The following is a 54,873-nucleotide window of genomic DNA, read 5'->3' as shown; positions in this document are numbered from 1 at the left end:
GACGATAGCGAATAGATTTCACTGGTGAACGATCCAACCAAGGCAAGAAGAACATGATCACAACAGAACCGCCCATGATCACAACACCCCAGAACTTCGCATCAAATGCATAGAAGCCAGCAGCCAAAACAACAGCGATAGCGGCACATACGCCTTTGATCTTGATGTCTTTTGTGCTCTTAGCAAACATACCCAAAATCACTGCCAAGAAAATCCACAATGGCAACAAGAAGTTTGAAGTCGTTGCACGCAACATTGAGTAGAAAGGCGTGAAATACCAAACTGGTGCAATGTGCGCTGGAGTCACAAACGGATTAGCGGGAATAAAGTTATTTGCCTCGAGGAAGTAACCACCCATCTCCGGAGCAAAAAACACAATGCCAGCAAACACAATCAAGAAACCACCCAAGTACATGACGTCATGCACTGAGTAAAAAGGGTGAAATGGTATGCCATCAACTGGGTGGCCGTTTGCATCCAAGTTTTCTTTGATTTCAACGCCATCAGGGTTGTTGGAGCCCACTTCATGTAAAGCCAAAATGTGGGCAGCTACTAAACCAACCAATACCAATGGAATTGCAATCACATGGAATGCAAAGAAACGATTGAGGGTTGCATCACCCACAACATAGTCACCACGCAACCACAAAGATAGATCTGGGCCAATGAACGGAATTGCAGAGAACAAGTTCACAATCACTTGAGCGCCCCAATAGGACATTTGACCCCATGGGAGCAAGTAGCCGAAGAAGGCTTCACCCATCAAGCACAAGAAAATTGCGCAACCAAAAATCCAAATCAACTCGCGTGGCTTGCGATATGAACCGTAGATCAAGCCACGGAACATGTGCATATAAACCACCACAAAGAACATGGAAGCGCCAGTGGAATGCATATAGCGAATTACCCAACCCCAAGGCACTTCACGCATGATGTACTCAACGGACTCAAAAGCCTTTGCAGCATCAGGCTTGTAGTTCATCGTCAAGAAAATACCGGTAAAGATCTGATTGACCAACACAACGATAGCTAATGCACCAAAAATGTAGAAGAAATTCAGATTTTTTGGAGCGTAGTACTCGCTCATATGACGCTTAAATGCTTCTGTTACAGGTAGACGTGAGTCAACCCAAGCCATTAGCTTTTGAGCTGAGGAAGCGTCTGCTGGGACTTGTTTTTCTTGAAATGCCATTTATCTCTCCTTAGGCCTTCTTATCATCGCCAACCAGAATCTTGGTATCGCTCAAATACATATGTGGCGGTACTTCAAGGTTGTCTGGGGCTGGTTTGTTCTTAAATACGCGGCCTGCCATATCGAATGTAGAGCCGTGGCATGGGCATAAAAAGCCGCCTGGCCAGGTATTTGGCAAGGAAGGCTGAGCACCGGATTCAAACTTAGGTGTAGGAGAGCAACCTAAATGGGTGCAAATACCCACTACAACCAAGTATTCAGGCTTAATTGAACGCCATTGGTTTTGGGCATAAGGAGGGGTAAATTGGGCCGGATCCCTTAAAGAATCAGGGTCTGCAAGTTCCGAGTCAATCTTGGATAACTCTGCAACCTGCTCAGGAGTGCGACGCACCACCCAAACTGGCTTACCGCGCCACTCAACCATGCGCATCTCATCTGGCTGCATACCAGTAATATCGATCTCGACAGCAGCTCCAGCGGCCTTAGCACGCTCAGAAGGCTCAAAACTATCAACAAAAGGGTAAAGGGCTGCGGCTGCACCAACGCCGCCAACCGCTGAAGTAGCGATCAACCAATTGCGGCGATCCTTGTCCATACAGGGCTTGTCACTCATTTACAAAATTCCTCGGAAGAGCATTTATGGGTGGAAATTGCTTAAAGGTAAGATTTTAAAGTAAAAAGTGGGGTATGCAAGTAAGTTATGGGGTTAATCTCAGGTTAATCTCTATCTAAATTAAAAAGGGAGTGTTTATGAGTGTTTTAAAAGAGTTTCGGGACTTTGCCGTTAAGGGAAATGTCATCGATTTAGCGGTTGGTGTGATTATTGGCGGTGCTTTTGGGAAGATCGTGGATTCCCTGGTAAATGACATTGTGATGCCAGTGATTTCAACCCTACTAGGCGGTCATATCGACTTTACAAACCTGTTTATCGTTCTGGGTCATGTACCAGATGGCGTACCTAGAACCTTTGATGCCCTCAAAAAGGCCGGGGTACCAATCTTTGCATACGGTAATTTCATCACCATTTCGATTAATTTCATCCTTTTGGCATTTGTGATCTTCCAAATGATCAAAGTAGTCAACAAGGTTCGAATCATGGATGCTCCCCCAGCACCACCAGCACCTCCAGAACCAGAAGATATTTCCTTACTCAGAGAAATTCGGGATAGCCTGAAAAAATAGCAATAATCTCAAGCTGCCAATCTACTTGCAAAGCCCCAATATCAGACCCGAGCAGGATCTCATTTCAAAATCTGTATACGGGGGTTGGGGTTGTTTCAGCATTACTTTTACCACGGGAATAGCCATCCACTTCAATCAACTCAGAGTTGGCTAGATGGCTTTTTAAGCCAACTGCAAATAGGTTCCGGCAAGAAGACTTCATTAGGGGTTGCACACCATGATGGCATCAACCCAAATACCTCACAAAGCTTAATAAACAAAAAACCCACTGTGTTGCCACAGTGGGTTAATTTAGTACCAAACTAATCTTCTACTAGCTTACGCTAGCATTAAATTAGAAAGTGTGACGTACGCCAGCAGCGTAGTTCATACCAGAAACGCCTGAAACACCAGTAGAACCTGTTGCGCCATTGCTTGACTGGTTGAATGAACCGTATGCTACGTACAAGTTTGTACGCTTGCTCAAGTAGTAGTCTGAACCTAACTGAGTTGTACGGAAGTTAGCATAAGCTGTGCCTGGCTGAGCATAGCTTGACTTACCTAAACCATAAGTTGCGTATACAGAGATAGTTGGTGTAATGAAGCTCTTAGCACCCAACTGATAAGCTGAACGTGAAGTACCGAAGTTGTTATCAGCAGTTGCAAAGGCTTTACGTGTGATGTACTGAGCGTATGTCTTCACGATACCGAAGTCATAAGTTGCAGCAGCATATGTCTGTGAATCACTAGCGTTAACACCAAAGTTACCTGCTGAGCCGTCAGCTGCTTTAGCACCAGTAGTTGTTTGAGCTGCAGTACCGTTTTGTGCTCTGAAAGACTGATAAGCAGCAACAACGTTCAACTTGTTCCAAACGTAGTCAGCATTTACGCCGAATACTGTGTTGTTATTTGCACCAGTAGAAGTAGTACCTGATTGGCTTGAATTAGCTTGTGCATAGAATGCTTGGCCTTGCAAACCAGCGAAACGAACGGACTGAACTTTCAATGCATTTGAAGCGCGTGTTACATAAGCACCGCTAGATGCGTCAAAACTTGTAGGGGAAGATCCAGTGGATGAGTAAGAACCTAAACCAGTGTTGTATGTGCCAGTAGAAGATTGCAAGTTACCCGTGTAAACAGCGTTACCAACTAAGTTGTTCATGCTAGCTGCATCAGTAGTAGCCATTACGTCAAAAACTGGAGTGTACTGAGTACCAATAGTTGCTGAACCCATACCGCTCTTGCTTAAACCAGCAAAAGTTTGACGGTTGAATTGACCAAATGTACCTGTGCCAGTTGTAGCAGCGTTATTGCTACCGCTACCGTTAGGGTTTACTGCTGTTTCAATAGTGAAGATAGCAGCCAAACCACCACCTAAATCTTCAGAACCTTTGAAGCCAATGCGGCTTGTGGATTCAGCAGATTGGCCAAAGCCAGCTGAGCCACCGTTAACTGCTAAACCACCAGTACCGGCACCATTGCTAACGTTTGCTGCGTTAGCTGTTGTAGAAGTACCGTTGTAATGTGAGCCAACAAAACCTACGTCCAAGATACCGTATACGGTTACTGAGGACTGAGCTTGTGCAGCGCCAGCAAATGCTGTCATTGCTGCAACTGCTAATAGTGATTTTTTCATTCTTTAAATCTCCATAAATTGAAAGTAATGCCCAAATAAAACTGGGACCAATGAATTTTGCTTCTTTTGCCCCACTAGACTGGGGGTAAGGGTATTTAGGAGCTCTTTTTGCTTGTCAAAAGGTAGTTTTTTGGCTTTCTTTGTTGTATCACGGCAACAAGAGCATCCTTTTCGGGTGTTTTGGGGCCTCAGATGGCAAAATTGTCATATGGCAAGCCGCGAATTCTTAAAAATCCTCCAATCAGCCCGCCTTGGTGATGTTTCTGCGCAACAAAATTTAGCTTCAGCCTATCTTACCGGGGCCTTTAAAACCCCCATACAGCCAGCCAACGCATTGATTTGGCTTGAGAAATCGTACTTTTCCATTAAAAATCAAGTACTTGAGGATTCAAGCTCAAGTGATGATGAAATCCCTGCTTTGCTCTTATGCTCACCTCAAATTCTGGGGGTACTTGAGCAGATTTCAGCGGTTCCTTTGGCTGCAACCTTTAACTCGCCCGCATTTCCCTTTGGGTGGAAATCATTTTGGGGCTTGGCAAAAGCAAATATTTCCGCAAGTTACGCAGCGCAATGGCAACTCGGAGAGTTGCTGCTAGATCCCGATAAAAAGGATTTGCAGACTGAACTTGCTCATTGGCTTTTGAAACACGAAGGCGGCACTGATTTTTTATCCCTTCAAAAAACAGCTAAAGAATTTCTATTGACATTAGCTGAGGCCGAAACACCATTTACGAATTCCGCTAAAGAGCTTCTCATTCAGCTTCAGCCAAAAGATGAAACGCTCTCGTCGCTTTGGAACACTTGGCTTAATGATCACAACGAAGACGCATTGATTCGAGCAGCTGAGCTGGGACTCACCATCGCTAAACTCACACTGGGTTTGCGACTTGCTCAATTTGATAGAGTCACAAGTCAATCCATTAAATCCAATGCCTCATTAAAAAAAGCCGCTTACTGGTTAGAGCTCGCTGCTAAAGATGGTGATCGTGATGCCTGGTTTGCACTTGGGGAGATTTATCGTCGCCCGCAATTCTCAGGCTACAACGCAACCGAGAGTGACCGCTGCTTTGATAGGGCCGCTGACCTTGGTCATGCGCAGGCGCAACTTCGTAAAGGAGCGAACCTCTGGCGTAAGCGCGAAAAGATTGAAGAGAAGGTGCGCGGACTTCAAGCCTCCTACTGGGTATGGCAAGCTCACCAACAAGGAGTGCCAGAAGCCAAGGAGTTGCTGGGGAAAATTCTAGAGAGTATTGATGATCCCAAGAAGAACGATTGGCATGAGTTAGCCACTTATGCTGAAAAGGCTTTAGATCATCATGCCGAATACAAACTCGATGCCGAATGGATCTTGCTTTGTCACAGAATCATCATTGCCAATCAGTTTAATTTGAGCAAAGCCGAACTATTACTTTGTGAGGTTGGCCAACTTCAACATGAACATTGTGTTGTGGTGGATATTCGTTGGGAGTTGCCAAAAATTCTGCCAAGACTGATTCAGATTGACACTATTCAGCAACGTCGCTCCTTACTAGCGGCTGGTAAAGCATTTGCTGGAGCGGATTTAGATCAGGAAGGCAATTTGCGCCAAAGGCGCTATCGCTTTGATCGAGTGACTACTTGGTTGCAGAATACCTTTTCAAAGCAGGGCTTAACTACGGAAGCTAATTAAGCAATACTTAATTAGTATTTGCGGCGCCCGTCTCATCCTCAGATGAAGGCTTTGGCACGTAGAAGCGCGCCACCAATAAGCCGAGCTCATAAAGCAAACTCATTGGCACCGCTAGAAGCAACTGAGACAAGACATCAGGCGGCGTAACGATTGCTGAAATCACAAACGCGCCAACAATCACATAAGGACGGATCTCTCTCAGCTTAGCCAATGGCACCATACCCATACGAACTAGGACCACCACAACAACTGGCACCTCAAAGGTGATGCCAAACGCCAAGAAGGTGGTCATGGCAAAGCTCAGATAATTATCAATGTCCGTAGACATCTCCGCACCAAGCGGCGCGTTATAACTCGCCATGAATTTAAATACCGTTGGAAATACCAAGAAATACGCAAAAGCCATGCCGAAAATAAAGAGGCTGTAGCTACTTACGACCAAAGGCAAAATGAGCTTGCGTTCATGTTGATACAAACCAGGGGCAATAAAGGCCCACAGCTGGTACATCACCACTGGCAAAGCAATTAAGAAGGCAACCAACATCGTTACCTTCATTGGCACAAAGAAAGATCCCGTGACATCGGTCACAATCATTTTTCCGCCAGCAGGCAATGCCTCTAACAAAGGTTGCGCGAAGTAATGAAAAATATCGGGCGCCCAGTAGACTAGGCCGACGAACACCACAATAATAGCCAGCGCGGATTTAACAATGCGATCACGCAATTCAAACAGATGGGATAGGAAAGATTCCTGTAGGCCTGAATCTTCTGTTGAATTATTTTGCGTCATTGAAATAGTTTTTACTGTTTTTACTTATTGGCGCTGTGATGGAAACGCTTCATTCGGGCGGCACCGGATTGCACGCGCGTACGAATACCGGCAGAACGCTTGAACCAAACTGGTCTTGCCGCACGTCTTACGCCCCAGCTCTTTCGACCCTGACGCACAGACTTGCGAAGCACTTCTTTTTCATCAAGCGGCGCTCTGGTGAAATTATTTTCAAAGATATCGGCTTGATCACTCAGATTTGCGCTGGCCTCTTGAACGGTTGACTGAATACTGCTTTCAACCTCCTTTAAAACCGAGGCACTCTCTTCGCGCAGCTTCTTAAACTCTTCTACTTCCATCTGACGGCTCACTTCAGATTTCACATCAGCCATGTAGCGCTGTGCACGCCCAAATAAATTACCCGCCATGCGAGCAACTTTTGGCAAACGTTCTGGCCCAACTACCACCAAGGCAACTACCGCGATCAGCGCGAGCTTTGATACGCCAAGATCAATCATTTAGAAATGATGTGTAGTAGTTGCGTAATGTGGACAATTACTTGTTAACGTCTTTGGCCTGCACATCCACAGTTTTATCCGCAGGTGCTGTAGCGCTCTGAATTTGTTCCCTGGCTTTGTCTTGTGGCTCTTCAGATGCTTTCATGCCATCTTTAAAGCCTTTCACTGCGCCGCCTAAGTCTTGGCCGATATTGCGTAATTTTTTGGTACCAAATACCAACATCACGATCACCAATACGATCAACCAATGCCAAATGCTAAATGAACCCATCTTTAATCTCCTTGGACTATTTTTTCCAGGGGCGTGGACCGCCCATCACATGTAGATGCAAGTGATAGACCTCTTGTCCACCATCTGCACCATTGTTCACTACTAATCTAAAGCCACCATCTTTTCCAGGACGACAACCCTGTTCTTTTGCAAGACGTGGCGCCAATTCCATCATTCTACCTAGCAATGGCGCATCCATCGCCTCCGCAGACTCAAGCATGTCGATATGTTTCTTAGGAATAATCAAAAAATGGATCGGCGCTGCTGGGTTAATGTCTTTAAATGCATAGATTTCCTCATCCTCGTAAACCTTTTGGGATGGGATCGCCCCTTGAGAAATCTTACAAAACAAGCAATTTGGATCGTGGCTCACGCTTTGGCCTCTACTAATGGATAGATTTATCTGTATTTACTCTTTACCAGCAGCTTTTCTAGCCGCCTTCTCTTCTATTCCAGAAGTACCAAGACGGCGAGTTAACTCAGCAAGAACATCCTCTGGGCGCAATCCAAACTGAGAAAGCGCAATCATGCAGTGAAACCAGAGATCAGCCATTTCACCAACTAGGAGTTTTTGCTGCTCGGGCGCTAAATTGGCATTTCGTGCATCTTTGGCCGCCATGACCGCCTCAGTGGCCTCTTCACCAATCTTTTTCAAGATCCCATCATCGCCCTTAGAAAAGAGCAAAGCGGTGTAGGAAGTCTTTGGATCCGCTTGGCCAGCCTTGAAGGCATCACGTCGCCGATCGACCACATCAGCCAAATGGGCTAATGCGGAATCTAAATTTGCAGGGGTTTGCGCTGAACTAGTCATAGAGCGATTTTATGTCTTTTATCGATCCAAGATCGTCTCTTTACTTCTTTGACTTGGATTCATCAATCCAGCTATTGCTAGCCGAATCCCATCCCAAGAAGAAACAGCTGTGCTCGCCAGTATGACAAGCAATCCCATCTTTTTGCTCCACCAAAAGCAAAATCGTATCGCCATCGCAGTCTAGGCGAATTTCTTTTACTTTTTGAGTATGACCCGATTCCTCGCCCTTGTGCCACAGCTTTTGTCTTGAGCGGGTCCAATACACGGCCTCGCCTAAACGCAGGGTTGCTAATAACGCGTCCCGATTCATCCAAGCCATCATCAAAACATCTTTGCTACCTAGCTCCTGGGCAATCACCGGAACCAAGCCCTGTTCATTCCAGGTAACAGCGTCTAGCCATGGGCCAGCCTCTAAAGAGGGGATAGGAGTGAAGGTGCTCATTAATTTTTCTCTGTACTTATGTATGTCGCACCTTAGATGCGAACAGGGATGCCCTGGCTAGCCATATATTCTTTTGCCTGGCCAACGGTGTATTCACCATAATGAAAAATGCTAGCAGCTAGCACGGCATCAGCATGGCCTTTAGTAATACCGTCCACCAAGTGCTGTAAATTACCCACGCCACCAGAAGCAATGACTGGCACACTCACAGCATCACTTACAGCAGCAGTTAACTCAAGATCAAAACCATCTTTACTGCCATCCCGGTTCATGCTCGTCAGAAGGATTTCTCCAGCGCCACGCTGAGCAACTTCAGATGCCCATGCCACTACATCCATACCAGTCGCCGTTCTGCCGCCATGGGTAAAGACCTCCCAATTACCTGCCTCAGTTTTTTTAGCGTCAATTGCCACAACAATACATTGGGAGCCGTAATAAGCAGCCGCATCAGAAACTAAATCAGGGTTGGCTACTGCAGATGAATTCATGCTCACCTTGTCTGCGCCCGCATTTAATAAACGGCGCACATCTGCAACAGCACGCACGCCACCGCCAACCGTCAGAGGAATAAATACTTGGGAAGCAACATCTTCAATGATGTGCAAAATCAGATCGCGCCCATCAGAGGTAGCGGTGATATCCAAGAAAGTGAGCTCATCTGCACCTTGCGTGTCATAACGCTTCGCAATCTCAACGGGATCGCCAGCATCACGCAAACCAACAAAGTTCACCCCTTTAACAACGCGCCCTGCGGTGACATCAAGACAAGGAATGATTCTCTTGGTTAGCACTGATAATTACTCTAGATAATTTTCTTAGCAAACTTCAGTGTTAACTCATCGGCATATTTTTGCGCCGCGGTTAAATCTAAATCGCCAGCATAAATTGAGCGGCCAGCAATCACGCCCATAATGCCCTCGGCTTCTGCCTCGCATAGCGCTTCGATATCTTGATTGTTTGATAAACCACCGCTAGCAATCACAGGAATACGAATGGCTTGCGCTAATTTAATCGTGGCATCCATATTGACGCCCTTGAGCATGCCATCGCGACCAATGTCGGTGTAGATAATCGCCTCAACACCATAATCTTCAAATTTCTTAGCAAGGTCGATCACTTCGTGGCCAGTAATCTTGCTCCAACCATCTGTCGCCACTTTGCCATCGCGTGCATCTAGACCCACCATGATGTGTCCAGGGAAAGCCGTGCAAGCATCTTGCACAAATCCCGGGCTCTTGACCGCGGCAGTTCCAATAATGACGGTGCTAATACCATCATCCAATAAACGTTCAATGGTTTCTAAATCACGAATACCACCACCGAGCTGCACCGGAATTTCATCGCCGACTGCTTTGAGAATCGATTTAATCGCAGACTCATTCTTCAGCTTGCCTGCAAATGCGCCATTGAGATCGACGAGATGTAAACGGCGCGCGCCTTTGCTGATCCAATGCGTGGCCATCGCGCCCGGGTCCTCAGAAAAAACAGTGGCTTTATCCATGTCACCTTGTTCGAGTCGAACACAGTGGCCATCTTTTAAGTCAATTGCGGGAATGAGCAGCATAGCGGGACGTTAGAAAAGTATTAAGGTTGCCAAGAAACAAAATTTTTGTAGAGCTTTAATCCGTATTCTGCACTTTTTTCTGGATGAAATTGGGTTGCAAAAATATTATCCTTTGCAACAGCAGAAGTAAACCAATCGCCATATTCTGTAGAGCCAGCAATATCTTCTTTACGCGCTGGCACAACATAGTAACTATGAACAAAGTAGAAGCTGGTCATATCGGGAATGCCACTCCAGATTGGGTGCTCACGATCCTGCCGTACTTGATTCCAACCCATATGTGGCACCTTGTAAGCGGAGCCATCTGGTTGTAACTTACCGGCCAACTCAAAACGGCGGACCTCTCCAGGAATTAAACCTAAGCAAGGCGTCCATGCGCTACCCGAACTAGAGCGCACTTCAGCGCTTTGATCAAATAGCATTTGCTCACCTACGCAAACACCTAATAGTGGTTTGTTTTTAGCCGCATCAAGCAAGGCTTCCAGCAAGCCCGACTCTTCTAAATGTTTCATGCAATCAGGCATCGCGCCTTGCCCCGGAAGCACAACTCGCTCCGCGGCAATAATTTCTTCAGGGGTGCGCGCAATCACAACATTGGCGTCTGGCGCCACATGATGAAAGGCCTGATATACGGAACGTAGGTTTCCCATTCCGTAATCTACGATCGCAATTGTTTGCGCCAACTGTTGACCTATGCTCTGTAGTGTTCTTTGGCAGTCTTCTATCTTCTATTTAGCACTAGAAGCGTTTTAGATCAGAGACTGCCCTTAGTAGAAGGAACGACACCGGAAGCGCGTGGGTCGAGCTCTAAAGCCATGCGTAATGCACGACCAAAGGCCTTAAACACGGTTTCAATCTGGTGGTGGGCATTAATGCCGCATAAATTGTCGATGTGTAAAGTCACTCCGGCGTGATTCACAAAGCCGCGGAAGAATTCAATACTGAGATCCACATCAAAATCACCTACTCGCGCACGGGTAAATGGAACATTGAATTCCAAACCAGGGCGACCTGAAAAATCGATCACTACGCGAGATAAAGTTTCATCCAAAGGGACATAAGAGTGGCCATAACGGGTAATACCCGCTTTATCGCCCACCGCCTTAGCGAATGCTTGACCCAAAGTGATGCCTACATCCTCCACTGTGTGGTGATCATCAATATGGGTATCGCCTTTGGCGACTACTTTAAGGTCGATCATGCCGTGACGGGCAATCTGATCGAGCATATGATCTAAAAACGGAACGCCAGAGGCCAGCTCAGCTTTTCCAGTGCCATCTAAATTGATAGCAATTTGAATTTTGGTTTCCGAAGTATTTCGGGTAACGTCGGCTTGCCGCATGCTTCAGTGCGCCGCGAGGCGAAGTGTTGATTGAAGCCTCATAATATCATTCCTAGTGCAGATATAAATGCCGAGTTTGCTTCATTGTATTTATTGTATTTTTTGCTAATTTTTGACCAGAGTCCCTCATGAGCCGCTTTTGGAGCCCCGTTATTCAGACCCTCACCCCTTATGTTCCAGGGGAACAGCCGCAAATGGAGCGGCTGGTAAAGCTTAATACCAATGAGAGTCCTTATGGACCATCCCCCAAGGCTCTGGCTGCTATTAGCCAGCAAAATAATGAAGATTTAAGGCTTTACCCAGACCCAGAAGGCGCTCTTCTTAAGAAGGCTATTGCTGATTTACACGGATTAGACCCAAAACAGGTATTTCTGGGAAATGGCTCAGACGAGGTCTTGGCGCACGTTTTCTTAGGCCTACTGAAACAAGAGAAGCCTGTCCAATTTCCGGACATTACCTATAGCTTCTATCCAGTCTATTGCAAGTTATTTGGTATCAGTTACGAAGCGATTCCTCTAGGGCCGCAGTTTGAGGTTCAGGTTGGCGACTTCAAAACCCCCAATGGCGGCGTCATTTTCCCGAACCCTAATGCCCCGACTGGAAGAGCCATTCCTCGGACGGACATCGAGGCCCTTCTCCGGAAGAATCAGGATTCCGTAGTGGTGATTGACGAAGCTTATGTGGACTATGGCACTGAATCCTGCATTCCCCTGCTTTGTGGACCAAACTGCCCAGAAAACTTGCTCGTCGTTCATACCCTTTCCAAATCACGCGCCTTAGCTGGCCTACGTGTTGGCTTTGCAGTGGGACACCCTTCACTCATCGAGGGTCTAGAGCGCGTAAAGAATAGCTTTAACTCTTATCCATTGGGTCGCTTAGCTCAGGCTGGTGCGATCGCCGCCATTCAAGATCAGGCACACCTAGAGACTACGACTGCCAAGGTCATTGACACCCGTGAACGCTTGGTGAGTGAATTAGCATCCCTCGGTTTTGAAACGCTGCCCTCTAGCGCAAACTTTATTTTTACGCGCCATCCAAAACATGCTGGTGGGAAGCTATATCAGGCATTACGTGATCGAGGCATTATCGTGCGCCACTTTAAATCGCCACGTATTGAAGAATTTTTGCGGATTACGATTGGCACTGATGAGCAAAGCAATGAATTAGTCGCGGCCCTGAAAGAAATTCTGGCGGGCACTTAAATCCATTGCATTGATGGATTTACCGCTTTGGTTTTTAAACAGGCTACGTATTTATTTCTTCAGGCGCATCTCAGCTGCGCGAGCATGAGCTTGTAATCCCTCGCCATGCGCCAGAGTGCTAGCTACCGCACCCAAAGTCTGAGCGCCTGCCTCGCTTACTTCAATCATGCTAGAACGTTTAATAAAGTCATAAACACCTAGTGGCGAAGAGAAGCGTGCCGTGCGAGCAGTTGGTAAAACGTGGTTTGGTCCTGCGCAGTAATCACCCAAAGATTCACTGGTGAAGTTGCCCATGAAGATAGCGCCAGCGTGACGAATCGATTCTGCCCACTTACGCGCATCCTTTGCGCAAATCTCTAAATGCTCTGCGGCAATAGCATTCGCAATCTCACATGCTTCAGCCATATCCTTTACTTGGATCAGCAAGGCACGATTAGTCAGCGATGCTTCAATGACTTTCTTCCGAGGCATCTCAGGCAATAAACGATTAATGCTTGCTTGTACCTGCTCAATAAATTGCGTATCGGGACACAGCAAGATAGACTGCGCCAACTCATCATGCTCAGCCTGAGAAAACAAATCCATCGCAATCCAATCAGGATTGCTTGAACCGTCGCATAACACCAGGATTTCTGATGGGCCAGCGATCATGTCAATGCCCACAATACCAAATACTCTGCGCTTCGCGGCAGCGACATAGGCATTACCAGGGCCAACAATTTTATCGACCGGCGGAATCGTTTTCGTTCCATACGCTAGAGCACCTACCGCCTGTGCCCCACCGATCGTAAAGACACGGTCAACACCCGCCAACCAAGCCGCAGCCAATACCAATGGGTTACGCGCCCCATCTGGAGTTGGCACCACCATGATGACCTCTGGTACGCCAGCAACCTTTGCTGGAATCGCATTCATCAGAACAGAGGATGGGTAAGCAGCTTTGCCGCCAGGAACATAAATTCCTACGCGATCCAATGCAGTCACCTTTTGACCTAAGCGCGTGCCATCTACCTCTTCATATTCCCAGGAATGGCAGCCCGCCTCAATCTTTTGCTTCTCGTGATACGCACGCACACGCTGCGCAGCGATATCGAGAGCATTTTTTTGTTCGGCCGATAAACCTTCATAGGCCTTTTTTAATTCTTCGCGAGAAATTTCTAGCTCGGCAATAGTAGAAACATTTAAGCGATCAAATTGTTTTGTGAAATCAAGAACTGCAGCATCGCCATCTTCTTTCACTCGGGCCAAAATTTTCACTACGGCAGCATCAATCGCCTCATCATCAGCCATCGGCAAAGAAAGGCTAGAGAGCAGAGTTTCTTTAAACCCTGCATCCTGGCTATGAAGACGTTTGACTTGTGCGGTAGACATGTAAGTTTTCTTTATTACTTCAGCAATTCAAAGAATGGTTGTAACTGCGTACGTTTGCGCTTGTAAGAAGCTTGGTTCACAACCAAGCGTGCGCTGATATCAGCAATAGGCTCAACCTCAACCAAGCCATTTGCACGCAATGTATTTCCCGTGGAAACTAAATCCACAATCGCATCAGCCAAGCCGACTAATGGGGCTAACTCCATAGAGCCATACAAATGAATCGTATCGATGTGTACACCTTTATTGGCAAAGTGTTCACGTGCGCAATTCACGTATTTGGTTGCAACCTTAAGACGGGAACCTTGTTTAACTGCGGCAGCGTAATCAAAACCTTCTTTTACAGCTACCGACATGCGGCATTTAGCGATATCTAAATCAAATGGAACATACAAGCCATCTGTACCGTTTTCCATCAAGACATCTAAACCCGCCACACCAAAATCTGCGCCACCAAATTGAACATAGGTTGGCACATCAGAGGCGCGCACAATAATTAAGCGCACATCAGGGTTGGATGTCTCAATAATGAGTTTGCGAGACTTTTCAGGGTCTTCAAGCGGACGAATACCGATCTTGGACAAGATCTCAGCGGTTTCTTCGAAGATGCGCCCCTTCGAGAGGGCTAAAGTTAACTTCATGGACTAATTATCTATCAGGCTCACTTGACTCGCTGAATGTTGGCCCCTAGAAGGGTCAACTTTTGCTCCATACGGTCGTATCCACGATCCAAGTGATAAATTCGGTCGACCTGAGTTTCGCCCTGTGCCGCCAAACCCGCGATTACCAAACTGGCAGATGCCCGTAAATCCGTCGCCATTACCACTGCCCCGGATAACTTTTCTACGCCTTGGGCAATAGCGGTATTTCCCTCGATCGCGATATCCGCGCCCAGGCGATTCATCTCCTGAACGTGCATAAAGCGGTTTTCAAAGATAGTTTCAGTAATGGTGGCATTTCCCTCGGCTATGGCATTCACAGCCATGAGTTGCGCCTGCATGTCTGTTGGAAAGGCTGGGTACTCTGAAGTACGAAAACTCACCGCCTTCGGGCGACCCTTCATCGAGGCCTTAATCCAATCTGGACCCACCTCCATCTGCAAGCCAGCCTCTTTCAATTTCACAATGACCGCATCCAAAGTGTCTGGTCGGCAATGCTTCACTAATACCTCGCCACCAGCGGCAGCTACCGCGCATAAGAAAGTGCCCGCCTCAATACGATCGGCGATCACAGAGTGTTCAGCGCTATGAAGCTTCTCAACACCCTCAATCACCAAGCGATCGCTGCCAATACCGGTAATTTTGGCGCCCATTTTGACAAGCAGCTCTGCCAAGTCACCAACTTCCGGCTCTCTTGCGGCATTTTCCAAAATGGTGGTGCCTGAAGCTAAAGTAGCCGCCATGAGCAAATTCTCAGTACCAGTCACTGTAATCATGTCGGTCAAAATAGAGGCGCCCTGCAAACGACCCGAGGGTGACTTAGTTTCTGCCTGGATATAGCCACTCTTAATTTTGATGGTGGCACCCATCGCCTTGAGACCCTTAATGTGCTGATCCACTGGACGCGCACCGATTGCGCAGCCACCTGGGAGAGATACTTTCGCACTATGCATTCTGGCCAACAAAGGCCCAAGAACCAAAATCGAGGCGCGCATAGTCTTCACCATTTCATAGGTGGCCTCTGAGCTCTTAATGTTGCCCGCATTCAATACAACATGATTGCGATTATTGGCATCCGGGAAAGTCACCGTCACACCAATTTCTTGTAATAACTTCAACATGGTTCGCACATCTTGCAAATCTGGCACGTTATGCAAAGTAATGGCTTGATCTGTTAATAGACAGGCACAAAGAATTGGTAGGGCCGCGTTTTTAGCTCCGGCGATTGCGACTTCTCCATTCAGCGGAGTGCCGCCAACCATTCGTAATTTATCCATGAATCTATTCCAGTAAAAATCTCGTTCAGTATTTTATGTTGCAGAGTTCTGCGCAAATTCTTCAGGAGTAAATGCTTTGATAGACAAAGCATGCACTTCAGCCTTCATGCGGTCACCCATTGCGCCATACACCAACTGATGACGCTGAATCAAACGCTTACCCTCAAATTCAGGACTCACAATGGTGGCAAAAAAATGCTGGCCATCGCCTTCAACCTTAATATGGGTGCAAGCAATTCCTTGTTTGATATAGCCCTCAATTTGTTCTGGGGTTGGCAACATCACAATCTCCTAATTCCTAATATTCACTTACTAAATCATTTTGATTAAGGCGCTTACCTCAATCGCTAGTGCCTTAACTTATAGCCCTTTTGCAATAGACGCAAAGCGACAGCTGAAACCACTAGGAAGAAGCACACCACAATGGCCAAACTATTCCAGGGAGAGATGTCAGACACACCAAAGAAGCCATAACGAAATCCATCAATCATGTAGAAAAATGGATTGAAATGAGAAACCGCTTGCCAAGCCACTGGCAAAGAATGAATGGAATAAAACACTCCCGATAGCATGGTTGCCGGCATGATGATGAAGTTCTGAAAAGCAGCCAACTGATCGTATTTATCTGCCCAAATACCCGCAATCAAACCCAGGCTTCCTAAAATTGCTGCGCCCAGAAAGGCGAATGCCAGAATCCAAAGCGGATACTCAAATGATGGCAACGCATACCATGCGGTAATAGCCAATACACCTAGACCCACCACCACCCCACGGAATACCGCAGCCAAGACATAGGCGGCATAAAACTCTAAATGGCTAAATGGCGCCAGCAACACAAATACTAAGTTGCCAGTAATTTTTGACTGAATCAATGATGAGGATGTGTTGGCAAAGGCATTTTGCAAAACACTCATCATCACCAAGCCAGGGATCAAGAAGGCTGTGTAGTTCAAACGACCATACACTTCCTTGCCTTCCAACACATGGCCAAAGATCATTAAATACAAAATAGCCGTCAATACTGGTGCCGCTACCGTTTGAAACGCCACCTTATAAAAGCGCTTAACCTCTTTACGGAGCAAGGTTGGAAAACCACTTCCATAGGAAATTGCGGGTTTATTCAACATCGGCTTCATCGTGCATTTCCCGACATGATGTTCACAAAAACATCCTCAAGATCGGTCTTACCCTCACCGTCTTTCTTTACCGAGCCATACTGGCTCAACAAATTCGCTGTAGTGTCGAGCGCGACAATGTTTCCCTGCTTGAGCATCGCAATACGCTGGCAAAGCGCTTCGGCCTCTTCTAAATAATGTGTTGTGAGAACAATGGTGTGCCCATCCTGATTGAGGCGACTAATGAATTGCCAAAGGGATTGACGCAATTCAACATCCACACCAGCCGTAGGCTCGTCCAGAATAATGACGGGAGGCCTATGAACCAATGCTTGCGCAACCAACACTCGGCGTTTCATGCCGCCTGATAAGGAGCGCATATTGCTGTCCGCTTTACCAGTGAGATCCAGGTTAGCCATAATCTCATCAATCCAAGCATCGTTATTACGAATGCCAAAGTAACCAGACTGAAATTGCAATGTCTCCCTGACAGTAAAGAAGGGATCAAATACCAACTCTTGTGGCACCACGCCTAACATTCGGCGCGCCTCACGAAACTGGCTCTGCACATCAGCACCCATAATGGCGGCATGCCCTTGGTCGGCTGTGACCAAGCCCGCTAAGATCGAAATGAGAGTCGTTTTTCCGGCGCCATTTGGACCCAGCAAACCAAAGAACTCGCCCTGCTCAATTGACAGAGAGACGTTGTCTAGAGCTTGCAAGGCTCCATAATTTTTTGAGATATTTTTAATCGAGATGGCAGCGTGCATGCTATGACAAACCTAGCAACGCGGCAACGCCATAGACACCAGCCAAAACCTTTAATTTTTCTGGCGCATTCAGAAGAGTCAACTGCTGACCATCGATCTGCAGCTTTTTTTGCCAAGCCAACAATACCGTCAACACCGTCGAATCAAAGTCTTTCAAACGAGCGCAATCAACACTTCTTAATGCCGCTAAATTCAATAGCCCATCCTTCTCTAATTGCAAGACATTGTCTTGCGTAACGGAGATAGGCAATGAAAATGGCATCTTCTTTTGAACTTTAGTTTGTTGGCTTAGCAGCGGCAAGTTGTTTATTGCGATCTTGCAAAAACTTCACGAGACCTTCCACACCATTTTGACTAATTTGATTAGCAAACTGATTCCGATAGGCTTCTACGAGCCATACGCCCATGATGTTCATGTCATAGACTCTCCAACCATTGGCTGTTTTTTCTAGACGATAGTCCAGGGGTACTGGGTCGCCACGACCAAGAACGACGGTTTTCACAACCACTTCTTTGTCATCGGGTGCTGCGCGTAAAGGCTTAAATTGAATAGTTTGATCGCGCAGCTGACTCAATGCGCCAGAGTATGTACGTATCAGTAGATTTTTAAATTCGCCCACCAATTGAGCTTGCTGCTCCGGCGTGGCTTTTTTCCAGTTTGGCCCCATCGCCATCTCTGTAGTACGGCGCATGTCTGTATAGGGAACAATCTTCTTCTCAACCAAATCCACAATACGCGGAATATTGCCCTTCTGAATCTCGGGATCAGACTTCACCGATGCCATCACATCAGAAACAACCGTCTTAATCAGCCCATCTGGAGTAGATTGATCGACAGCTTGAGCGTTGACGATGCCAGCGACTAAAAAGAGGCTTGATAGCAATACAGCGAAATATCTTTGTATGGTGGTTTTGCTTTTCATGTTTCCTCGATTAATGCTGATCATTGAGGCTCATTTTAGCCCTTTACCAAAATCTAGCAGAGCTCTAGCTTACTTATTCGTAGGGATTTTCGTAAACGGGCATCAGAGGCTCCTCATCATCGCGCCCCTCATTGATCTGATATACGCGCCTTTGAATATAGGCGTCCCGCATAAAGCTATATTTATCGATAGCTGCGCCATCCAATAAATCGCCGGCTTCGTAATAGGTATTACGAGCATTCACCACGCGTAGGCCGGTAATGCTATTGCGGAAGCCAATATCTTTTATATAGCTAAACAGGTAATCCGACTCCAAATCGGCCACGGTGCCAAAGGTATCTCGTACATTGCTTGGGCCAAAAAATGGCAAAACGACATAAGGGCCAGAAGGAACGCCCCACACGCCGAAAGTTTGACCCCAATCCTCTTTGTGCTTCTCAAGTCCGCCAGGTGTTGCCATATCAATCAAACCGCCTAAACCAAAAGTTGTATTGACCACTACTCGCATCAAATCATTAAAAGCATAGGCCGGCTTGCCCTGCAATAAGTTCTGGAGGGCGGTATAGATATCGTTGTAATTACTAAAAAAGTTATAGATACCGTCCCGCACAAACTCAGGCAAAACAAAACGATAGCCAGCAACTACAGGCTTGAGCAGGTAAGCGTCTAAGCCTTCGTTAAATTCAAAAACAGAGCGGTTAAATGGCTCCCAAGGATCCTGTGGGGAAGGCTCTACCCCAGCAGGAATAGATGCACAGCCCACCATAGTCGTAACTAGACCAAGCAATACCAGCTGTTTGAATCTAGTCAATAAGCGCATTACTTGTCGGCGCCTTTATCTTTACCGCTATCAGCAGCCTTGTTATAAAGGAACTGACTGATAAGATTTTCCAACACTACAGCAGATTGGGTCTGAGTGATCTTATCGCCAGCAGCCAACATATCATCAGATCCACCAGCTTCAAGACCGATATATTGCTCACCCAATAAACCAGATGTCAAAATTTTGGCGGAAGAATCCTTAGGGAATTTATAGCTGTCTTCAATCGTCATGGTGACGGTTGCTTGATAGGTCTTATCGTCAAAAGAAATATTGGCAATGCGACCAACGACAACACCAGCGCTTTTAACAGGCGCACGCGGCTTTAGTCCGCCAATATTGTCAAAGCGAGCTGAAATTTTGTAGGTTGGCGCAAAGGAAACGGCATTCATATTGCCCACTTTCAATGCCAAGAACAAAGCAGCCAGCAAGCCAATAGCTACAAAAATTCCGACCCAAACATCAATTGCACTTTTTCTCATAAGAGTCCCAGTTTATTCTTTCTAATTCGAGAACATCATCGCGGTGAGCAAGAAGTCCAATGCCAAAACCGATAAAGAAGAAATCACCACGGTACGGGTAGTCGCCTGCGATACACCCTCAGGCGTTGGCTTTGCTTCGTAACCCTGATAGAGGGCGATAAACGTTACCGCCACCCCAAATACAAGACTTTTTATCAGGCCATTCCCAATATCAGAGAAGAGATCTACCCCGCCCTGCATTTGCGACCAAAATGCGCCTGAATCAACCCCGATCAAAGGCACGCCAACAAAGTAACCACCCATCACGCCAACCGCAGTAAAGATTGTCGCCAAAATAGGCATGGCAATAATGCCTGCCCATAGGCGTGGCGCAATCACACGGCTCAAAGGATCAACTGCCATCATTTCCATAGCGCTCAATTGCTCGCCAGCCTTCATGAGACCAATCTCGGCAGTCAATGAAGTACCTGCACGACCAGCAAACAATAAAGCAGTGATCACTGGACCTAATTCACGAGTCAATGAGAGTGCCACTAATAAACCTAGTGCTTGCTCTGAGCCATAACGGTTGAGGGTGTAATAACCCTGTAAGCCCAAAACGAAACCAACAAATAAACCAGAAACCGCGATGATCACAAAAGAGTGATTTCCCACAAACAGAATCTGATCAGAAACTAAACGTGGACGTTTTAATAAAAAACCGGAGCGCCAAATCACGGCGATAAACATCCGCGCCGCCAAACCAAGACTGGTTAAATTGCGACGAATAAAAAATCCTAAATCACCTAATAGATCTATGGCTTTATTAAAAATACTCATTTCAAGCTCACCCCAAAATCTTGCTCAAGGCTTTGGCCTGGATAATGGAATGGCACTGGGCCATCTGGTGAGGCATCTAAGAACTGACGCACAAAAGGATCGGTAGAGCGACTTAATTCTTCTGGTGTACCCTCGGCCCCAATGCGGCCATTTGCAATGAAATAAACGTAATCCGCAATTTCAAATGTTTCTTCAACATCATGCGTTACTAGAAGACTTGTTGCACCCAAGGCGTTATTCAAATCTCGAATTAAGCGCGCGGTGATTCCTAAAGAAATGGGGTCGAGACCCGCAAAAGGCTCGTCGTACATGATCAAAGGGGGATCGAGAGCGATGGCTCTAGCTAGTGCAACGCGACGCGCCATGCCACCAGAAATTTGCGCCGGCATTAAATCGCGTGCGCCACGCAAACCAACTGCGTTGAGCTTCATCAAAACCAATGAACGCAATAAGTCTTCACTCAGATCAGTATGCTCACGCAAAGGAAAAGCAACATTTTCAAAAACGCTGAGATCGGTAAAGAGCGCGCCGAACTGAAAGAGCATTCCCATGCGACGACGGGCAACCATCAGTTCAGCTGAGTTCATCTTGCCGATGTCGCGACCCTCAAATAGCACTTGTCCAGACTGTGCTGCGAACTGACCGCCAATAAGACGCAGTATGGTGGTCTTGCCACAACCAGAACCACCCATCACCGCAACTACTTGACCTCGACGGAACTCCATATTGAGCCCCGATAAAATCTGGCGCTCTCCAGGTGCATAAGAAAAGTTGACGTCCCTAATCTCAACGACAACTTCGCCCGGGCTATGACCTTTAGTCTGCTGATTCACTTCCACCGAGTTGGAGTGGCTACTGTTCATATCCTCGATATTATCGCGGCAGAACAGAAGACCCCATTAAATACTCATCTACCGCACGCGCAGCCTGGCGACCTTCACGAATCGCCCAAACTACTAAGGACTGACCACGACGCATATCCCCCGCAGCAAATACCTTAGGAACATTGGTTTGATAGGCGTTTTGACCATCGACAGTCGCTTTTGCATTACCGCGAGCGTCTTTCTCAACACCAAATGCATTGAGCACCTGTTGCGCGGGAGACACGAAGCCCATTGCCAAGAACACCAAGTCTGCCTTAATTTCAAACTCAGAATTTGGCATTTCTGTCATCTTGCCGTCTTTCCACTCGAGACGAACACAGATCAATTTCTCAAGCTTGCCGTCTTTTCCTTCAAAACGCTTAGTTGCAACAGACCAATCACGATCACAACCCTCTTCATGGGATGAAGAAGTGCGCAACTTTGTTGGCCAATATGGCCATACCAAAGGCTTATTCTCAGTCTCTGGTGGCTGTGGCATCAATTCAAATTGGGTAATCTTGCTTGCACCATGGCGATTCGATGTTCCAACGCAATCCGATCCAGTATCACCACCACCAATCACAACAACATTTTTTCCTTTGGCGGAAATTTCATTTTTGAAATCGCCAGCATTCTCTTTGTTCTGAGGAATCAAGAATTCCAATGCAAAGTGAACCCCTTTCAACTCACGGCCTGGAACCGGCAAATCACGAGGTTGCTCAGCGCCACCGGAAATCACAACAGCATCAAAATCCTTCATCAACTGCTCAGGAGAAACTGTTTTGGTTGAGTAGTTTTTCACTTCAGCACCAATCGCTTCTTTTCCAACGAATACGCCGGTTTCAAATTTGACGCCTTCAGCCTGCATTTGCTCGACACGACGATCGATTAACCACTTCTCCATTTTGAAATCAGGAATGCCGTAGCGAAGCAATCCACCAACGCGGTCATTCTTTTCAAAGACAGTCACATCATGGCCTACGCGGGCTAATTGCTGAGCAGTCGCCATACCAGCAGGACCACCGCCAACTACAGCAACTTTCTTACCTGTCTTTGTCTTAGCTGGCTGCGGTTTAACCCAACCACTTTCCCAGCCTTTATCAATAATGGCGTGCTCGATAGACTTAATGCCCACAGCCTCACTATTAATTCCCAATGTGCAAGCAGCCTCACAAGGCGCTGGGCAAATTCGGCCAGTGAACTCAGGGAAGTTGTTGGTCGATTGCAAAACATCCAATGCATTCTTCCAATCATCATGGAACACCAAGTCATTGAAATCAGGAATGATGTTGTTAACAGGGCAACCGTTATTACAAAATGGAATACCGCAGTCCATGCAACGCGCGCCTTGTACCTTAGCCTGATCATCCGTCAATGCAGCGACGAACTCTTTGTAGTGATGGAGGCGTTTAGCCGGAGCTTCGTAGGTTTCATCTACGCGCTCAAACTCCATAAATCCTGTGACCTTACCCATATCGAATCCTTAGTATCTTTTCTTAATATCTATCTGCGTTGATCTAGTAACTTATGCCGCAACAGTTTTGTTTTGGGCTTTTTCCCACAACTCGCCTAAAGCGCGCTTGTATTCAGTTGGGAGCACCTTCACAAAACGACCGCGAGCATTCTCCCAATCGGCTAAGAGTGCTTTCGCACGCTCTGAACCAGTGTGGCGGAAATGACGCTCAATCAAGCTCTTCAGAATTTGCTCATCAGTCATGCGCTCACCACCGTCTTTCACATCAACAGGGGCGTGCCACTGAGACTGAGGCATCTTGGCAATCTGCTCAACAGAAGGCAATACCTTTTCCAAAGTTGCCATGCTGGTATTGCAGCGCTTTTCAAACATGCCATCTTCATCGTAGACATAAGCGATACCACCACTCATACCCGCAGCAAAGTTACGGCCAGTTGCACCCAATACCACTACCGTGCCGCCAGTCATGTATTCACAACCGTGGTCGCCAGTACCCTCAACCACAGTAGTGGCACCTGAGTTACGTACCGCGAAACGCTCACCAGCTACACCATTAAAGAATGCCTCACCGCTAATGGCGCCGTATAGAACAGTGTTGCCCACAATAATGTTCTTGGCTGTATCGCCGCGGAACTCATGTGGCGCACGAACGATCACACGTCCACCTGACAAGCCTTTACCAACGTAGTCATTACCGTCACCCACTAAATCCAGGGTGATGCCGCGCGCCAAGAAAGCAGCGAAACTTTGACCAGCAGTGCCATTCAATTGAATATGAATGGTGTCATCAGGTAAACCAGCATGGCCATAACGCTGAGCCACTTCGCCAGAAAGCATTGCACCGACCGTACGGTTCACGTTCTTCACCGGAACAATGAATGACACTTTTTCGCCGCGCTCTAATGCAGGCTCGCTCTTCTCAATCAAGATATTGTCGAGTGCACTACCCAGACCATGCTCTTGAGTCAAGATTTGGTAACGAGGAACGTCTTTCGCTACAGCTGGTTCAGCAAAAATCTTGCTGAAATCCAAACCATGCACTTTCCAGTTCTCAATACCCTTACGAGTATCTAAGAAATCAACGCGGCCAATCAAATCATCAAACTTACGAATACCGAGTTGCGCCATGATTTCACGCACTTCTTCTGCGATAAAGAAGAAGAAATTCACAACATGCTCGGGCTTGCCAGAGAACTTCTTACGTAATTCAGGATCCTGAGTCGCGACACCTACTGGGCAAGTATTTAAATGACACTTACGCATCATGATGCAACCCTCGACCACCAATGGTGCTGTAGCAAAACCGAACTCATCTGCGCCCAACAATGCACCGATCACTACGTCGCGACCAGTCTTCATTTGACCATCAGCCTGAACACGAATACGACTACGTAAACCATTGAGCACTAATGTTTGTTGGGTTTCAGCCAAGCCCAATTCCCATGGGGAGCCGGCATGCTTAATTGAAGACAATGGAGATGCGCCAGTACCGCCATCATGGCCAGCGATCACAACGTGATCTGCTTTGGCTTTTGCAACGCCGGCAGCAATGGTTCCGACACCCACCTCAGATACTAACTTCACTGAAACATCGGCAGCTGGATTCACGTTCTTCAGATCGTGGATTAATTGCGCGATATCTTCAATAGAGTAGATGTCATGATGCGGAGGAGGAGAAATCAAACCAACACCCGGCACAGAGAAACGTAGCTTACCGATGTAGTCTGAAACCTTACCACCTGGCAATTGACCACCTTCACCAGGCTTAGCGCCTTGGGCCATCTTGATCTGGATTTGATCTGCAGAACGCAAGTACTCAGTAGTCACGCCGAAACGTCCTGAAGCTACTTGTTTAATTCTGGAGCGCAATGAGTCGCCATCGAGCAATGGAATATTGGCCTCAACAACATCATCACCCAAAATACTGGCCAATGTTTCACCCTTCTTAATGGGGATACCTTTGAGCTCATTCACATAGCGATTTGGATCTTCGCCACCTTCACCAGTATTGGACTTACCGCCAATACGATTCATTGCAATCGCCAAAGTAGCGTGAGCTTCCGTGGAGATTGAACCTAAAGACATCGCACCCGTCGCAAAACGCTTAACGATTTCTTTTGCAGACTCCACTTCATCTAATGGAATGGCTTTTGCTGGATCAATCTTGAACTCAAACAAACCACGTAATGTCATTTGACGCTTGGTCTGATCATTAATGATGTTTGCGTACTCTTTGTAGGTCTGATAACCCTTCTCAATTCCAATACGAGTCGAGTGCTGTAATTTCGCAATCGTGTCTGGTGTCCACATATGGTTTTCACCACGAATACGGAAAGCGTACTCGCCACCTGCTTCGAGCATATCGGTCAAGACCGGGTCATTGCCAAATGCGGACTGATGCATACGCAATGCTTCTTCAGCCACCTCAAATACGCCGATACCGCCGACGTTTGAAGGGGTCCCTTTGAAGTAATGGTCAATCACATCTTTATTCAAACCAATAGCTTCGAAGATTTGTGAACCTGTGTAAGACATGTAAGTGGAGATGCCCATTTTGGACATCACTTTTTGCAAGCCCTTACCAACCGCTTTCACAAAATTCTTCACTGCTTTTTCTGCAGACAAATCACCGGATAAGCCTTTAGCCATTTCAGCCAAAGTTTCCATTGCTAAGTAGGGGTGAACAGCTTCTGCACCATAACCAGCTAAGAGTGCGAAGTGATGGGTCTCACGCGCACTACCTGTTTCAACTACGAGGCCAACGCTAGTACGCAAGCCTTTTTCAACTAAATGCTGATGAATCGCGGAAGTTGCCAACAATGCTGGAATAGCTACGTGGTTTTCGTCAACCTGGCGATCACTCACGATCAAAATGTTGTAACCAGAGCGCACCGCATCTGCAGCTTCAGCACATAAGGAAGCTAAGCGAGCCTCGATTCCTGCTTTACCCCAAGATGCTGGATAGCAAATATCTAATTCATATGAGCGGAACTTGCCGTTGGTGTAATGACCAATATGGCGAATCTTCGTCATGTCGTCAAAATCCAAAATCGGCTGACTGACTTCCAAACGCATTGGAGGATTGATATTGTTGGTATCAAGTAAGTTAGGCTTTGGCCCAATGAAGGACACCAAAGACATCACCATGTTTTCGCGAATGGAGTCAATCGGAGGATTGGTCACCTGCGCAAATAATTGCTTAAAGTAGTTGTAGAGCGGCTTGTTCTTATTAGAGAGAACCGCCAACGGGCTATCGTTACCCATTGATCCGATAGCCTCTTCACCATTCATTGCCATTGGCGCCATGAGGTACTTGATGTCCTCTTGCGTATAACCAAAAGCCTGTTGGCGATCTAATAATTTTGCGGCAGGGCGAATCGTGGTTTTTTCATCGACGATATCGGCTTTGCTGGCATCCACTTCATCGAGTTTGACGCGAACCGCATCAATCCAGCTCTTGTATGGCTTTGCTTTTGAAACGGCATCTTTCAATTCGACGTCGTCAATAATGCGGCCCTGCTCCATGTCAATCATGAACATCTTGCCAGGTTGCAAGCGCCATTTTTGAACAATCTTGTTCTCTGGAATTGGCAACACCCCAGCCTCAGAACCCATAATGACCAAGTCATCATCAGTAACGTAATAACGCGCTGGACGCAAACCGTTACGATCCAAAGTCGCGCCAATTTGACGGCCATCTGTAAATGCCATCGCTGCGGGGCCATCCCATGGTTCCATCATCGCTGCGTGATATTCATAGAATGCGCGGCGATTGTCATCCATCAATGCGTGCTGTTCCCATGCTTCTGGGATCATCATCATCATGGCTTGCGCCAATGGATAACCCGACATCACCAATAGCTCCAAGCAGTTATCAAAACAGGCGGTGTCGGATTGACCTGGATAAATCAATGGCCATAATTTTTTGAGGTCATCACCCAACACTGGAGAGCTGATAGCGCCCTCACGTGCATTTACCCAGTTGACGTTACCTTTAACAGTATTGATCTCACCGTTGTGAGCAATCATGCGATATGGGTGAGCCAATTCCCATGCAGGGAATGTATTTGTCGAGAAGCGTTGGTGCACTAATGCCAATGCGGAAACTGTGCGAGGATCTTGCAAGTCTTTGTAATAAGCGCCAACTTGATTCGCTAACAGCAAACCCTTATAAACAATGGTGCGCGCGGACATTGACGCTACGAAATATTCTTTGCCATGCTTTAAGTGCAAATCTTGAATCGCATGACTGGCTGTTTTACGAATCACGTATAACTTACGCTCAAGTGCATCCGTTGTCATGATGTCGCGACCACGACCAATAAAGATTTGGCGAATAAACGGCTCAGTCATTTGGACTGTTGGAGACATTGGTAATTTCACATCGATTGGAACATCTCTCCAACCTAAAACCACCTGACCTTCGAGGCGCACAGTACGCTCTAACTCTTGCTCACATGCCAAGCGTGAAGCGTGCTCTTTTGGTAAAAAGATCATGCCAACGCCGTACTCACCAAGCGGCGGTAATTCAACGCCCTGCTTGGCCATTTCTTCGCGGTACAAAGTATCTGGAATCTGAATCAAGATACCGGCGCCATCGCCCATTAAAGGATCGGCACCAACAGCACCCCGGTGATCCAAGTTCTCAAGGATCTTCAATCCCTGAGACACGATCTCATGAGATTTTTTTCCTTTGATGTGCGCAACGAATCCTACGCCGCAAGCATCATGCTCGTTTTGTGGGTCATAAAGACCTTGAGCGATTGGACGAAGATCTGTATTCATTTGTGTAGTCATGGTATTTCCGTGTGCCATCGATGGGCTGATTACTTTTGGAGGATCAAATATAGGTGAATACCCATACTGATGCAATAGAAATAAAATGACTCTGTCCCATTTAATAATGGGGAGCACCAATATGCATTCTTAAAAAAGGGACAGAGTCGCTGCTTGAAGCCTATTCTGACACTAACCCCAAGCCCTTTATAAATTCTAAGTCACTGAATTTAAAGATATTAATTTCTTTGGGCGTCCTCGATGGCGAATCTGCACCTGCGCCGGATTATCTTTAAAGAGCTTTTGGGCATAAATATCACTCACCCAGGGTTTAGAACGCACCAATGCTTCAGTAATTTGCTTGTCCTCCCAATGGGGGGCACCCTCTTTCACAAAGCCAGCCCAACTCATTTGCCTTTCGAAAGGTGTATTACCCAATCGCCAGAAGTGTTGATGGTCAACCAACCAGGATTCGGCATTGCCGCCAATATGAGATGCAAAACTAGTCCAAGTGGAGTCTTGAGGGCTCGATTCGAAACCAGCCCTTACTGGATTTAATTCAATATAGCGCTGACAACGTAAAAAATAATCTGGATCTATGAGTGAAGAACGATAGCGCCCCTCCCAAATCGTTCCCGAGCGATGGTGTCGCTGATTGAAATACTGTGCATATCGGCGACCCAAAGACTGCATGGTTTTAGCAAGTGAGTCTGCATTCTGAGGGGTCATTAATAAATGCACATGATTGGGCATTAATGCGTAGGCGTGTACTGCGCTACCAAACTGCTTAGCTGCTTCACGCAACCAATCTAAATACATGCGGCGATCGAGATCATTGAAAAATAGGGTCTCGCGATTATTCCCCCGCACCATCACATGCATCGCTTGGCCGGGAATGATAGTGCGGGCTTGCCTTGCCATGACTAAAGCGAACTACTGCAGTTCGCGTACGCCACCGTTATTTGAGAACTCTGGAATAAACCAGTCGCCATCGTATTGAGTAACACCAGCTGGAACTTCGCGACCTTGTTGTGGCTCATTTCTCAACGCAGTCTCCATATAAGAAATCCACATTGGCAAAGCTAGACCACCACCAGTCTCACGATCACCCAAGCTGGCAGGCTTATCAAAACCAATCCAAGCAATTGCAACTACTTTTGGGTTGTAGCCAGCAAACCAAGCATCATGCGAATCATTCGTTGTTCCCGTTTTACCCGCAATATCGTTGCGACCTAATTTAGCTCTCGCACTAGCCGCAGTTCCGCTCTTAGTGACTTCTTGCAACATGCTATCCATCACAAATGCGGTGCGCGCATCTAAAACGCGCGTTGCATCTTCACGCGCATGCGTTGGCTTTGCCTCAAACAAAATTGTTCCCTTGGAGTCCACCATCTTATTAATTAAGAAAGGATCGACTCGATAGCCACCGTTAGCAAACACGCTATATGCCGATGCCATTTGCAAAGGAGTAACAGAGCCCGCGCCCAAAGCCATTGTTAAATACGGAGGATGCTTCTCTGCCTCAAAGCCAAAGCGCTGAATATATTCTTGAGCGTAAGAAGGACCAATCGCGCGAATGATGCGCACTGAAACCAAGTTTTTGGATTTAGCCAAAGCAGTACGCAAACGCATCATGCCGTCGTATTTTCCATCGTAGTTCTTAGGCTCCCAAGACTGACTACCAGTCTCCATGCTGCCGATTGATAGTGGCGCATCATTAACGACTGTGCTGGGAGAAAAACCTTTTTCAATTGCTGCGGCATAAATGAAAGGTTTAAATGAAGAGCCTGGCTGACGCTGCGCTTGAGTCACGTGATTAAATTGATTGCGACGGAAATCAAAACCACCCACTAGCGACAAAATCGCACCCGTTTCCGCATTCATAGAAACAAAAGCCGCCTCCACCTGTGGCAATTGCGCTAGCTTCCATACGCCACCATCAGACAGTAGTCTCACGATTGCGCCCGGGCGTAACCGTTTTTTCGGCTGCGCACTATCCGTCAAGGATGCAGCAGCCAACTTCATGCCTTCGCCTTTGAGGGTGATTGTGTCGCCAGTAGAGATCATGACTTGCATCTCTTTAGCCTTAATGTCGAGCACTACGCCTGATTGCAAATCATCTAACTGGGGGTAGGCAAGCAAAGCCTCATCAATTGCACGTTGTCTCTTGACTGTATCTTCCGGTAAATCAATAAAGCCCTCTGGTCCACGATAAGCATGGCGCAAGTCATATTCAAAAATACCGCGGCGGACTGCTTTGTATGCCGCATCCTGATCGGCCTTCAAGATCGTGGTGTAAACATCGATGCCTTGAGAATAGATGGCTTCACCATATTGTGTGAAGAGTAACTGACGCACCATCTCCGCTGGAAAATCTGCACGAGTGCTGAACTCGTTACCAAGGCCACGAATATGCAACTCTTCTGCCATCGCCTTTTGATATTCCTCAGTGGTGATGTAAGAAAGGTCGCGCATTCTCTGCAAGATATATTCTTGGCGAATTTTGGCGCGACGGAAATTAGTGACCGGGTTATAGGCGGAGGGTGCCTTAGGCAAACCAGCCAACATCGCCGACTCAGCAATTGTGATGTCTTTTAACTCCTTGCCAAAATAGATTTGAGCCGCGCTTGAGAAGCCATATGCCCGCTGACCCAAGAAGATCTGATTCATATAGATCTCTAGAATCTTATCTTTGCTTAATTGAGACTCGATTTCCCAAGCAAGAAGTACTTCGTAGATTTTTCGACTAAAGGTCTTCTCATTGCTTAAAAAGAAGTTACGCGCTACCTGCATCGTGATGGTTGAAGCGCCCTGAGACAGATGCCCTCTTAAATTGGTCACTGCAGCCCGCAAGATCCCAACATAATCAACGCCACCGTGAGAGTAAAAGCGATCATCCTCAATGGCTAGAACTGCATTGCGCATACTCTTGGGAATCTCATTCAAAGGAATCACCTTACGGCGCTCTTCGCCAAACTCACCAATCAACACCTTGTCAGCGGTATAGATCCGCAGAGGCGTTTTGGGGTTGTAATCAACTAATGCTGAAATCTTTGGCAAATTGGGTTTTGCTATTAAGAAGGCATATCCCAACAATAAAGTGAGAACCACAGCAAACACCATGCTGATAATCAGCAAGGCCTTTACAAGTGGATTGCTTCCCGATTTATAGGAATGCTCCGCTCTTGGCTGATTTGGACGTCTATCAGGCTGGCGGTTAAACCGACGATTGAGTGGCGGCTTGTCTTTTGGGGGTAGTGCCATATAGCCAAATTATAGGGTGCTTAGCCAATTTGCCCTCAAGCTCCAAAACCCTGATTGAGGAGTTTTGGCCAAGCCTTTTCCTACGCCTATTTCCACCTCTCCCGATCGTTTTTGCTATCCCCAAGGCGAACAATGTGGCATGCCCTCACGCCAAATTTCCTCCCAATCCTTTGATGACATCCTGAGCGATCTTGGGGATGATCCGGCCATTCCAGACCCGCATGGAATTCGTAAATCATCAGCGCCTCCAAGACCTCATACTGAGCCACATAAGCGGGTAGAAATGCAGTCTTTTCCAAGCAAAAATCTCCAGCTTCATGGCCTCAAAATCCTCCCCTTATTCGCTCAAGGTCTTGTCTTTTTACTGATCTCAGTCGCGCTATTTTTCATCCTTGAGTCTCAGAAATCTCAGTTGGATCTAGAGATTTCTGGCCTGCAAATCCAGGTTTCAGATCTCAAAAAGGAAATGGAGTCTAAGCAACTCCAGAATGATTCTGATCGCGAAGAACTATATGATGAAATGGATAAATTAGAAGTAAGTATTCACTCAATTGCATTAAGGCCACCTGCTGCCATACCCCAAAACAAGCCAGCGTCCATTCCACATGAAACTGAACTACGTCGCTGGAGCTATCTGGGGCTAGCTCGTATCAGTGGTATTGAGCACGGATTTTTCAACACCGGCAAAAGAAGGCTCTCGGTCTCAAAAGGAGGTTTGGCGCTGGGGGACTGGCACCTCACCCAAGTCGACAAGGAGGGGGTCATTTTTACCCATTCCAAAGGGAAAACAATTGCTTTGAAATCGACTCATTCAGAATGAAATTCGTGAAAATTTTTCGCCCAATCAGCAGCCTCTTTATGGGGCTATTTATGATCTTTCTGCAGAACGGGGCTCTGGCCAGTAACCCAGAGATGGGCCATGCACCTACCGTCAAAGACAGTCGTATTAGCCTGCAATTTAGCGGCATCGAACTTACTGAACTTTTACAAGTTTTAGCCAAAATGGGCAAAACGAACTTTCTGCTGAGCGAGTCTATCCAGGGAAAGATATCGGTAGATTTAATAGACACCCCCTGGCAAACTGCCCTGCATTCCATACTTGCCAGTAGAGGCTTACGCCTAGTCAGAAATGGTGACATTTACTGGATTGGGCCTCATGCTGAAATCCAAAGCTTCCAGAAATTTCGACGGGAGGATGCAGCCCTTCCCTTTGGTGGCGACCATATCAATAGCCCACGCCAAATCCTGATTGAAGCCCGCATTGTGGAGGCAGACCAGCGTTTTGCCCGTGAACTTGGGGTCAAACTCGGCTATATGGCGAACGGCATTGGCCAGCACTCAGACCAGAAGATCGGAGGGAATATAGATCTAGCGGGAGCAGGCTTGAATGGCTATCATCCCGCCACCTTAGCAGCGACTCTGATTTCCAAGAATGCTGCCAGACTTCTGCAAATAGAGCTTTCAGCCCTTGAATCCGATGGTCAAGGCAAGATTCTGTCTAATCCGCGGATTATGACCGGGGACCAAGTGAAGGCTACCATCGAGCAGGGCACTGAACTTCCTTATCAGGTGAGTTCACAAAGCGGCAGCAAGCTGCAGTTCCGAAAGGCTAATTTACGCTTAGAAGTGCTGCCCAAGATTCATCCCGACGGGAAGATCTCCATGCTGGTCGGCATCAATAAAGACACTATCGGCATGAAAACTGAGCAAGGCTACGCCATAGACACTAAGAACCTCAGTTCTGAGGTAACTGTTGAAAACGGGGGAACGGCCATTATTGGCGGCATCTTTCAAACTACCGAGCGAGAAGACGAAGTGAAGATTCCGCTGCTGGGTGACATCCCCCTCATTGGCCATTTATTTCGCCATAAATCCACTCTGGCTGATAAAACTGAGCTGTTGGTCTTCTTAACCCCCACTGTCCTAGACAAACCCTAATAAAATCGAGAGGTGAACTCTTCATCTAACAATATCTTTCTGATTGGCCTCATGGGCGCCGGAAAGTCGACCGTCGGTAAATTATTGGCGAAGAAGTTAGGCCGTCGTTTTTTAGATGCGGATCACGTCATTGAAGATCGATGTGGCGTCAAAATTCCAGTCATTTTCGAAATGGAAGGTGAAGATGGATTTCGAAAGCGCGAGGCGCAAGCCATTAAAGACATCACCGCAGAACACAACATTATTTTGGCGACCGGTGGCGGTGCAGTATTGCTACCGGAGAATCGGCAGTACCTCCGCGAAAGAGGGACCGTCATCTATCTTCACGCAAACCCAATCGAACTTTGGCATCGCACTAAAGGTGGCGAAGGTAGGCCACTTCTCAGAAATGGGGATGCCAAAAAAATCTTAGAGAATTTATACGCCATTCGCGACCCCCTCTATCGAGAGATCGCAGACCATGTCATTGAAACTGGTAAACCCAGCGTCAATCAATTGGTTAATACTTTAATCATGCAGCTCGAACTTTCCGCTTGAATTTATCCATGAAAACATTAGAAGTTGATCTAGGCAATCGTAGTTATCCCATTCACATTGGCACCGATTTAATCGATCAACCCGAACTGTTTAATGCTTGCGAAAAAGCAACGTCACTCTTTATCGTTACCAATACGACCGTCGCTCCTTTATATGCGCAGCGTCTTACCAAAACCCTAGAAAAATTGGGTAAGCCAGTAAGAACCATCGTCCTACCTGATGGAGAATCGTATAAAGATTGGAAAAATCTTCAGCTCATTTTTGATGATCTCCTAAAGTTTGGCGCAGATCGTCAAACCATGCTGGTAGCGCTCGGTGGCGGAGTGATTGGGGATATGACGGGCTTTGCTGCTGCGAGCTTTATGCGTGGCATTCGCTTTATCCAAGTACCCACAACACTCTTGGCCCAGGTGGACTCTTCTGTTGGCGGCAAAACAGGTATCAATCACCCGCTCGGAAAAAATATGATTGGCGCGTTTCATCAACCAGCCGCAGTCATTGCTGATCTAAACACCCTCAAAACATTGCCTGCCCGTGAACTTTCAGCTGGCCTCGCTGAAGTAGTCAAGCATGGCGCGATAGCGGATGCTGATTTCTTAGACTGGATTGAGGCTAATGCAAAAGTCTTATTGGCATGTGATACCAATGCCATGGCGCATGCCGTACTGCGCTCCTGTGAAATTAAATCCGCCGTTGTTTCTGCCGATGAGCGAGAAGGCGGCATTCGTGCCACCCTCAATTTCGGCCATACCTTTGGTCATGCAATTGAAGCGGGAATGGGTTACGGCGAGTGGCTTCATGGTGAAGCTGTAGGTTGCGGCATGGTGATGGGTGCGGATTTATCTCGTCGCCTCAACTTCATTACGCAATCTGAAGTGAATCGTCTGAGCAACATTATTCGCTCTATGAATTTGCCAACCGAGCCACCGAAGTTTGGAGCGCAACGCTACATGGATTTAATGCAAGTAGACAAAAAGACCGAGGGCGGCACGATTCGTTATGTCATTCTAGAGAAAATTGGTAAGGCCAAAATTCAGAGCGTGCCAGATGTTCAAGTCATTGAGACCTTAACGGCAACTGGCGCAGTCTAGTTTCTGTCGGCTAGCTTTTCAGTAGCTTGATGTTGACGGCCTGACCTGCTTGAGCGCTAGCAAACTCCGATAAATCACTCAATAGTTCACGCCCGGTTTTGGTATCCAACCACAAAGGGGATGCGAGAGTTCCCGCCCAGCGATAGTGATAACCGCCAGATTTAGCAGCCACCCAGATTTCATGTAACGGAGGCTGGGTATTGACCACAATCACGCTGCGATCCCTAAATCGAATGTTGATTACGTTGCCACCTTGACGCTCTACATCCAAATCAAGATCCAAAGCATCATCTGCGGCCTCCAAAGCGACCTCGATCGACTGCAGCAAATGACTACCTAGTTGATGGAATTGCTTGTCATCAATCGTTTCAACGGTCGAATTGTTTGGCTTCATATTGGAGTCCTGCATGCTATATTCAATCATTCGTTTTAGAGACATTCATGATAGCGATTCTTATAAGAACTCTCGGTATTAGCCTTCTAATATCCCTTGTTGGATGTGGGGTTAGAGGTCCGCTATATTTACCAAATGTGCCACCCGCTCCTGTGCCGCCTAGCGAGCCAGAGCCTAAGGGCAAGCTCTATCCACCTCAAAGCCCTACTGCTACTAACCCAACATCGGCCAAGCAATGACAAGCAAAGCAATCCCACTTCCACAATTAGCTGGATTTACAGAACGCAATGGCAGCTGGTATGCCGAAGAAATTCCTTTGGCAGATTTAGCCAAAGAGTTTGGCACCCCCCTATACATTTATAGCAAAAAGGCGTTGACTGATGCTTATCAGGCTTATGACAAGGCCTGCGTCGACACAACTGGAAAAAGACGTGCACGCGTGCATTACGCCATGAAAGCAAATAGCAATCTTGCAGTCATTGATTGTTTTAAAAAATTAGGTGCCGGCTTTGATTTAGTGAGCGGCGGTGAATTAGCTCGTGCGCTAGCGATTGGCGCTGATCCCAAAAGCTTGGTGTTCGCTGGCGTTGGTAAATCTGCGGATGAAATTGCTCAGGCATTAGAAGCGGGTGTGAAGTGCATCAATGTTGAATCGATTGCGGAGCTTCATCAGATCAATCGAGTGGCTGGCAAACTCGATTGTCGCGCCCCGATCTCTTTACGCGTCAACCCCGATGTCGATGCTCAAACCCACCCTTATATCTCTACAGGATTAAAGGGAAATAAATTTGGCATCGCTTATCACGAGGTTCTAAAAACTTATAGAGAAGCTGCCTTACTTTCAAATATCGATGTTGTGGGTATCGATTGCCACATTGGCTCACAAATCACAACTACCGCGCCCTACCTTGATGCGCTCGATAAAGTCCTCGAGCTAGTTGGCCAATTAAAAAAAGAAGGTATTGTGATTCACCATCTCGATTTGGGTGGTGGCCTTGGCATCTCGTATGGCGACGACAATCCACCTGACATTACAGAGTTCACCAATACCTTACTCAATCGAGTTGCGGAACGGGGCTTTGGCCATCTTGATGTGGTCTTGGAGCCAGGCAGATCCTTGGTAGGTAATGCTGGCGTGCTTCTCACGCAGGTGGAATATCTCAAGCCAGGTGCCGAAAAAAACTTTTGCATCGTTGATGCTGCTATGACTGAGCTCATGCGCCCAGCTCTCTACGAGGCATATCACGGCATTGTTCCAGTTCAAACTAAAACGGTTACTCGCTCGACATATGACATCGTTGGCCCTGTCTGCGAATCAGGAGATTGGTTGGGAAGAGATCGTAATCTCGCAGTGGAAGAAGGCGACTTATTGGCAATCTTATCTGCGGGCGCCTATGGCTTTGTCATGGCCTCAAACTACAACACTAGACCAAAGCCTGCTGAAATTATGGTTGATGGTAAGAATGCTTATGTCATTCGCGCTCGTGAAAAAACGCAAGATCTATTTGCAAGCGAAAGCGTCTTGCCAAATTAAATTGAAAATATAGAAATGCGATATTGAGCGATCGTAGGCAATAAAAAACCCCGCTGATGTAGCGGGGTTTTTTATTTTGATGCTGAAGACTGATTAATGCAAACCAGCCATGTAATCTGAGACTGCCTTCATTTCTTGATCTGAAAGCTTACTAGCGATCGTAGTCATCTGAGTACTATTTTTACGAGTGCCTTCACGGAACGCTAACAACTGCGCCGCGTTGTACTCAGCCCACTGACCGCCTACTCGTGGGTACTGAGATGGAATGCCAGCACCTGTTGGGCTGTGACACGCCGCACATGCTGGAACGCCTTTAGCAGCGATACCGCCACGATAGATGCTTTGTCCAAGCTCAATAGTGTCTTTGTTCTGAGCAACACCCTGTGAGGCTGGTTGCTTAACCAAGAATGCAGCAATATTTTGCATATCTTGCTCAGTCAAAGTAGCAGCCATACCCATCATGACTGGATTGGCACGAGTGCCTTCTTTGAAGTTTTTCAGCTGCTTAGCTGTGTAAGCTGCATGCTGTGCTGACAATTTAGGCCAAGTAGCTGTTGCGCTCTGTCCTTTAGGGCCATGACAAGTAAGGCAAGCAGTCACGCCACGTGTGGCATCCCCATTTGAATAGAGAGCTTCACCGGCAGCCACATCGACTTTTGGCTTGCCAGGAACAGCAGGCTTTGCTGCGGCCTCCGCCATGGGGGCGGCTGCTGGAGCAGCATCAGAAGCACTAGCGGCGCCTGAAAGACTGGTGATAGCCAGGAAAAAACCGGCCGTAAGGCTAGCACTTAAGCTAGTTAATTTGGAGATTTGAGAGGTTTGACGCATTATGTTTACCTTGGCAAAAATTCCTAAAAGTGTTTGGGCCCTACTTTTACAACCTTTTACCCAACACCATGAGATATTTCATGATTTTGCGTGATTTTACAATAGCTTCTGGACATGTCTAAACTCTTTCAAGCCCGATTCGCGACAACAGTCAATGACACCCATTGCCTGCCTGCCACTCCACTGCGGGAGGTAGCCTTTGCTGGGCGCTCAAATGCCGGCAAATCTAGCGCCATAAATGTGCTTTGCAACCAAAAAAGGTTGGCTTTTGCCAGTAAAACCCCTGGCCGCACCCAACATATTAACTATTTTGGCCTTTTCGCAAAAGATGACCTTTTGGCCTATTTAGTCGATTTACCAGGATATGGCTATGCCGCCGTGAATCATGAGACCAAATACCACTGGAATGCCCTCCTCAGCGATTACCTGCAAGAGCGGGAACAGCTAGTAGGAATGGTATTGATTGTGGACTCTAGACGCGGCATTACCGATCTAGATGAACAAATGATCCAATGGTTTGTGCCAACTGGCAAACCCATTCATGTGCTACTCAGTAAATGCGACAAACTCAATAAAAGCGAGTGCAAACATGCGCTTGAAGCAGTCCGCAAGCAATTGCAACAATACGACCCTGCGCTGCCTGATGGCAACGGAGAATCTAAGCAACTTACGGCACAATTATTTTCAAGCACTAAGCGGATAGGTCTTGAAGAGGCTGACAATATTGTTATTAAATGGTTATTTGAAGCAGAGACTCAAGAAGATGAAATCACAAGCTAACTCTTTATTGAACTTTCCAGCACACCGTCCGCGTCGAATGCGTCGTGATGATTGGTCGCGTCGCCTCATGCAAGAAAATCATCTGAGCGCGAATGATTTGATCTACCCCATCTTTCTGCTTGAGGGCAGCAATCAATCTCAAGCCGTTGCATCTATGCTAGGCGTGAATCGCGTTTCACTCGATCTACTATTTTCAGTTGCAGAAGAATGTGTGTCACTCGGCATTCCTGTCATGGCACTCTTTCCGGTCATTGATGCCGCTTTAAAAACGCCTGATGGTAAAGAAGCTTTTAATCCGAATGGATTGATTCCAACAGCGGTGCGCGAACTCAAAAACCGTTTTCCCAATTTAGGCATCATGACGGACGTAGCGTTAGATCCTTATACAAGTCACGGACAGGATGGCGTCCTGGATGAACAAGGCCGCATTCTCAATGACGAGACAACCACTATTCTGGTTCAGCAAGCGGTCGCGCAAGCAGAGGCCGGTGTAGACATTCTTGCCCCCTCTGACATGATGGATGGACGTATCGGGAAAATTCGTGAAGCGCTTGAGCAAAAGAAGCTCATTCATACACGCATCATGGCCTACTCCGCAAAATACGCATCCGCCTTTTATGGTCCATTCCGCGATGCGGTAGGTTCCGCAAAGAATTTAGGTAAGGCTGATAAAAAAACATATCAAATGGATTGCGCCAATACCGACGAGGCTTTGCGGGAGGTTGCACTAGATATCAGTGAGGGTGCTGATATGGTGATGGTTAAACCAGGCATGCCTTATCTTGATATCATTCGCAGGGTAAGAGATGAATTTGCTTACCCAACTTATGCGTATCAAGTCAGCGGTGAATACGCCATGCTCAAAGCAGCTGCGCAAAATGGCTGGCTTGATCATGATGCCGTCATGATGGAATCTCTATTGGCATTTAAACGTGCAGGTGCAGATGGCATTTTGACTTATTTCGCACTAGAGGCTGCACGTCTCTTAAAAGCAAACAAGTAATTACCGTTTTCCGCAAAGACTGAATAAGAATGCTGGACTGCTTATTCAGTCTTTAGTCACTTCATTTCCTAAGACTTTTTTTAGGCGCTCCACAAATCGTTGTGGTGGCATGTAGCCAATCACACGCTGATCTTTTAACTCTTCGGAGTTGAGATCAAATATCAAAATGCCAGGTGGGCCATACAAATTAAATCGTTTGAGTAAGGCTTGATTCTCGGCGCTATTTTTTGTGACATCAGCCTGCAGCAACACCAATTGTTGTAACTCTTGGTTTACCTCGGAATTAGCAAAGGTATTAACCTCCATCTCCTTGCAAGAGATGCACCAGTCCGCATAAAAATCCAGCAGCACTAATTTTTTCTCTGCTTTTGCTTGCGCCAGAAATTCATCCAACTGCGCATTAGATTCAATGATAGAAAAACGAGCGTTACCGATTTGGTGCTGTCGCTGTCCATTAATAACGAGCTTACCTGCTTCATTATTTCCACCCTGAATTAATGGGGAGGCTATCCATGCTGCCGTGGCCACCAATAAGACGCCAAGTGTTCTCTGAAGCCATACCATCCAAATACCCGTGGAAGGTATCAAAATACGCGCTTCAATTGCGATCAAGAACAGTGGCAGACCCATACCTAGAGCCATCACAAATAGGAGTCCAGCCCCCAAGCTCATCGAACCCGTTTGGGCTATAAACGCCAGAACTCCGGCTAAGGGGGCGGTAATGCAAGGACTGGCAACGAGGGTTGATATTCCTCCCAGGGCAAAAGCCCCCATCATGTTGCCACCTTCATGCCGTCCGGCCAAACGATCGATCTGCTGATGCCACGATTGAGGCAATCTGAGGTCATAGAGACCAAATAAGCTTCCTGATAAGGCCAGCAGTAGCACCGAGAATCCGATAAGCGCTACAGGGCTCTGCAGGGCACGCTGGACGCTACCGCCTAATGCTGCCATCAAGACCCCAGCAAGTGCGTATACACAAGCCATACCCAAGACATAAGCCATCGCCAAGAGGCTTGCTCTGGCCTTGGATATCGATTGATTGCCTTGAGTCCCAAATACCACACTAGACAAGATTGGGAGCATCGGTAAGACGCAAGGCGTAAATGCAAGCGCTAAACCCAAAATAAAGAATGCTAAAAATAAGTAGGCCGTTGGAGTGCTTTCCAGGAAACGGCCAATGGCATTCACATCATCACGTTCACGCCACAGATCCATCAAACTTAATTTGCCATCGGACGATTCTTTTGAGCTCGCCCCCTCAAGCATCTCCGGTATTGGTGCAGCTTTCACACCCGGGCCCGAGAGCATAAATTTCATAGTCATCGGCGGATAACAAATCCCCGCCTCTGCACAACCCTGGAGTTCCACCTCCAAATACATCGGCTTATCAATCTCAGCCTTCTGGTCAAGAGTCACCAAGAATGCTTGCTTATAAATCCGCATCTTCTTCTGAAAAGTCTCATCAAACTTTTCCACGCCGATAGGGAGTGTTGCGTGCACCGCCTTGAGTTTATTGGCCTGAGAGCCCATCTGAAAATGAAGTGACTCTTGATAGATGTAATACCCTTTAGCGGGAAATAGCTCTATCTCAGTTTCATTGGAGTTTTGTAGCCATGTTGCTTCAGCCCTAAATGCTTTTTCTGGGGGCAAAAATTCTGGCGCAGCAAATCCCTGGCCCGCAAACATCAGCACTATCGCAGTAATAAAAGTAATTTTTTTAATGAAATTCATAATCCAGACTTTACCTCTGCTCGTACCCAGTCACCATATTGTGCTTCGTATTTTTCTGGCGTAAATGCTAATACTTCCGGAAGATCATAGGGGTGATTATTTTTAATGAAGTTACTTATTTCATCCCATTGAGCTGCAATTGTTTTGGCAGACAGCACTACTTCCCGCTCTTCACAGATTTCCCCTTCCCATCGATAAATGGAATGCATTCCTTCCTGTATTTGTACGCAGGCGGCCAAGCGATTCTCTATCAAGCTTCTTGCCATAGCTTGCGCGTCGGCTAGCTTAGAAAAGCTACTAACTACAACTAATACCGGGGATGATTGGATTGAGGTCATGCAGTATTTAACGCTGTCCAAATGAAAAAAGCCAGACCGAAGCCTGGCTTTTTATCCTGCAAAAGAGCTTAAGCCTCTTCAGCTACTGCTGTTTCTTCAACTTCTGGGCGATCTACCAGCTCAACCAAAGCCATTGGAGCATTATCGCCATGACGGAAGCCAAACTTCAAAATACGAAGGTAGCCACCTGGACGTGTTGCATAACGTGGGCCAAGTTCTGTAAAGAGCTTAGTCACGATATCGCGATCACGTGTGCGATTAAATGCCAAGCGACGGTTTGCTAAGTTGTCTTTTTTACCCAAGGTAATCAAAGGCTCAACAACCATGCGCAATTCTTTAGCTTTTGGCAAAGTGGTTTTAATCACTTCGTGCTCCAAAAGAGAATTGGACATGTTGCGCAGCATCGCCAAGCGATGTGATGATGTTCTGTTTAGTTTGCGTAAGCCGTTTCCGTGACGCATGATGCTTCCTTTCTAATTATTTCTCGAGGTTAGCTGGAGGCCAGCTTTCGAGTTTCATGCCAAGACTTAAGCCACGAGCCGCCAATACATCCTTGATTTCATTCAAAGACTTACGACCTAGATTAGGCGTCTTCAACAATTCATTCTCTGTACGTTGAATCAAGTCACCAATGTAATAAATGTTCTCAGCCTTCAAGCAGTTTGCAGAGCGCACTGTGAGTTCGAGATCATCAACTGGACGCATCAACATTGGATCAACCATTGATGAGCGGCTTGGTGCGAGATCACCAGAAATTTCGCTGCTTTCGAGGGCTGCGAACACAACTAACTGATCAACCAAAATGGTAGCCGCTTGACGAATCGCCTCTTCAGGAGACAACACACCGTTTGTTTCAATAGTCATTACGAGACGATCGAGGTCGGTACGCTGCTCAACACGAGCAGATTCAACAGCATAGCTAACACGGCTAACTGGGCTAAATGAGGCATCCAAAACGATACGACCAATGATCTTGGTAGCTTCGTCATGGTATTGACGCATATTGCCTGGTACATAACCACGGCCTTTTTCAACCTTAATCTGCATATCCAACTTGCCACCAGCTGACAAGTGAGCGATTACGTGATCAGGATTAATGATTTCTACATCATGTGGCAAATCAATATCTTTTGCTGTAACAACGCCTGGGCCTTCTTTACGCAAATTGATAGTAACTTCATCACGTGACTGCAACTTAAATACGATACCTTTGAGGTTCAACAAGAGATTAACTACATCCTCTTGAACGCCATCTAATGTGGAGTACTCATGAACAACACCTGCAATTGCTACTTCAGTTGGCGCATAACCAACCATCGAGGACAACAAAACACGACGTAATGCATTGCCGAGTGTGTGGCCATAGCCACGCTCGAACGGCTCCATAACAACCTTAGCTTGGTTGGCGGTAAGCGCTTCAACAGAAATAATTTTTGGCTTGAGCAAATTTGTTTGCATATTTTTTCCTTGAGAGTGCCTAATTAGCGTGAATACAATTCGACGATCAAACTTTCATTAATTTCGCCGCTAATATCTTCACGGTCAGGCACTTGCTTAAATGTTCCCTCCAGCTTCGCTGCGTCGACTGATACCCAGCCCACTGCAGACATCTGCTGAACCAAATTGAGTGATTCTGTAATACGCGCTTGTTTCTTCGCTTTTTCACGAATAGCAACTACATCACCAGGCTTAACCTGAATAGATGGAATGTTTACTGGATTGCCATTGAGCAAAATTGCGCAATGAGAAACCAATTGCCGCGCTTCGGCACGAGTAGAGCCAAAGCCCATGCGATACACAACGTTATCTAAACGTGACTCAAGCAACTGGAGCAGTGTTTCACCAGTGTTGCCCTTACGACGCTCAGCCTCTGCGAAGTAACGACGGAATTGACGCTCCAATACGCCATAGATACGCTTAACCTTTTGCTTTTCACGCAACTGATTACCGTAATCGGATGTTCTTGAGCCAGATGTACGGCCATGTTGACCAGGCTTAGTATCTAACTTGCACTTGTCTGACAGGGCGCGACGTGCGCTCTTTAAAAATAAGTCGGTACCTTCCCGACGTGCTAATTTGGCCTTAGGCCCTAAGTAACGTGCCACGATGCTTTCCTTTCTTTGCCGCAGTCTTACGACCGGCGGTGAGTTCACCCTTTAAATCAGATGAACGGTGGGCTTTAATAAAAAACTACTAAAACTGTTGTAATACCAACTTCCAAGCTTAGATACGACGACGCTTAGGAGGACGGCAACCATTGTGTGGAACTGGAGTTACGTCTTGAATCTCAGTGATCTTGATGCCCAATGAGTTCAATGCACGAACTGCTGATTCACGACCTGGGCCTGGGCCTTTGATCTGAACTTCCAAGTTCTTAATACCGCATTCAATTGCTGTCTTACCAGCAACTTCTGCAGCTACTTGAGCAGCAAAAGGTGTTGATTTACGTGAACCCTTAAAACCCTGGCCGCCAGAAGTTGCCCATGAAAGCGCATTTCCTTGGCGATCAGTGATCGTAATAATGGTGTTATTAAAAGAAGCGTGAACGTGTGCAATACCGTCAGCAACGTTCTTTTTAACCTTCTTGCGTGCGCGCTGTGAAGCTGCAGAAGCGGATTGTTGTTTTGCCATGTCAATAAACTTTCTTGATTATTTCTTCAGTTGCACACCAGACTTACGTGGGCCCTTACGGGTACGCGCGTTAGTCTTAGTACGTTGACCACGTACAGGCAAGCCCTTACGATGACGAACGCCGCGATAGCAGCCTAAGTCCATCAAACGCTTGATGCTCATCGTTACTTCACGACGAAGGTCACCCTCAGTGATGAACTTACCTACTTCATCACGCAACTTTTCCAAGTCACCGTCTGTAAGATCTTTAACTTTTTTGTCGATAGCAACACCTGTGGTTTCACAAATTTTGCGAGCACGTGTAGTGCCAATTCCAAAAATTGCTGTTAAACCGATAACAGTATGTTGATGATTTGGGATATTTACCCCAGCGATACGTGCCATGAGATTTCCTCTTAATTAACCAGATCAGCCTTGACGCTGCTTATGACGTGCGTCTGAAGAACAGATCACGCGCACAACGCGTTTGCGCTTAATGATCTTGCAATTTCTGCAAATACACTTAACGGATGCCAAAACTTTCATAACTCACCTCTAAAAAAATATGTACTACTTAATCTTTACTTCGCTCGGAATATGATTCGAGCGCGCGTCAGGTCGTAAGGAGTCATCTCCACCGTCACCTTATCTCCTGGCAATATGCGGATGTAATGCATCCTCATCTTTCCAGAAATGTGCCCCAAAACCACATGTCCGTTTTCAAGCTTCACGCGAAACATTGCGTTCGGCAAATTCTCAATAATTTCTCCCGCCATCTGAATTACATCGTCTTTAGACATTCAGTTAAGCGCCCATCTTGAAGTTAGCTTTTTTCATTAAAGAGCCATACTGTTGTTGCATTACGAATGACTGGACTTGAGCCATGAAATCCATTGCAACAACGACAATAATCAACAATGAAGTACCGCCAAAATAGAATGGCACGTTGTACTTCAAGACTAAGAATTCTGGCAACAAACAAACCAAAACCATATAAATTGCACCAGCCAATGTCAAACGAACCAAGATCTTGTCGATATAACGACCAGTCTGATCGCCAGGACGAATACCCGGAACAAAAGCACCACTCTTCTTCAAGTTATCTGCAGTTTCACGGCTATTAAATACAAGCGCTGTGTAGAAAAAGCAGAAGAAAATAATCGCAGCAGCATACAAAATTGTGTATACCGGTTGGCCTGGAGCCAATGTTGCTGCCAAATCTTTAATAATTCTACTGAACATATTGGTTGGCTCGCCTGATGTAAACCAGCCAGCAATTGTTGCAGGAAACAAAATAATTGAAGAAGCAAAAATTGGAGGAATTACGCCAGCCATATTCAACTTCAATGGGAAGTAAGAAGACTGACCGCCATAAACCTTATTGCCAACTTGACGTTTAGCGTAGTTCACCAAAATACGGCGCTGACCACGCTCTACAAACACAACAAAATAAGTGACCGCTACGCAAATAACAACGATGAGCAAGGCAGACAAGATATTCATTGAACCTGTGCGCACCAATTCAAGCAAGCTACCGATTGCGGTAGGCAATCCAGAAACAATACCGCCGAAAATAATGATAGAGATACCGTTACCAAGGCCACGTTCTGTAATTTGCTCTCCTAGCCACATCAAGAACATCGTGCCAGTGACTAATGTCACTACAGTATTCAACTCAAACATTACGCCTGGGTTAATGACTAAACCTGGTTGAGCTTGCAATGCAACGGAAATACCTAAAGCCTGGAATGTTGCCAACAACACAGTGCCATAACGGGTGTACTGAGTAATCTTACGTTGACCCGCCTGACCTTCTTTCTTCAAAGATTCTAAAGAAGGAAGCACAATCGTCATCAACTGCATGATGATCGATGCGGAGATGTAAGGCATGATTCCCAAAGCAAAAACCGTAAAGCGGGATAACGCACCACCTGAGAACAGGTTAAACATTCCCAAGATGCCATCTTTTTGACCTGAGAACAATTGTGCCAATTGGTCTGGGTCAATTCCTGGAACAGGAATATGAGCACCTAAACGGAAGACTAGCAGAGCCAAAACCAGGAATACCAAGCGTTGACGTAATTCGCCAAACTTGCCTCCTGATTGGGCCATGCTTGCTGTGTTAGTAGGTGCGAGTGCCATCTTTAATTAAAACCGATTAAGCCAATTCAACCAATTTGCCGCCAGCTGCTTCAATAGCTGCTTTTGCACCTGCAGTTGCTGTCAGGCCCTTGAGGGTTACAGCAATCTTCAGTTCGCCAGTCTTAATTACCTTAACGGCATTAATTTGCTCACCAGCAAAACCGTGAGCCTTCAGAACTAACAAGTCCACTTCTGGCAAATTAATTTTTGCTAAGTCATTCAAGGTAATTTGACCTACGTGACGACGTGTCAAAGATACAAAACCACGTTTTGGCAAACGACGATACATAGGCATCTGACCGCCCTCGAATCCAACTTTATGGAATCCGCCTGAACGTGATTTTTGACCTTTGTGACCGCGGCCAGCAGTTTTACCAAGACCTGATCCGATGCCGCGACCTACGCGACGACGGTTTTTCTTGGATCCCTCTGCAGGTTTTAGTGTATTGAGTTGCATATTCTTCGCCTATTTACTTGCTAGTTATCAGCCAATGACTTTAACTAGATAAGAAACTTTATTAATCATTCCGCGCACAGCTGGAGTGTCTTCCAATTCAGAAACTGAATTGATGCGTCCTAGGCCTAAGCCACGAACAGTTGCACGGTGGCTTTCGCGTGTGCCGATCAAGCTGCGTACTAATTGCAGTTTGACTTTGGAGTTAGATGTTGTCATTTATAGATTCCTAATCTTTTGGTCTTAGCCGAGAATCTCTTCAACTGACTTACCGCGTTTAGCAGCAATTTCAGAAGGAGTGCTCATCTTGCTCAAGCCATCAATCGTTGCGCGAACCATGTTGTAAGGGTTGGTTGAGCCAAGTGACTTAGCAACAACGTTAGTTACACCCATTACATCGAAAATTGCGCGCATTGGGCCACCAGCGATTACGCCAGTACCGTCTTTAGCTGGGGAAATCATCACGCGTGACGCGCCATGCTTACCAATCACAGTGTGTTGCAAAGTACCTTTACGTAAGGAAACTTTGATCATCTTGCGACGTGCTTCGTCCATTGCTTTTTGAACAGCAACTGGAACTTCTTTTGATTTACCTTTACCCATGCCGATACGACCATCGCCATCGCCAACTACAGTGAGTGCAGCGAAGCCGAGAATACGACCACCCTTAACCACTTTAGTTACCCGATTTACAGCGATCATCTTCTCGCGAAGACCATCATCACGCTCTTCGTTTTGCATCTTGGTTTGCATTTTTGCCATGTTTTTTCCTAAACCCTATTAGAACTTCAGGCCGGCTTCACGCGCAGCTTCAGCTAAGGCCTTGATACGGCCGTGATAACGATGACCTGAACGATCAAAAGCAACATCAACAACGCCTGCCTTAACAGCACGCTCAGCAACTAACTTGCCGATTTGTTTAGCCGCATCAGCGTTGCCGCCGTTTTTGATCGCTTGGCGCAATTCTTTTTCCATTGATGAGGCAGCTGCCACAACTTTGGTTCCACATGGGCTATATACCTGTGCAGAGATATGTGAATTGCTACGGATAACTGTTAAGCGATTAGCCAATGCTTCGGCAATGCGAATGCGAGTCTGCCGAGCACGTCTTTGTCTGGATTCGTCTTTATTCATTTTCTAATCTCGCTTACTTCTTCTTGGTTTCTTTCAGATGCACAACTTCGTCAACGTAGCGAACACCTTTGCCTTTGTATGGCTCTGGTGAACGGTATGCGCGAACTTCAGCTGCGACCTGGCCAACTTGCTGCTTGTTGGAGCCTTTGATGATGATTTCTGTTTGAGTTGGAGTCTCAGCTTTTACACCCTTTGGTAGGCTGTAAATAATGTCGTGTGAGAAACCTAACTGCAATTTCAATGTTTCACCTTGAGCAGCAGCACGGTAACCAACGCCTACCAAGCTGAGCTTGCGCTCAAAGCCAGTAGTTACGCCAACAACCATGTTGTTAACCAAGGCACGTGCAGTACCTGACTGTGCACCAGCCTCTGGTGTGTCGTTATTCAAAACAACAGTCAATACGCCATCTTCTTGTTTCAAACCAACAGAAGGGTGCAAGTTATGATTCAAAGTGCCTAATGGGCCTTTAACTGTAATGTTTGCACCGTTGATGCTGATTTCAGTTCCCTTAGGAACTGTAATTGGTGATTTACCTACGCGGGACATATTTCTCTCCTTACGCGACGTAGCAAATAACTTCGCCACCAACGCCGTTTGCACGTGCTTTGCGGTCTGTCATTACGCCTTGTGGGGTTGAAATAATTGCAATGCCCAAGCCATTCATCACTTCAGGAATGTCGTGGCGGCCTTTGTAGATACGTAGACTTGGTGTAGATACACGGTCAATACGCTCAATAACAGGGCGGCCTGCATAGTATTTGAGATCGATGTGTAGCACTGGCTTAGCTGCTTCACCTTTGATTTCAAAACTATCGATATAACCTTCATCCTGCAAGACTTTTGCAATAGCTACTTTAACTTTTGACGACGGCATCAAGACTACGGGCTTCTGCACTGCTTGCGCATTGCGGATCCGGGTCAACATGTCGGCGATTGGATCGCTGATACTCATGAGTTCTCCTAATTCTTTCGCCGCTTACCAGCTGGCCTTGGTTAAACCGGGGATTTCGCCACGGAAGGCGATTTCACGAATCTTGCTACGGGCCAAACCAAACTTACGGAATGTGCCACGTGGACGACCGGTTAATGAACAACGATTTCTTTGACGAATCGGGCTTGCGTTACGTGGAAGTGCCTGTAGCTTCAAGCGAGCTTCATAGCGCTCTTCATCGCTGCGTGATTGATCAGCAATGATTGCCTTGAGTTCAGCACGCTTTACAGCGTACTTCTCTACAGTTTTTGCGCGCTTATTCTCGCGCTCAATTAGGGATAGTTTTGCCACGTTAGCCTCTTAATTGCGGAAAGGGAATTTGAACGCTGCTAACAAAGCTTTTGCTTCTTCGTCAGTCTTAGCGGTCGTCGTAATACTGATATTGAGACCACGGAGGGCATCAATTTTGTCGTATTCGATTTCAGGGAAAATGATTTGCTCTTTAACGCCGATGTTGTAGTTACCGCGGCCGTCAAATGCCTTACCGGAAATTCCACGGAAGTCACGTACGCGTGGCAATGCAACAGTCACGAAACGATCCAAGAATTCATACATGCGTGCACCACGCAATGTCACCATGGCACCGATTGGGTAACCTTGACGAATTTTGAATCCAGCAATCGCTTTTTTCGCTTTTGTTACAACTGGTTTTTGACCCGCTACTTTAGTCAAATCACCAACTGCATTTTCGATAATCTTTTTGTCGTTCACTGCATCGCCCAAACCCATGTTTAGGGTAACTTTGGTGATACGTGGAACTTCCATTACAGATTTGTAGCCAAACTTGGCGATCAAGTCTGCAACAACTTTAGCTTGGTAGTGTTCTTGAAAACGTGTGCTCATAATTTCTCCGTGCCCCTTATGCGCTTAAAGTTGCGCCAGTAGTTTTCAGGAAACGCTGTTTTTTACCGTCTACGAGTTTGATACCAACACGTGATGGCTTGCCGTTACCGTCAACCAAAGCCACATTAGAAATGTGAACAGGCATCGTCTTGTCAATCATGCCGCCAGTTACACCGGCTGCTGGATTTGGCTTAACGCTCTTTTTATAAATGTTTACGCCTTCGATCACTAACTTGTTCTCGAGTACGGCTGTAACTGTTCCTTGCTTGCCCTTATCGCGGCCAGTCAATAGAACTACTGAATCACCTTTACGAATCTTTTTCATATCAGCCTCTTAAATAACTTCGGGGGCGAGAGAAACGATCTTCATGAACTTTTCAGTACGCAATTCGCGTGTGACTGGTCCAAAGATACGTGTGCCAATTGGCTCTAACTTAGCGTTGAGCAATACCGCAGCGTTGCCATCGAACTTAATCAATGAACCGTCTGGACGGCGAACACCCTTAGCAGTTCTCACTACTACGGCGTTATAAATGTCACCTTTTTTTACACGGCCACGTGGAGCAGCGGATTTCACGCTTACTTTGATGACATCACCGATACTGGCGTAACGACGCTTAGAGCCGCCCAATACCTTGATGCACAAAACTTCACTGGCGCCTGTGTTATCGGCGACCTGTAATCTACTTTCGGTCTGAATCATTTTCTAATCCCCAACTTGTTAGCCAGAGGCAAACAGTCTTGGTTCCGTCTATGGGCTTTAACGAAAGTTAAAACCCGGAATTAATGAAAAAACACTGCTTCTCACAAATAAACCAGAGAAGCCTTCTATCATACTACGTAAAACAGGGATTTGGCAAGAAAGTTCGCCAAAATCCCTAATATTTCTTTAAATACCCTTTGACTCTTGAACTAAACGGGTCACAACCCAAGATTTAGTACGTGAAATTGGCTTAGATTCAGCAATTTCAACGGTATCACCCATCTTGTATTGGCCAGCTTCGTCATGAGCGTGGTATTTTTTGGACTGTCCAACATATTTGCCATAAAGCGCATGTTTTACTTGGCGCTCAACTAGCACAGTCACAGTTTTTTGCATTTTATCGCTAACGACACGACCCACCAGGGTGCGGCGCAAGGGTTTAGATAATTCTGTCATATCCCTTTTTCCTTATTTCTGTGCAGTTTTTTGGGTAATAAAAGTTTTCACGCGAGCGATGTCGCGCTTGTTCTTACCCAATTGGCTGGTATTTGTGAGTTGCTGTGTGCCTTTTTGCATACGGAGTTTGAAGCCTGTCTTCAACAACTCTGTCAATTCTGCATTTAAGGCAACCAGATCTTTAGATGCTAATTCTGTCTTTTTCATAATCTCTATCCCGATCAACCTAAGTGGCGAATCACGAATGTAGTTTGTAAAGGTAACTTAGCAGCTGCAAGCTTGAAAGCCTCGCGTGCTAAAGCTTCATCTACACCGTCCATCTCGTAAAGTACTTTGCCTGGTTGAATTTCTGCTACGTAGTACTCTGGATTACCTTTACCGTTACCCATACGCACTTCAGCTGGCTTTTGTGAAATTGGTTTGTCTGGGAAAATACGGATCCAGATACGACCACCACGTTTAATGTGACGGGTCATTGCGCGACGTGCAGATTCAATCTGACGTGCAGTCAAACGACCGCGACCAACGGCTTTCAAGCCGAAGTCACCAAAGGCTACTGAACTACCACGTGTTGCCACGCCAGTATTACGGCCTTTTTGTTCCTTGCGATACTTACGACGCTTTGGTTGTAGCATGCTTACTCTCCTGACTTCTGCGTATCAGCTGTAGCTTCTACGGCTTTGCGTACACGCTTCACTGCTGGTTTAGCGGCCACTAATGGCTTATCTTCACCGGCTGGTTTGCGAGCAGTTGTTTTAGATGGTGCACGGCGTGGTTTTTTCTCTTCGGCTGCTGGCTCTGCTACTACTGTAGCATCTGCACCACGACCTAAAGTATCGCCCTTGTATACCCAAACTTTTACACCGATGATGCCGTATGTTGTTTCCGCTTCTGATGTAGCGTAATCAATGTCAGCCTTCAATGTATGAAGTGGAACACGTCCTTCACGGTACCATTCACGACGGGCAATTTCCGCACCGTTCAAACGACCAGAAGACATGATCTTGATTCCTTGTGCACCAAGACGCATTGCATTTTGCATAGCGCGCTTCATTGCACGGCGGAACATAATACGTTTCTCGAGCTGCTGAGTAATTGAATCAGCGATCAATTGCGCATCAACTTCAGGTTTACGAATTTCTTCGATGTTTACGTGGACTGGAACGCCCATACGCTTTTGCAATTCGCGGCGGAGTACTTCAATATCTTCGCCTTTTTTACCAATCACAACACCTGGACGTGAGCTATAGATAGTGATGCGAGCGTTCTTAGCAGGACGCTCAATCACTACTTTGCTAACGGATGCGTTCTTCAACTTCTTCTTGAGGTAAAGACGGACATCTACGTCCTCTTTAAGCATCTTAGCGAAGTCAACGTTGTTTGCATACCAACGTGATGTCCAGTTCTTCGTTACCGAGAGTCGGAATCCGGTTGGGTTTATCTTTTGTCCCATATCTTTCCTTAGTTACTCAAGGTCACGGTGATGTGACATGTTTGTTTTTCAATTTGATTGCCACGACCCTTAGCGCGTGCTGTGAAGCGCTTCAAGGAAGTACCTTTATCAACAATAATTGTCGATACCTTGAGCTCATCAATATCAGCACCTTTATTGTGTTCAGCGTTGGCCATTGCGGACTCAACAACTTTCTTCACAATGAAAGCAGCTTTCTTGGGGCTGAAATTCAAAATGTTCATTGCGCGTGCAATTGGCAAACCACGGATTTGGTCTGCGACCAAACGTGTCTTTTGCGCAGAAATGCGGGCGCCCTTGTGAATAGCTTTAACTTCCATCATCATCCCCTTACTTCTTCGTTACTTTCTTGTCAGCAGCGTGACCTTTGAAAGTACGGGTCAAGGCAAATTCGCCTAACTTATGACCCACCATGTTTTCTGATACATATACCGGAACGTGTTGACGACCGTTATGCACAGCAATTGTCAGACCAATAAAGTCTGGAAGAATTGTTGAACGGCGTGACCAAGTTTTGATCGGCTTTTTGTCCTTGTTGGCTTGTGCAACTTCAACTTTTTTTACCAAGCTGGCGTCGCAAAATGGGCCTTTTTTAGCTGAACGTGTCATATCTATTTATCCTTATCGCTTAACGTTTTTGACGACGTTGAACGATCATCGAAGTTGTACGCTTATTGCGACGTGTACGATAACCTTTGGTTGGTGTGCCCCATGGGGATACAGGTACACGGCCTTCGCCAGTTCTACCTTCACCACCACCGTGCGGGTGATCTACTGGGTTCATTGCCACACCGCGAACGGTTGGACGAATACCACGCCAGCGATTTGCACCAGCTTTACCAATTTGGCGCAAGCTGTGCTCTTCATTACCAACTTCACCAATAGTGGCACGGCAATCAATCAAAATACGACGCACTTCGCCAGAGCGCAAGCGCACCTGAGCGTATACACCTTCACGAGCTAGCAATACTGCAGAGCCACCAGCAGAACGTGCAATTTGCGCGCCTTTACCTGGCAACATTTCTACACAGTGAATTGTGCTACCAACTGGGATGTTGCGAATGGGCAAGTTGTTACCAGACTTGATTGGGGCTTCGGAGCCGCTCATCAATGCCTGTCCAACAGTCATGCCTTTTGCAGCAAGAATGTAACGACGTTCACCATCAGCAAACACGATCAATGCAATATTTGCACTGCGGTTTGGATCGTATTCCAAACGCTCTACTTTTGCTGGAATACCATCTTTATCGTTGCGTTTGAAATCTACGACGCGATAGTGATGCTTATGACCGCCACCCTTATGACGGGTAGTGATGTGACCATTATTGTTACGACCTGCTTTTTGGAACTGTGGCTCTACTAACGCTGCAAAAGGTTTACCTTTATGCAGGTCAGGATTTACCACTTTGACCATTGAGCGACGACCTGGTGAGGTCGGTTTTGTCTTCATCAAAGGCATGATTAATTCGCCTCCGCTTCAAAGTTAATTTCTTGACCTGGTTTCAAGCTTACATAGGCCTTCTTAGTGTGGTCACGACGACCTTCAAAACGGCCATAGCGCTTTGGCTTACCCTTTTGATTCACGATTTGAACAGAGTCAACTTGCACTTTAAAGAGCAATTCAACCGCTTGTTTCACATCGCTTTTGTTAGCGTCGCGTGTAACTTGGAATACTACTTGCTCGTTTTTCTCTGCAACCATGGTGGCTTTTTCAGAGATAACTGGTCCAAGCAGAACCTTCATCAAGTTGTGATCGTTTTTACGGACTTGGCTCATTTCAGCAACTCCTCAATTTTTGCGATCGCAGCTTTGCTTACCAATACTTTTTTGTATTGAACCAAAGCTAATGGATCAGCATGCTGTGGCTCACATACAGCAACTTTATGCAAGTTGCGTGATGCCAAGTACAAATTCTCGCTAACTTGATCAACAATAATCAATACTGAATCCAATCCCATTGCTTTAACTTTCTCAGCTAAAACTTTAGTCTTTGGAGCATCTAGATTGAATTGATCAACAACATTCAAACGACCTTCGCGAGCTAACTGAGACAAAATAGATCTCATACCAGCGCGGTACATTTTTTTGTTTACTTTTTGGCTGAAATTCTCTTCTGGAGAATTCGGGAATATACGACCACCTCCACGCCACAGCGGGGAAGAGCTCATACCAGCACGTGCACGACCAGTACCTTTTTGACGCCAAGGTTTTTTGGTTGTGTGCTTAACTTGCTCGCGGTCTTTTTGTGCACGATTACCGCTACGTGCATTTGCCTGGTAAGCCACAACAACTTGGTGTACCAATGCTTCGTTATATTCACGCTCGAATACTTCTGGTGAGGCTTGAACGCCTGCGCCCAAAGTTCCGTTGTCTTGGAGAAGCTTAAGTTCCATATTCGCTCTCCTTATTTCTTCTTCAACGGTGTTTTCACCGCTGGAGTAACAATAACTTTACCGCCTGGGGCACCTGGAATAGCGCCTTTAACCATGATGAGATTACGTTCTGCATCAATGCGTGCGATGACTAAATTTTGTACGGTACGTGTAACGTCACCAAGGTGGCCAGTCATGCGCTTACCTGGGAAAACACGACCTGGATCTTGCGCCATACCGATAGAACCTGGCACGTTATGTGAACGTGAGTTACCGTGTGATGCGCGTCCAGAAGCGAAGTGATAGCGCTTAATAGTACCGGCATAGCC

72 protein-coding genes (2 of these 72 running past the window's edge) are annotated in these 54,873 nt (G+C 46.5%); 11 read left to right on the top strand and 61 right to left on the bottom strand.

The features are described 5' to 3' along the window. On the bottom strand, nt 1-1,192 hold the 5' portion of the coding sequence (locus FD960_RS00650; protein WP_215299251.1) for a cytochrome bc complex cytochrome b subunit. The gene continues 209 nt to the left of window position 1, outside the view; 1,192 of the gene's 1,401 nt are visible here — the first part of the coding sequence; it begins with the start codon at nt 1,190-1,192; its stop codon lies beyond the left edge, outside the window. Nucleotides 1,193-1,202: 10 nt separating this feature from the next. Continuing rightward, nucleotides 1,203-1,805, bottom strand: a complete 603-nt coding sequence (petA, locus tag FD960_RS00645; RefSeq protein WP_215299250.1) for a ubiquinol-cytochrome c reductase iron-sulfur subunit — start codon at nt 1,803-1,805, stop codon at nt 1,203-1,205. Nucleotides 1,806-1,942: 137 nt separating this feature from the next. Between petA and mscL the strand changes: the two genes are divergently transcribed. Next, a complete protein-coding gene (mscL, locus tag FD960_RS00640) occupies nt 1,943-2,374 on the top strand; it encodes a large conductance mechanosensitive channel protein MscL (protein ID WP_215299249.1) in 432 nt (143 codons plus the stop codon). A 334-nt stretch (nt 2,375-2,708) separates the two neighbouring features. Here the strand turns inward: mscL and FD960_RS00635 are convergent, their stop codons facing one another. Continuing rightward, nucleotides 2,709-3,989 carry a porin gene (locus tag FD960_RS00635; protein WP_215299248.1) on the bottom strand — a complete coding sequence of 427 codons (1,281 nt, stop codon included), beginning with the start codon at nt 3,987-3,989 and terminating at the stop codon, nt 2,709-2,711. Between the two features lie 208 nt (nt 3,990-4,197). Here FD960_RS00635 and FD960_RS00630 point away from each other — a divergent pair, with 208 nt between their 5' ends. Beyond that, nucleotides 4,198-5,658, top strand: a complete 1,461-nt coding sequence (locus tag FD960_RS00630) for a tetratricopeptide repeat protein (protein WP_215299247.1) — start codon at nt 4,198-4,200, stop codon at nt 5,656-5,658. Nucleotides 5,659-5,665: 7 nt separating this feature from the next. On the opposite strand, the gene tatC is transcribed toward FD960_RS00630, so the two are convergent. The 10 genes from tatC to hisB all read right to left on the bottom strand — a co-directional run bounded on the left by tatC (nt 5,666) and on the right by hisB (nt 11,375). Next, nucleotides 5,666-6,448 (bottom strand): twin-arginine translocase subunit TatC, encoded by a 783-nt coding sequence (gene tatC / locus FD960_RS00625; RefSeq protein WP_215299246.1) that lies wholly within the window; start codon nt 6,446-6,448, stop codon nt 5,666-5,668. Between the two features lie 20 nt (nt 6,449-6,468). After that, entirely contained in the window at nt 6,469-6,945 is a 477-nt protein-coding gene (gene tatB, locus FD960_RS00620; protein WP_215299245.1) for a Sec-independent protein translocase protein TatB, read from the bottom strand. 37 nt (nt 6,946-6,982) lie between these two features. Beyond that, nucleotides 6,983-7,216: a Sec-independent protein translocase subunit TatA gene (gene tatA / locus FD960_RS00615; protein ID WP_215299244.1), complete on the bottom strand. Its 234-nt coding sequence runs from the start codon at nt 7,214-7,216 to the stop codon at nt 6,983-6,985. Between the two features lie 16 nt (nt 7,217-7,232). Beyond that, complete coding sequence (locus tag FD960_RS00610) at nt 7,233-7,589, bottom strand: histidine triad nucleotide-binding protein (protein ID WP_215299243.1); 357 nt, start codon at nt 7,587-7,589, stop codon at nt 7,233-7,235. Nucleotides 7,590-7,625: 36 nt separating this feature from the next. Beyond that, the gene (locus FD960_RS00605) at nt 7,626-8,027 is read right to left on the bottom strand and encodes a phosphoribosyl-ATP diphosphatase (protein ID WP_215299242.1); all 402 of its coding nucleotides are present in this window, start codon (nt 8,025-8,027) and stop codon (nt 7,626-7,628) included. A 40-nt stretch (nt 8,028-8,067) separates the two neighbouring features. Further along, a complete protein-coding gene (gene hisI, locus FD960_RS00600; protein ID WP_215299241.1) occupies nt 8,068-8,469 on the bottom strand; it encodes a phosphoribosyl-AMP cyclohydrolase in 402 nt (133 codons plus the stop codon). 32 nt (nt 8,470-8,501) lie between these two features. Beyond that, entirely contained in the window at nt 8,502-9,260 is a 759-nt protein-coding gene (gene hisF, locus FD960_RS00595; RefSeq protein ID WP_215299240.1) for an imidazole glycerol phosphate synthase subunit HisF, read from the bottom strand. An 11-nt stretch (nt 9,261-9,271) separates the two neighbouring features. Continuing rightward, entirely contained in the window at nt 9,272-10,033 is a 762-nt protein-coding gene (gene hisA / locus FD960_RS00590; protein ID WP_215299239.1) for a 1-(5-phosphoribosyl)-5-[(5-phosphoribosylamino)methylideneamino]imidazole-4-carboxamide isomerase, read from the bottom strand. A gap of 20 nt (nt 10,034-10,053) precedes the next feature. Next, nucleotides 10,054-10,716 carry an imidazole glycerol phosphate synthase subunit HisH gene (hisH, locus tag FD960_RS00585; protein ID WP_215299238.1) on the bottom strand — a complete coding sequence of 221 codons (663 nt, stop codon included), beginning with the start codon at nt 10,714-10,716 and terminating at the stop codon, nt 10,054-10,056. A 71-nt stretch (nt 10,717-10,787) separates the two neighbouring features. Beyond that, nucleotides 10,788-11,375, bottom strand: coding sequence for an imidazoleglycerol-phosphate dehydratase HisB (gene hisB / locus FD960_RS00580; RefSeq protein WP_215299237.1), 588 nt, complete (start codon nt 11,373-11,375; stop codon nt 10,788-10,790). A gap of 128 nt (nt 11,376-11,503) precedes the next feature. On the opposite strand from hisB, the gene hisC reads away from it, so the two are divergent. After that, a complete protein-coding gene (gene hisC / locus FD960_RS00575; protein ID WP_215299236.1) occupies nt 11,504-12,577 on the top strand; it encodes a histidinol-phosphate transaminase in 1,074 nt (357 codons plus the stop codon). 51 nt (nt 12,578-12,628) lie between these two features. Here the strand turns inward: hisC and hisD are convergent, their stop codons facing one another. From hisD to FD960_RS00495, 16 genes are all read right to left on the bottom strand, one after another. Beyond that, nucleotides 12,629-13,948, bottom strand: a complete 1,320-nt coding sequence (gene hisD / locus FD960_RS00570) for a histidinol dehydrogenase (RefSeq protein ID WP_215299235.1) — start codon at nt 13,946-13,948, stop codon at nt 12,629-12,631. A 14-nt stretch (nt 13,949-13,962) separates the two neighbouring features. Further along, nucleotides 13,963-14,589: an ATP phosphoribosyltransferase gene (gene hisG, locus FD960_RS00565; protein WP_215299234.1), complete on the bottom strand. Its 627-nt coding sequence runs from the start codon at nt 14,587-14,589 to the stop codon at nt 13,963-13,965. Between the two features lie 20 nt (nt 14,590-14,609). Then, complete coding sequence (gene murA / locus FD960_RS00560; protein ID WP_215299233.1) at nt 14,610-15,884, bottom strand: UDP-N-acetylglucosamine 1-carboxyvinyltransferase; 1,275 nt, start codon at nt 15,882-15,884, stop codon at nt 14,610-14,612. A gap of 33 nt (nt 15,885-15,917) precedes the next feature. Beyond that, complete coding sequence (locus tag FD960_RS00555) at nt 15,918-16,166, bottom strand: BolA family protein (RefSeq protein WP_215299232.1); 249 nt, start codon at nt 16,164-16,166, stop codon at nt 15,918-15,920. 65 nt (nt 16,167-16,231) lie between these two features. Then, the gene (locus tag FD960_RS00550) at nt 16,232-17,020 is read right to left on the bottom strand and encodes an ABC transporter permease (protein WP_215299231.1); all 789 of its coding nucleotides are present in this window, start codon (nt 17,018-17,020) and stop codon (nt 16,232-16,234) included. Beyond that, entirely contained in the window at nt 17,017-17,769 is a 753-nt protein-coding gene (locus FD960_RS00545; protein WP_215299230.1) for an ABC transporter ATP-binding protein, read from the bottom strand. Before FD960_RS00545 ends, FD960_RS00550 begins: the two co-directional genes overlap by 4 nt. 1 nt (nt 17,770) lies before the next feature. Then, nucleotides 17,771-18,031, bottom strand: coding sequence for a lipid asymmetry maintenance protein MlaB (locus FD960_RS00540; protein WP_215299229.1), 261 nt, complete (start codon nt 18,029-18,031; stop codon nt 17,771-17,773). A gap of 13 nt (nt 18,032-18,044) precedes the next feature. Continuing rightward, the gene (locus FD960_RS00535) at nt 18,045-18,692 is read right to left on the bottom strand and encodes a phospholipid-binding protein MlaC (RefSeq protein ID WP_215299228.1); all 648 of its coding nucleotides are present in this window, start codon (nt 18,690-18,692) and stop codon (nt 18,045-18,047) included. Between the two features lie 73 nt (nt 18,693-18,765). Beyond that, a complete protein-coding gene (locus tag FD960_RS00530; protein ID WP_215299227.1) occupies nt 18,766-19,512 on the bottom strand; it encodes a VacJ family lipoprotein in 747 nt (248 codons plus the stop codon). Further along, a complete protein-coding gene (gene mlaD, locus FD960_RS00525; RefSeq protein WP_215299226.1) occupies nt 19,512-19,994 on the bottom strand; it encodes an outer membrane lipid asymmetry maintenance protein MlaD in 483 nt (160 codons plus the stop codon). Before mlaD ends, FD960_RS00530 begins: the two co-directional genes overlap by 1 nt. Before the next feature lie 21 nt (nt 19,995-20,015). After that, nucleotides 20,016-20,813: a lipid asymmetry maintenance ABC transporter permease subunit MlaE gene (mlaE, locus tag FD960_RS00520; protein WP_215299225.1), complete on the bottom strand. Its 798-nt coding sequence runs from the start codon at nt 20,811-20,813 to the stop codon at nt 20,016-20,018. Further along, entirely contained in the window at nt 20,810-21,676 is an 867-nt protein-coding gene (locus FD960_RS00515) for an ABC transporter ATP-binding protein (protein ID WP_251369799.1), read from the bottom strand. The genes mlaE and FD960_RS00515 overlap by 4 nt, the downstream gene beginning before the upstream one ends. Nucleotides 21,677-21,686: 10 nt before the next feature. Beyond that, nucleotides 21,687-23,150: a glutamate synthase subunit beta gene (locus FD960_RS00510; RefSeq protein WP_215299224.1), complete on the bottom strand. Its 1,464-nt coding sequence runs from the start codon at nt 23,148-23,150 to the stop codon at nt 21,687-21,689. Nucleotides 23,151-23,201: 51 nt separating this feature from the next. Continuing rightward, nucleotides 23,202-27,947 carry a glutamate synthase-related protein gene (locus FD960_RS00505; protein ID WP_215299223.1) on the bottom strand — a complete coding sequence of 1,582 codons (4,746 nt, stop codon included), beginning with the start codon at nt 27,945-27,947 and terminating at the stop codon, nt 23,202-23,204. 195 nt (nt 27,948-28,142) lie between these two features. Next, nucleotides 28,143-28,847, bottom strand: a complete 705-nt coding sequence (locus FD960_RS00500; protein WP_215299222.1) for a transposase — start codon at nt 28,845-28,847, stop codon at nt 28,143-28,145. Between the two features lie 12 nt (nt 28,848-28,859). After that, on the bottom strand, nt 28,860-31,190 hold the full coding sequence (locus FD960_RS00495; protein ID WP_215299221.1) for a penicillin-binding protein 1A: 2,331 nt from the start codon (nt 31,188-31,190) through the stop codon (nt 28,860-28,862). A gap of 64 nt (nt 31,191-31,254) precedes the next feature. Between FD960_RS00495 and FD960_RS00490 the strand changes: the two genes are divergently transcribed. The 4 genes from FD960_RS00490 to aroB are packed head-to-tail and all read left to right on the top strand — an operon-like array spanning nt 31,255 to nt 34,756. Then, on the top strand, nt 31,255-32,010 hold the full coding sequence (locus FD960_RS00490) for a hypothetical protein (RefSeq protein ID WP_215299220.1): 756 nt from the start codon (nt 31,255-31,257) through the stop codon (nt 32,008-32,010). Nucleotides 32,011-32,060: 50 nt separating this feature from the next. Beyond that, nucleotides 32,061-33,128, top strand: coding sequence for a type II and III secretion system protein (locus FD960_RS00485; protein WP_251369798.1), 1,068 nt, complete (start codon nt 32,061-32,063; stop codon nt 33,126-33,128). Nucleotides 33,129-33,140: 12 nt separating this feature from the next. Then, nucleotides 33,141-33,665: a shikimate kinase gene (locus FD960_RS00480; protein WP_215299219.1), complete on the top strand. Its 525-nt coding sequence runs from the start codon at nt 33,141-33,143 to the stop codon at nt 33,663-33,665. Between the two features lie 8 nt (nt 33,666-33,673). After that, on the top strand, nt 33,674-34,756 hold the full coding sequence (gene aroB, locus FD960_RS00475) for a 3-dehydroquinate synthase (protein WP_215299218.1): 1,083 nt from the start codon (nt 33,674-33,676) through the stop codon (nt 34,754-34,756). A 10-nt stretch (nt 34,757-34,766) separates the two neighbouring features. Here aroB and cyaY read toward each other — a convergent pair whose 3' ends face one another. Next, the gene (gene cyaY, locus FD960_RS00470) at nt 34,767-35,150 is read right to left on the bottom strand and encodes an iron donor protein CyaY (RefSeq protein WP_215299217.1); all 384 of its coding nucleotides are present in this window, start codon (nt 35,148-35,150) and stop codon (nt 34,767-34,769) included. A gap of 47 nt (nt 35,151-35,197) precedes the next feature. Between cyaY and FD960_RS10535 the strand changes: the two genes are divergently transcribed. Together FD960_RS10535 and lysA are read left to right on the top strand one after the other, a co-directional pair. After that, complete coding sequence (locus FD960_RS10535) at nt 35,198-35,389, top strand: lipoprotein (protein WP_371817433.1); 192 nt, start codon at nt 35,198-35,200, stop codon at nt 35,387-35,389. Further along, nucleotides 35,386-36,684: a diaminopimelate decarboxylase gene (gene lysA / locus FD960_RS00465; RefSeq protein ID WP_215299216.1), complete on the top strand. Its 1,299-nt coding sequence runs from the start codon at nt 35,386-35,388 to the stop codon at nt 36,682-36,684. The genes FD960_RS10535 and lysA overlap by 4 nt, the downstream gene beginning before the upstream one ends. Nucleotides 36,685-36,777: 93 nt before the next feature. Here the strand turns inward: lysA and FD960_RS00460 are convergent, their stop codons facing one another. Continuing rightward, on the bottom strand, nt 36,778-37,512 hold the full coding sequence (locus tag FD960_RS00460; protein WP_215299215.1) for a cytochrome c: 735 nt from the start codon (nt 37,510-37,512) through the stop codon (nt 36,778-36,780). A gap of 114 nt (nt 37,513-37,626) precedes the next feature. Here FD960_RS00460 and yihA point away from each other — a divergent pair, with 114 nt between their 5' ends. Next, nucleotides 37,627-38,292: a ribosome biogenesis GTP-binding protein YihA/YsxC gene (yihA, locus tag FD960_RS00455; protein WP_215299214.1), complete on the top strand. Its 666-nt coding sequence runs from the start codon at nt 37,627-37,629 to the stop codon at nt 38,290-38,292. After that, nucleotides 38,276-39,295, top strand: a complete 1,020-nt coding sequence (gene hemB / locus FD960_RS00450) for a porphobilinogen synthase (RefSeq protein WP_215299213.1) — start codon at nt 38,276-38,278, stop codon at nt 39,293-39,295. Before yihA ends, hemB begins: the two co-directional genes overlap by 17 nt. 45 nt (nt 39,296-39,340) lie before the next feature. Here the strand turns inward: hemB and dsbD are convergent, their stop codons facing one another. The 30 genes from dsbD to rplC form a co-directional block, all read right to left on the bottom strand. After that, complete coding sequence (dsbD, locus tag FD960_RS00445; protein ID WP_215299212.1) at nt 39,341-41,029, bottom strand: protein-disulfide reductase DsbD; 1,689 nt, start codon at nt 41,027-41,029, stop codon at nt 39,341-39,343. After that, entirely contained in the window at nt 41,026-41,367 is a 342-nt protein-coding gene (gene cutA / locus FD960_RS00440) for a divalent-cation tolerance protein CutA (protein WP_215299211.1), read from the bottom strand. The genes dsbD and cutA overlap by 4 nt, the downstream gene beginning before the upstream one ends. Nucleotides 41,368-41,435: 68 nt before the next feature. Beyond that, nucleotides 41,436-41,828 carry a 50S ribosomal protein L17 gene (rplQ, locus tag FD960_RS00435; protein ID WP_015420256.1) on the bottom strand — a complete coding sequence of 131 codons (393 nt, stop codon included), beginning with the start codon at nt 41,826-41,828 and terminating at the stop codon, nt 41,436-41,438. 16 nt (nt 41,829-41,844) lie between these two features. Then, on the bottom strand, nt 41,845-42,825 hold the full coding sequence (rpoA, locus tag FD960_RS00430; RefSeq protein ID WP_088526687.1) for a DNA-directed RNA polymerase subunit alpha: 981 nt from the start codon (nt 42,823-42,825) through the stop codon (nt 41,845-41,847). Nucleotides 42,826-42,848: 23 nt separating this feature from the next. After that, on the bottom strand, nt 42,849-43,472 hold the full coding sequence (rpsD, locus tag FD960_RS00425; protein ID WP_215299210.1) for a 30S ribosomal protein S4: 624 nt from the start codon (nt 43,470-43,472) through the stop codon (nt 42,849-42,851). A gap of 118 nt (nt 43,473-43,590) precedes the next feature. Continuing rightward, complete coding sequence (gene rpsK, locus FD960_RS00420) at nt 43,591-43,998, bottom strand: 30S ribosomal protein S11 (protein ID WP_015420254.1); 408 nt, start codon at nt 43,996-43,998, stop codon at nt 43,591-43,593. An 18-nt stretch (nt 43,999-44,016) separates the two neighbouring features. Beyond that, nucleotides 44,017-44,382, bottom strand: coding sequence for a 30S ribosomal protein S13 (gene rpsM, locus FD960_RS00415; protein WP_015420253.1), 366 nt, complete (start codon nt 44,380-44,382; stop codon nt 44,017-44,019). A 24-nt stretch (nt 44,383-44,406) separates the two neighbouring features. Continuing rightward, the gene (rpmJ, locus tag FD960_RS00410; RefSeq protein ID WP_012357167.1) at nt 44,407-44,523 is read right to left on the bottom strand and encodes a 50S ribosomal protein L36; all 117 of its coding nucleotides are present in this window, start codon (nt 44,521-44,523) and stop codon (nt 44,407-44,409) included. 35 nt (nt 44,524-44,558) lie between these two features. Next, complete coding sequence (gene infA / locus FD960_RS00405; RefSeq protein WP_015420252.1) at nt 44,559-44,777, bottom strand: translation initiation factor IF-1; 219 nt, start codon at nt 44,775-44,777, stop codon at nt 44,559-44,561. Nucleotides 44,778-44,781: 4 nt separating this feature from the next. Then, nucleotides 44,782-46,119, bottom strand: coding sequence for a preprotein translocase subunit SecY (gene secY, locus FD960_RS00400; protein WP_215299209.1), 1,338 nt, complete (start codon nt 46,117-46,119; stop codon nt 44,782-44,784). 16 nt (nt 46,120-46,135) lie between these two features. Beyond that, nucleotides 46,136-46,576, bottom strand: coding sequence for a 50S ribosomal protein L15 (rplO, locus tag FD960_RS00395; RefSeq protein WP_215299208.1), 441 nt, complete (start codon nt 46,574-46,576; stop codon nt 46,136-46,138). A 27-nt stretch (nt 46,577-46,603) separates the two neighbouring features. Beyond that, the gene (gene rpmD, locus FD960_RS00390; protein ID WP_015420249.1) at nt 46,604-46,792 is read right to left on the bottom strand and encodes a 50S ribosomal protein L30; all 189 of its coding nucleotides are present in this window, start codon (nt 46,790-46,792) and stop codon (nt 46,604-46,606) included. A 24-nt stretch (nt 46,793-46,816) separates the two neighbouring features. Beyond that, a complete protein-coding gene (gene rpsE, locus FD960_RS00385; protein ID WP_015420248.1) occupies nt 46,817-47,335 on the bottom strand; it encodes a 30S ribosomal protein S5 in 519 nt (172 codons plus the stop codon). 18 nt (nt 47,336-47,353) lie between these two features. Next, on the bottom strand, nt 47,354-47,707 hold the full coding sequence (gene rplR, locus FD960_RS00380; protein WP_215299207.1) for a 50S ribosomal protein L18: 354 nt from the start codon (nt 47,705-47,707) through the stop codon (nt 47,354-47,356). 13 nt (nt 47,708-47,720) lie between these two features. Continuing rightward, the gene (rplF, locus tag FD960_RS00375; protein WP_215299206.1) at nt 47,721-48,254 is read right to left on the bottom strand and encodes a 50S ribosomal protein L6; all 534 of its coding nucleotides are present in this window, start codon (nt 48,252-48,254) and stop codon (nt 47,721-47,723) included. Between the two features lie 10 nt (nt 48,255-48,264). Continuing rightward, nucleotides 48,265-48,660: a 30S ribosomal protein S8 gene (gene rpsH, locus FD960_RS00370; RefSeq protein WP_100379473.1), complete on the bottom strand. Its 396-nt coding sequence runs from the start codon at nt 48,658-48,660 to the stop codon at nt 48,265-48,267. 24 nt (nt 48,661-48,684) lie between these two features. Next, nucleotides 48,685-48,990, bottom strand: a complete 306-nt coding sequence (rpsN, locus tag FD960_RS00365; RefSeq protein WP_011901913.1) for a 30S ribosomal protein S14 — start codon at nt 48,988-48,990, stop codon at nt 48,685-48,687. Between the two features lie 9 nt (nt 48,991-48,999). Beyond that, nucleotides 49,000-49,542, bottom strand: a complete 543-nt coding sequence (rplE, locus tag FD960_RS00360; RefSeq protein WP_046329383.1) for a 50S ribosomal protein L5 — start codon at nt 49,540-49,542, stop codon at nt 49,000-49,002. Nucleotides 49,543-49,558: 16 nt separating this feature from the next. Continuing rightward, complete coding sequence (gene rplX / locus FD960_RS00355; protein ID WP_015420242.1) at nt 49,559-49,867, bottom strand: 50S ribosomal protein L24; 309 nt, start codon at nt 49,865-49,867, stop codon at nt 49,559-49,561. A gap of 9 nt (nt 49,868-49,876) precedes the next feature. Beyond that, on the bottom strand, nt 49,877-50,245 hold the full coding sequence (gene rplN / locus FD960_RS00350) for a 50S ribosomal protein L14 (RefSeq protein WP_072582069.1): 369 nt from the start codon (nt 50,243-50,245) through the stop codon (nt 49,877-49,879). Nucleotides 50,246-50,431: 186 nt separating this feature from the next. Beyond that, nucleotides 50,432-50,701: a 30S ribosomal protein S17 gene (gene rpsQ, locus FD960_RS00345; RefSeq protein WP_076024550.1), complete on the bottom strand. Its 270-nt coding sequence runs from the start codon at nt 50,699-50,701 to the stop codon at nt 50,432-50,434. A 12-nt stretch (nt 50,702-50,713) separates the two neighbouring features. Continuing rightward, entirely contained in the window at nt 50,714-50,908 is a 195-nt protein-coding gene (gene rpmC / locus FD960_RS00340; protein ID WP_062307044.1) for a 50S ribosomal protein L29, read from the bottom strand. 14 nt (nt 50,909-50,922) lie between these two features. Further along, on the bottom strand, nt 50,923-51,336 hold the full coding sequence (gene rplP, locus FD960_RS00335; RefSeq protein ID WP_215299205.1) for a 50S ribosomal protein L16: 414 nt from the start codon (nt 51,334-51,336) through the stop codon (nt 50,923-50,925). A gap of 2 nt (nt 51,337-51,338) precedes the next feature. Further along, complete coding sequence (gene rpsC, locus FD960_RS00330; protein WP_215299204.1) at nt 51,339-52,154, bottom strand: 30S ribosomal protein S3; 816 nt, start codon at nt 52,152-52,154, stop codon at nt 51,339-51,341. A gap of 8 nt (nt 52,155-52,162) precedes the next feature. Continuing rightward, nucleotides 52,163-52,495: a 50S ribosomal protein L22 gene (gene rplV, locus FD960_RS00325; protein WP_215300499.1), complete on the bottom strand. Its 333-nt coding sequence runs from the start codon at nt 52,493-52,495 to the stop codon at nt 52,163-52,165. Between the two features lie 7 nt (nt 52,496-52,502). Beyond that, nucleotides 52,503-52,781, bottom strand: a complete 279-nt coding sequence (rpsS, locus tag FD960_RS00320; RefSeq protein WP_011901904.1) for a 30S ribosomal protein S19 — start codon at nt 52,779-52,781, stop codon at nt 52,503-52,505. Between the two features lie 19 nt (nt 52,782-52,800). Continuing rightward, nucleotides 52,801-53,631 carry a 50S ribosomal protein L2 gene (gene rplB, locus FD960_RS00315; protein ID WP_062307036.1) on the bottom strand — a complete coding sequence of 277 codons (831 nt, stop codon included), beginning with the start codon at nt 53,629-53,631 and terminating at the stop codon, nt 52,801-52,803. Nucleotides 53,632-53,633: 2 nt separating this feature from the next. After that, entirely contained in the window at nt 53,634-53,948 is a 315-nt protein-coding gene (gene rplW, locus FD960_RS00310; RefSeq protein WP_046329378.1) for a 50S ribosomal protein L23, read from the bottom strand. Then, entirely contained in the window at nt 53,945-54,565 is a 621-nt protein-coding gene (gene rplD / locus FD960_RS00305; RefSeq protein WP_215299203.1) for a 50S ribosomal protein L4, read from the bottom strand. The genes rplW and rplD overlap by 4 nt, the downstream gene beginning before the upstream one ends. Before the next feature lie 11 nt (nt 54,566-54,576). After that, nucleotides 54,577-54,873: the 3' portion of a 50S ribosomal protein L3 gene (gene rplC, locus FD960_RS00300; RefSeq protein WP_215300497.1), read on the bottom strand. 360 nt of this gene lie beyond the right edge of the window; the window shows 297 of its 657 coding nt (coding positions 361-657); its start codon lies off the right edge, out of view — the gene reads right to left on this strand; the stop codon is at nt 54,577-54,579.

This window comes from Polynucleobacter sp. AP-Nino-20-G2, from assembly GCF_018688235.1.
GTDB lineage: Bacteria > Pseudomonadota > Gammaproteobacteria > Burkholderiales > Burkholderiaceae > Polynucleobacter.
Note: the sequence above shows the minus strand (reverse complement) of the source record. Positions and strands in the feature narration are given on the sequence as shown.

What these genes read in the sequence shown, in the direction of transcription:
- FD960_RS10535 (WP_371817433.1), top strand. Translation starts at nt 35,198, where the DNA reads ATGATAGCGATTCTTATAAGAACTCTCGGTATTAGCCTTCTAATATCC.
- rplP (WP_215299205.1), bottom strand. Translation starts at nt 51,336, where the DNA reads ATGCTACAACCAAAGCGTCGTAAGTATCGCAAGGAACAAAAAGGCCGT.
- hisG (WP_215299234.1), bottom strand. Translation starts at nt 14,589, where the DNA reads ATGAAGTTAACTTTAGCCCTCTCGAAGGGGCGCATCTTCGAAGAAACC.
- rplF (WP_215299206.1), bottom strand. Translation starts at nt 48,254, where the DNA reads ATGTCCCGCGTAGGTAAATCACCAATTACAGTTCCTAAGGGAACTGAA.
- dsbD (WP_215299212.1), bottom strand. Translation starts at nt 41,029, where the DNA reads ATGAATTTCATTAAAAAAATTACTTTTATTACTGCGATAGTGCTGATG.
- petA (WP_215299250.1), bottom strand. Translation starts at nt 1,805, where the DNA reads ATGAGTGACAAGCCCTGTATGGACAAGGATCGCCGCAATTGGTTGATC.
- rpmC (WP_062307044.1), bottom strand. Translation starts at nt 50,908, where the DNA reads ATGAAAAAGACAGAATTAGCATCTAAAGATCTGGTTGCCTTAAATGCA.
- murA (WP_215299233.1), bottom strand. Translation starts at nt 15,884, where the DNA reads ATGGATAAATTACGAATGGTTGGCGGCACTCCGCTGAATGGAGAAGTC.
- rplO (WP_215299208.1), bottom strand. Translation starts at nt 46,576, where the DNA reads ATGCAACTCAATACACTAAAACCTGCAGAGGGATCCAAGAAAAACCGT.
- rplD (WP_215299203.1), bottom strand. Translation starts at nt 54,565, where the DNA reads ATGGAACTTAAGCTTCTCCAAGACAACGGAACTTTGGGCGCAGGCGTT.
- infA (WP_015420252.1), bottom strand. Translation starts at nt 44,777, where the DNA reads ATGTCTAAAGACGATGTAATTCAGATGGCGGGAGAAATTATTGAGAAT.
- FD960_RS00460 (WP_215299215.1), bottom strand. Translation starts at nt 37,512, where the DNA reads ATGCGTCAAACCTCTCAAATCTCCAAATTAACTAGCTTAAGTGCTAGC.
- FD960_RS00605 (WP_215299242.1), bottom strand. Translation starts at nt 8,027, where the DNA reads ATGACTAGTTCAGCGCAAACCCCTGCAAATTTAGATTCCGCATTAGCC.
- rplV (WP_215300499.1), bottom strand. Translation starts at nt 52,495, where the DNA reads ATGATGGAAGTTAAAGCTATTCACAAGGGCGCCCGCATTTCTGCGCAA.
- rpmJ (WP_012357167.1), bottom strand. Translation starts at nt 44,523, where the DNA reads ATGAAAGTTTTGGCATCCGTTAAGTGTATTTGCAGAAATTGCAAGATC.
- rpmD (WP_015420249.1), bottom strand. Translation starts at nt 46,792, where the DNA reads ATGACAACATCTAACTCCAAAGTCAAACTGCAATTAGTACGCAGCTTG.
- yihA (WP_215299214.1), top strand. Translation starts at nt 37,627, where the DNA reads ATGTCTAAACTCTTTCAAGCCCGATTCGCGACAACAGTCAATGACACC.
- rplB (WP_062307036.1), bottom strand. Translation starts at nt 53,631, where the DNA reads ATGCCTTTGATGAAGACAAAACCGACCTCACCAGGTCGTCGCTCAATG.
- rpoA (WP_088526687.1), bottom strand. Translation starts at nt 42,825, where the DNA reads ATGCAAACAAATTTGCTCAAGCCAAAAATTATTTCTGTTGAAGCGCTT.
- hemB (WP_215299213.1), top strand. Translation starts at nt 38,276, where the DNA reads ATGAAATCACAAGCTAACTCTTTATTGAACTTTCCAGCACACCGTCCG.
- rplQ (WP_015420256.1), bottom strand. Translation starts at nt 41,828, where the DNA reads ATGCGTCACGGAAACGGCTTACGCAAACTAAACAGAACATCATCACAT.
- hisI (WP_215299241.1), bottom strand. Translation starts at nt 8,469, where the DNA reads ATGAGCACCTTCACTCCTATCCCCTCTTTAGAGGCTGGCCCATGGCTA.
- tatC (WP_215299246.1), bottom strand. Translation starts at nt 6,448, where the DNA reads ATGACGCAAAATAATTCAACAGAAGATTCAGGCCTACAGGAATCTTTC.
- secY (WP_215299209.1), bottom strand. Translation starts at nt 46,119, where the DNA reads ATGGCACTCGCACCTACTAACACAGCAAGCATGGCCCAATCAGGAGGC.
- FD960_RS00545 (WP_215299230.1), bottom strand. Translation starts at nt 17,769, where the DNA reads ATGCACGCTGCCATCTCGATTAAAAATATCTCAAAAAATTATGGAGCC.
- FD960_RS00550 (WP_215299231.1), bottom strand. Translation starts at nt 17,020, where the DNA reads ATGAAGCCGATGTTGAATAAACCCGCAATTTCCTATGGAAGTGGTTTT.
- FD960_RS00500 (WP_215299222.1), bottom strand. Translation starts at nt 28,847, where the DNA reads ATGGCAAGGCAAGCCCGCACTATCATTCCCGGCCAAGCGATGCATGTG.
- FD960_RS00540 (WP_215299229.1), bottom strand. Translation starts at nt 18,031, where the DNA reads ATGCCATTTTCATTGCCTATCTCCGTTACGCAAGACAATGTCTTGCAA.
- mlaE (WP_215299225.1), bottom strand. Translation starts at nt 20,813, where the DNA reads ATGAGTATTTTTAATAAAGCCATAGATCTATTAGGTGATTTAGGATTT.
- lysA (WP_215299216.1), top strand. Translation starts at nt 35,386, where the DNA reads ATGACAAGCAAAGCAATCCCACTTCCACAATTAGCTGGATTTACAGAA.
- FD960_RS00555 (WP_215299232.1), bottom strand. Translation starts at nt 16,166, where the DNA reads ATGTTGCCAACCCCAGAACAAATTGAGGGCTATATCAAACAAGGAATT.
- FD960_RS00515 (WP_251369799.1), bottom strand. Translation starts at nt 21,676, where the DNA reads ATGAACAGTAGCCACTCCAACTCGGTGGAAGTGAATCAGCAGACTAAA.
- FD960_RS00505 (WP_215299223.1), bottom strand. Translation starts at nt 27,947, where the DNA reads ATGACTACACAAATGAATACAGATCTTCGTCCAATCGCTCAAGGTCTT.
- rplN (WP_072582069.1), bottom strand. Translation starts at nt 50,245, where the DNA reads ATGATTCAGACCGAAAGTAGATTACAGGTCGCCGATAACACAGGCGCC.
- cutA (WP_215299211.1), bottom strand. Translation starts at nt 41,367, where the DNA reads ATGACCTCAATCCAATCATCCCCGGTATTAGTTGTAGTTAGTAGCTTT.
- FD960_RS00530 (WP_215299227.1), bottom strand. Translation starts at nt 19,512, where the DNA reads ATGCGCTTATTGACTAGATTCAAACAGCTGGTATTGCTTGGTCTAGTT.
- rpsE (WP_015420248.1), bottom strand. Translation starts at nt 47,335, where the DNA reads ATGGCAAAAATGCAAACCAAGATGCAAAACGAAGAGCGTGATGATGGT.
- FD960_RS00495 (WP_215299221.1), bottom strand. Translation starts at nt 31,190, where the DNA reads ATGGCACTACCCCCAAAAGACAAGCCGCCACTCAATCGTCGGTTTAAC.
- rplW (WP_046329378.1), bottom strand. Translation starts at nt 53,948, where the DNA reads ATGAGCCAAGTCCGTAAAAACGATCACAACTTGATGAAGGTTCTGCTT.
- rpsH (WP_100379473.1), bottom strand. Translation starts at nt 48,660, where the DNA reads ATGAGTATCAGCGATCCAATCGCCGACATGTTGACCCGGATCCGCAAT.
- cyaY (WP_215299217.1), bottom strand. Translation starts at nt 35,150, where the DNA reads ATGAAGCCAAACAATTCGACCGTTGAAACGATTGATGACAAGCAATTC.
- tatA (WP_215299244.1), bottom strand. Translation starts at nt 7,216, where the DNA reads ATGGGTTCATTTAGCATTTGGCATTGGTTGATCGTATTGGTGATCGTG.
- hisD (WP_215299235.1), bottom strand. Translation starts at nt 13,948, where the DNA reads ATGTCTACCGCACAAGTCAAACGTCTTCATAGCCAGGATGCAGGGTTT.
- tatB (WP_215299245.1), bottom strand. Translation starts at nt 6,945, where the DNA reads ATGATTGATCTTGGCGTATCAAAGCTCGCGCTGATCGCGGTAGTTGCC.
- hisC (WP_215299236.1), top strand. Translation starts at nt 11,504, where the DNA reads ATGAGCCGCTTTTGGAGCCCCGTTATTCAGACCCTCACCCCTTATGTT.
- hisA (WP_215299239.1), bottom strand. Translation starts at nt 10,033, where the DNA reads ATGCTGCTCATTCCCGCAATTGACTTAAAAGATGGCCACTGTGTTCGA.
- FD960_RS00485 (WP_251369798.1), top strand. Translation starts at nt 32,061, where the DNA reads ATGATCTTTCTGCAGAACGGGGCTCTGGCCAGTAACCCAGAGATGGGC.
- FD960_RS00535 (WP_215299228.1), bottom strand. Translation starts at nt 18,692, where the DNA reads ATGAAAAGCAAAACCACCATACAAAGATATTTCGCTGTATTGCTATCA.
- rpsK (WP_015420254.1), bottom strand. Translation starts at nt 43,998, where the DNA reads ATGGCAAAACAACAATCCGCTTCTGCAGCTTCACAGCGCGCACGCAAG.
- mscL (WP_215299249.1), top strand. Translation starts at nt 1,943, where the DNA reads ATGAGTGTTTTAAAAGAGTTTCGGGACTTTGCCGTTAAGGGAAATGTC.
- rpsS (WP_011901904.1), bottom strand. Translation starts at nt 52,781, where the DNA reads ATGACACGTTCAGCTAAAAAAGGCCCATTTTGCGACGCCAGCTTGGTA.
- rpsQ (WP_076024550.1), bottom strand. Translation starts at nt 50,701, where the DNA reads ATGACAGAATTATCTAAACCCTTGCGCCGCACCCTGGTGGGTCGTGTC.
- rplX (WP_015420242.1), bottom strand. Translation starts at nt 49,867, where the DNA reads ATGAAAAAGATTCGTAAAGGTGATTCAGTAGTTCTATTGACTGGCCGC.
- hisB (WP_215299237.1), bottom strand. Translation starts at nt 11,375, where the DNA reads ATGCGGCAAGCCGACGTTACCCGAAATACTTCGGAAACCAAAATTCAA.
- rpsC (WP_215299204.1), bottom strand. Translation starts at nt 52,154, where the DNA reads ATGGGACAAAAGATAAACCCAACCGGATTCCGACTCTCGGTAACGAAG.
- rpsM (WP_015420253.1), bottom strand. Translation starts at nt 44,382, where the DNA reads ATGGCACGTATCGCTGGGGTAAATATCCCAAATCATCAACATACTGTT.
- FD960_RS00630 (WP_215299247.1), top strand. Translation starts at nt 4,198, where the DNA reads ATGGCAAGCCGCGAATTCTTAAAAATCCTCCAATCAGCCCGCCTTGGT.
- FD960_RS00635 (WP_215299248.1), bottom strand. Translation starts at nt 3,989, where the DNA reads ATGAAAAAATCACTATTAGCAGTTGCAGCAATGACAGCATTTGCTGGC.
- FD960_RS00510 (WP_215299224.1), bottom strand. Translation starts at nt 23,150, where the DNA reads ATGGGTAAGGTCACAGGATTTATGGAGTTTGAGCGCGTAGATGAAACC.
- aroB (WP_215299218.1), top strand. Translation starts at nt 33,674, where the DNA reads ATGAAAACATTAGAAGTTGATCTAGGCAATCGTAGTTATCCCATTCAC.
- mlaD (WP_215299226.1), bottom strand. Translation starts at nt 19,994, where the DNA reads ATGAGAAAAAGTGCAATTGATGTTTGGGTCGGAATTTTTGTAGCTATT.
- rplR (WP_215299207.1), bottom strand. Translation starts at nt 47,707, where the DNA reads ATGAATAAAGACGAATCCAGACAAAGACGTGCTCGGCAGACTCGCATT.
- rplE (WP_046329383.1), bottom strand. Translation starts at nt 49,542, where the DNA reads ATGAGCACACGTTTTCAAGAACACTACCAAGCTAAAGTTGTTGCAGAC.